The sequence below is a fragment of the Rothia sp. HMSC076D04 genome (genome assembly GCF_001814645.1).
GTDB lineage: Bacteria > Actinomycetota > Actinomycetes > Actinomycetales > Micrococcaceae > Rothia > Rothia mucilaginosa.
Window position 1 is genome coordinate 157,474 of the sequence record NZ_KV817365.1, and the last position, 46,884, is coordinate 204,357.

Genomic DNA, 46,884 nt, shown 5'->3' on the forward strand with positions numbered 1-46,884 from the left:
GGGGAGCCTGGGATGTACTATCCCAGGCTCCCCGCCTCTGTATATTCAGTGCCCGGTATTCAGTGCCCGCCTAGATGGCGAGTCACCGGCAGAGCTGGTGGAGGTTAGAGAACCTCAACCACCTCAACGCCCTCATTTTCAAGTTCGGCAACCACGTCGTCGAGCTTGTCCTCGTGCACGGGCGCGGTCAAGTCAAGCAGCACGCGGGTCTCGTAGCCTGCATCGACCGCGTCACGAGCGGTTGCAAACACGCAATAATCGGTGGCGATACCAACAACGTCGACGAACTCGATGCCGCGCTCATCCAGCCACTCCGACAGGGGAGTCTGCGGGCCGTCCTCGGACGCATCCGCACCAGGCTCGTGTTCGCCGGTTGCGACCTCATCCTCGGGAGCGAGAAGACCCTCAAAACCCGAGTACGCTGCCTCGAAGCGGCCCTTACGGAAGTACGCCTCAATGTAGTCGGTGTCCAGGTTCTCGTGAATCTGCGCGCCTTCGCTCTTCGCCACGCAGTGCACCGGCCAGGAGTCAACGTAGTCGGGGGTCTCAGAGAAGTGCGAACCCGGCTCAATGTGCCAGTCCTGGGTGGCGACAATCGCGTCGTAGCGGTGGTGGTTGTTCTCCACGTATTCGCTAATCAGCGCGGCAACGTCCGCACCGCGCTCGGTGGCGAGGGCGCCGCCGGCGCAGAAATCGTTCTGCACGTCAACAATAATCAGTGCCTTAGACATGTCTGTCCTTTACAAGTAGGAATGAGTTTTCACTCTGGTTCGCCAGGTGAAGATTCGCCAGGTGAAAACAGTATCTCAGAAGGGTGGTTTAGATGAACTCGGTCGGAATGATCGGCTCACCCTCCGAGAGGCGGCGGGCAGCTTCGGGAAGCTCAGCCAGGGAGGCAGCGTGGCGGGCGGTCGCGCGGCGCACGCCTTCCTCACCGGTGAAGCCGGGGAGCAGTTCGCCGTTGCGGACGAAGTCCACCATGAGCGGGCGGGTGTCCTCAAGCAGGTTCGGGTCCTCGTGGGTGCCCAGAACCTCGGCGGTCGCGATGCCCATGCCGTTGAGGCGGCGGGCGGCACGCTTGGCGCCACCGATGGATGCCTTGCCAGCGGAAGCCTTGGCGACCGGCTGCATTTCGCCAGCGGAGTTCTCGCGCTCAACAACCTTGTACACCATGGAGGAGGTCGGCGCGCCGGAGCCGGTGACCAGCTTGGTGCCCACGCCGTAGGAGTCCACGGGTGCTGCCGCCAGGGATGCGATGGCGTACTCGTCCAGGTCGCTGGTGACGGTGATCTTGGTGTGGGTGTTGCCGAGCGAGTCGAGCAGTTCACGTACACGTGCCGCGGTGGCGACCAGGTCGCCGGAGTCCAGGCGCACACCGCCGAGCTCTTCACCGGCGAGTTCCACGCCAAGGCGGACCGCATCGTCCACGTTGTAGGTGTCCACGAGCAGGGTGGTGCGGGCGCCGAGGGAGCGCAGCTGCGCCTCGAATGCTTCACGTTCGCTGTCGTGCAGCAGGGTGAAGGCGTGGGCGCTGGTGCCGATGGTGTGCAGGCCGTAGCGCAGGCCAGCCTCCAGGTTGGAGGTGCCCGCGAAGCCGGCAATCACGGCGGCGCGTGCGGCGGAGACGGCGGCGCGTTCGTGGGCGCGGCGCGAACCCATTTCGAGGCAGGGGCGGTTGCCAGCGGCTGCGCTCATGCGGGAGGCGGCGCTCGCCACGGCGGAGTCAAAGTTCAGGATGGACAGCAGGTAGGTTTCGAGGACGCATGCTTCGGCGAAGGTGCCTTCGACCTGCATGACGGGGGAGTGGGGGAAGAACGCTTCGCCTTCTGCGTAGCCGCGGATGTTGCCACTGAAGGTGAAGGATTCGAGGTAGGAGAGGGTTTCTTTGTTGACGATGTTGCGGGAGGAGAGGAAGGAGAGTTCTTCGTCGTTGAAGCGGAAGTTAGCGAGGCCTTCGAGGAATCGGCCGGTGCCTGCGAGGACGCCGTAGCGGCGGCCTGCGGGCAGGCGGCGGGTGAAGACTTCGAAGGTGCACTTACGGTTGGCTGCGCCGGAGGCGAGTGCCGCCTGGAGCATGGTCAGTTCGTAGTGGTCGGTGAGAAGGGAAGTAGTAGCCATGTGTTTATTGTAGTGGGGGATTAGGGTATTTTTCCTCTTGAGTCGGCGTGTCAATCACTACATAAAGTATTCTTGACTCTAAGTGCTGTAGTATGACAAATTACCAGCACTCTGTGCGGGAGCAACGCGGGACAAACACCGCAGCAGCGCAGGACGAACACAGAGGTAACACAGGGGCAACACATACCCGCCCGTATAATCAAAGGGAACCGGCCGCAAAGGAAACCAATGAACACTACCGCCGTGACCCTCTCCACCGGAACCCTCGAGGACACCGACCTCGACACCGCCTTGGAGAACATCCTCGCCACAGACACCCCCTGGAAAGTCATCGTCTGGAACGACCCCGTCAACCTCATGACCTACGTGTCCTATGTCTTCCGCAGTCACTTTGGCTACTCCCGCGCCCGCGCCGAAGAGCTCATGCTGCAGGTGCACAACAACGGCAAGGCAATCGTCTTCACCGGCTCGCGCGAAGACGCCGAAAAACACACCCAGGCAATGCACGCCTGGGGCCTGCTGGCAACCTTCGAGAAAGTAGAAAACTAATGGCGCGCCCCTTCCGACGCACCCCCGGAGGCTACACCGCCTCCTTCGAACCCGCCGAACGCGACCTGATCCGCGAACTCGCCGAAGACGTGCGCGCGCTACTGCGCCCGGCAGATACCACCGCTGACGGCGGCACCGTCGACCCGCTGGAGGCGCTGGTCGGCATCACCGAAAACCCCACCGTCCCCGCCGATAGCGCCGTAGCACGCCTACTACCCGCCGCAAGCAGCGACGACGAGACCGCCACCGAATACCGCCGCTACACCGAACGCGACCTGCGCGAAACCAAACGCGCGAACCTCGCAATGCTCGCCTTCGACATTGAGTCCAGCGACCTGCGCCTGAACGAAGAACACGCCCGCGCTTGGGCTGCTGCGCTCGGCGATATCCGCTTGGTGCTCGCCGACCGCCTCTACATCGTGGACGAAGACACCGCAGAAGATATTGCGGCGTTCACCGACCCTTCCGAGATCGAGACCCAAGAAGAGTACATGGCTGTGGTGTACAACTTTGTCTCCTGGGTTCAGGACTCTCTCATGCTCGCCATGCTCGACGGGCTGGACGACGAAGAAACGACCGGCGGAGTATTTGGCGGGACAAATGGCGGGGCAAACGAGCAAGAATAGAACGAATTTTTCAAATTCCCCCTCAAACTATCGTCATATACAACCACATAATGGTGGTTCTCGACTCATCTAACCGCTCAACGGACTAAAAGGGTAACCTTAGCGAGTTAGCATAGAACGTGGTACCCGACCGATAACGAAGTGTAGGTGACACATGAGCGAAAGCATTGACGCAACCAATCCCTACCGTGCCCGCACCCCCTGGGGTAGCCCCGCGCCCGTAGGCCCCACCGCCGCGGCGCCCATCGGCGTCTTCGACTCCGGTGTGGGTGGACTCACCGTGGCACGCGCCATCATGGACCAGCTGCCTCACGAACGCATCATCTACGTCGGCGACACCGCTCACGGCCCCTACGGCCCCCTCAAAATCGCAGAAGTACGCGCCAATGCACTGCGCATCATGGACGAACTCGTCGACTCCGGCGTGAAAATGCTCGTCATCGCCTGCAACACCGCCTCCGCAGCGGTGCTCCGCGACGCCCGCGAACGCTACACCCGCCAGTACGGCATCCCCGTCATCGAGGTGATTCAGCCCGCCGCCCGCCGCGCGCTCGCCGCAACCCGCAACCGCAAAATCGGCGTGATTGCAACCGAGGCGACCGTCACCTCCCGCGCCTACGAGGACACTTTCGCGATCACCCCGAACCTTGAGGTGCACTCGGTGGCGTGCCCGCGCTTCGTGGAGTTCGTGGAGAAGGGCATTACCTCCGGCCCCGAGCTGCTGGAGACCGCCCGCGAGTACCTGCAGCCGCTCAAGGATGCCGGCGTGGACACCCTCGTGCTCGGCTGTACCCACTACCCGCTGCTGGCCGGCGTGATTTCCTACATTATGGGTGAGGATGTCACCCTGGTTTCCTCCGCGGATGAGACCGCGAAGGACGTGTACCGCGAACTGCTCAACCACGCCATTGAAAGCCCGGTCCCCGAGGAAAACCCGCACCACGAATTCCTCGCCACCGGCGAATCTGAGACGTTCTCGCAGCTGGCGCGCCGCTTCCTCGGCCCCGAGGTCACCAACGTTCGCCACACCAGCTCCGTGGCTGAACGCTACCCGACCGGCTCGCTTGCCGCCATTACCCCCGAGATGCTCGCGGCACACCGCAGCATCACCCTCGACGAATCGGCAGATCCTGCAGAGGCAGCACACACTGTCGCGGGCACCGAATTTTCCGGCACCACCCCTAAGGACGACACCTCATGCGTCTAACCGTTATCGGTTGCACGGGCTCCTTTCCCGGCCCCGTCTCACCGGCTAGTTGCTACATGCTCACCGCCACGGACTTCGCGGGTCGAACCTGGCGCATCATCATGGACATGGGCAACGGCTCCCTCGGCATGCTCCAGCGCCATATCGACCTGAGCGATATCGACGCGATTCTGATTTCGCACCTGCACCCGGACCACTGCATCGACCTGTCCGGTCTGCACGTGGCAGTCAAGTGGGATCCGCGCGGCTGGCCCAAGGGTCGCATTCCGCTGTACGGTCCCGCCGCGATTAACGAGTACCTTTCGGCAACTCACGGCCTGGACCCGGAGCCGGGCATGAGCACCGAGTTTGACTACCACACCTGGACTGAGGGCGAGCCCGTGCAGATTGGTCCCTTCCGCGTGGAGCCGTTCCGCGTGGTTCACCCCTCGAAGGACCCGTACGCGCTGCGCATCACCTGCAACGACCGCGAGGGCCACACCGTGTTCTCGTACTCGGGCGATACCGACCTGTGCGAGGGCCTGGTCAAGGCTGCGCGCGGTGCTGACTTGTTCCTCTGCGAGGCGGCATACCAGGAGGGGCGCGACGACGCCCTGCGCGGTATTCACCTGACCGGCAAGCGCGCCGGCGAAGCCGCCACGGAGGCGGGCGTGCGTAACCTGCTGCTGACCCACCTGCCCGTGTGGAACGACCCGGACATTGCCCGCGCGGAGGCGCGCAGCGCCTTCTCCGGCCCGGTCGGCATTGCCGAAATGGCGGCAAGCTACCGCATCTACCCGCGCCCGACGGAGGCTCACCCGGTCACGTCCACCCTGAACGTGGTGGAGGTGCTTGACCCGCCGCTGAACACCGCGATTGCGCTCCCTAAGCCCGAACTAGATTAGGCGAAGCCCAAGCTGGACTAGACCAAACCCGAGCTAGGCTAAAACAAACTGGACTAGTGCAAACTGCGCTCAGCTCCACCTGCCTTTCGACATAGATTCAACAGACAGACACAGATCCCGCAGACAGATTCAAGGAGAACCCATGACTGCAACCCGCGAAGACGGCCGCGCCCTCAACGAACTGCGCCCCATCACTATTACCCGCGGCTGGTCCCGCAACGCTGAGGGCTCCGCCCTCATCGAGTTCGGCAACACCCGCGTGCTGTGCACCGCATCCTTCACCGAGGGCGTGCCGCGCTGGCTCAAGGGCGAAGGTAAGGGCTGGGTGACCGCCGAGTACGCGATGCTGCCGCGCGCCACGAACACCCGTTCTTCTCGCGAGTCGCTGAAGGGTCGCGTGGGTGGCCGCACCCACGAGATTTCTCGCCTGATTGGTCGCTCCCTGCGTGCGGTCATCAACATGGATGAGCTGGGCGAGAACACCATCGTGCTCGACTGTGACGTTCTGCAGGCTGACGGCGGCACCCGCACCGCTTCTATTACCGGTGCGTACGTGGCGCTGGCTGACGCTATTTCTTGGGCGAAGGAGCAGAAGATTCTGCCCGCTAAGGCGAACCCGCTGATCGATTCGGTGTCCGCAATTTCGGTGGGCATTATTGATGGCACCCCCATGCTGGACCTGCCCTACACCGAGGACGTTCGCGCCGAGACCGACATGAACGTGGTCGTCACCGGCAGCGGCAAGTTCGTTGAGGTTCAGGGCACCGCCGAGGGCGCGCCTTTCGACCGCGATGAGCTCAACAGCCTGCTCGACCTGGCGCTGGAAGGCACCGCAGAGCTGGCTCAGATTCAGCGTGAAGCACTGGCACACTAACCCGTCCCAGTAACTAGTTCCGTCGACAAGGAGAAACTATGGCAGACGCAAAGATTGTTCTGGCAAGCCACAATAAGGGCAAGCTCAAGGAACTGCGCGAAATTCTGCGCGGACGCATTGACGGCCTGGACGTTGATACCCAGGTGGTTGACGCCTCCAGCATGAACGCCCCCGATGTTCCCGAGACCGGCGTGACCTTCGCTGAGAACTCCCTGCTGAAGGCGCGCGCTGTTGCCGAGGCAACCGGCCTGGTCGCTATTGCTGATGATTCCGGCCTGTCGGTGGATGTGCTCAACGGCGCCCCCGGTATTTTCTCGGCGCGCTGGGCGGGTCGCCACGGTGACGATTCCGCGAACCTGAACCTGCTGCTGGCTCAGCTGAGCGATATTTCTGCCGAGCACCGCGGCGCGAAATTCTGCTGCGCGGCCTCGGTTGCCTCCCCGAACGGTTTTGATGCGGTCGAGTACGGCGAGCTGCCCGGTGAGCTGCTGACCGCACCGGCGGGGGAGGGCGGCTTCGGTTACGACCCGATTCTGCGCCCCGTGGAGCTGAACGGTGAGAACGCCCTGTACGAGGGTCAGTACGCTGGCAAGTCTTGCGCTGAGATTCCCGCCGAGATTAAGAACTCGATTAGCCACCGTGCGCGTGCTTTTGAGGCACTGATTCCTCAGATTGCTGCCGCGTTGGTCTCCTAAAACCGCTGTCTAAAACAGTCGCTGAGGCGCCAGAGCTTACTCGGTCTGCTGGTCTCACGGTGCCGGTCTGATGGGTAAAAACGCGGGGGTTGGGTACGATTTTTTCGTGCATCCCCCTAAAATCCCCCACAGGGATACCAATTAAAGGCACAATAGTGTGAGAAGCTTTACCTCAAGGTTAGTGACACCAAAGAAACTCGTCTGCTGAAGGTACCTTCGGCAGGCGAGTTTTGCTATTGAAGAGCCTTTCAGCGGGGCATCTGCCCGACGCTTGCTGTCACCGACCACGGTAGAAAAACCTGCAGCGAAAGAGACACACCGATGCTCATCCTTCTTCTGCTGATGGCACTCGCCCTTGCCGCCGGATGCTGGGCGTACTCCTACGTGTGGCGCGGCCTGAACCGCCGCGTCATTGCCGCCGTGAAGGTGGTCGATCCGATGATTACGCTCGGCCCGTACGTCATGGCGGCGTGGGTGGCGTTCATGGCTCTGATCGCCACGAATATCTGGGCGACCGGAACCCTGCACACTGTGCTGACGATTATTTTCTGCGTGGTTGCCGCAGGGTGCCTCGGCTGGGCTGGATTCTGGCTGCTCATGCACTGCCTGGGCGGCCAAACCCCCGGCAAGCGCCCCATGTGGTGGCGCGAGGCGGTTGCCGCGAAGTTCGCCTGGCGTAACCTCTCGCGCATGCCCGCCTACCTGGGTGCTCGCACCAGCATCCTGCCGGTGGAGAACCCGCACCTGACCAAGCCGTATTCGGGGTCGTGGACTCGCCCGCTCGGTGCGACCATGCCCGGGTACAGCTCCAACGGCGAGTTTATTGAGGGCTTTGACGAGTTCGGCCGCAAGATGCCGCATATCTACCCTGTAGGCCCTGAACCGACTATTTTTGAAATGGCGCGCTGGGGTAAGTCGGTCAGCTCCGATCAGCTGCTGACGACCTTCCTGCCGACGGCGCCGTTTGAGCGTCTGCGTCTGCCCGGCACCATGACGGGCCCCTTCACCTTTGCGGGGGAGGTGCCGCACGGTGCGGTGACGAAGTGGCCTCGCCGCAGCGGTGCGAACCGCGCCTTCGGCTCCTACGCTCGTCTGGGCGAAATCACCGAACGCAAGGTGGAGCTGCTGGTCGACCACCGCATCATTGCAGCGCTGCAGACCACCCGCGAAAGCTACGAACGCCGACACAGCTGGATGCTTGCCTTCACTGATATTGCAGACGGCGACTTCACGATGGACGCCGACGAGAATGGCAACCTGCGCATCACCTTCGGCATGATCACCGAGGGTTACGAGACTCCGTGGGTCTTCACCAGCACCCTGAAAGACAGCCCGCGCCTGCGCCGCAAGGTACGCCACGCCATGAGGGAACGCCGCGTGCTCAAGCAGAGCAGCGGCGAGCTGATGGACTGGTACTTCGTGCCGAAGCTCAGCGAATTCCCGCACGGCCCGGTCACGAATGAGCTTCCCGAAGAGTTCTACTTCAAGTCCAATATCATGGTCACGAACCGTCACGAGAGCTCCTCGCGTGCCTCGGGTGAAGCTCACTAGGGCAGTGCCACTGCTATGAGGCGCCCAGGGCGGACACCTCAGAAGCGACCCCTAAAAATTCAGACATCCACAGATACTCACACGCCGGCTGCTACTCCATAGGGGAGTGGCAGCCGGTGCTTTTCTGCTGTTTCATTCTCTCGGCAGCGTCTAATAACGGTACAGAGAGCCTCATGACGGCGCAGGCAGAAGCGGGCAACAAGCCACGATAGAATAGAAACTTAGAGCACTATGAGCGCAAGCCCGGGGCATTTTTTCTCCCTTCCGCAAGCTTGCCGTGCTGAATACACAGTCATCACTTGCACACAGTCATCACTTGCCGAAAGGATTCCCGTGGCGTCTTCGAACTACACCGCCCGTCACCTCTCCGTGCTGGAAGGTCTGGAAGCTGTACGCAAACGCCCGGGCATGTACATTGGCTCCACCGACTCTCGCGGCCTGATGCACTGCCTCTGGGAGATTATCGACAACTCGGTGGATGAGGCGCTCGCCGGTTTCGGCCAGTCCATCCAGGTCATTCTGTACCGTGACGGTTCGGTTGAGGTGCGTGATGATGGCCGCGGTATCCCCACCGACATTGAGCCGCGCACCGGCCTGTCCGGTGTGGAGGTCGTGTTCACTAAGCTGCACGCCGGCGGTAAGTTTGGCGGCGGCTCCTATAACGCCTCCGGTGGCTTGCACGGTGTGGGCGCTTCCGTGGTGAACGCGCTGTCTTCCCGTCTGGACGTGCAGGTGGACCGTGGCTCGAAGACCTACCAGATGTCCTTCCGCCACGGCATTCCCGGATTCTTCGAGTCCGGCCGCACCCCCAAGCCCGAAGATCCGTTCACTCCCGCAACCGAGGGCACTGACGCCCTGCAGATTGTGGGTCGCGCTAAGCGCGGCGTGACCGGCACCCGTGTGCGCTATTGGGCTGACCCGCAGATTTTCACCCCCGACGCCAAGTTCAGCTACGAGGACTTGGCTGCTCGTGCGCGCCAGACCGCGTTCCTCATTCCGGGTCTGCGTATTTGCATCCGTGATGAGCGCCGACTGCCCGGCACCCCCGGCGAGTTGGAGCCCCACGAGGAAGTTTTCCAGTACGACGGCGGCATTAGCGAGTTCGTCGAGTTTCTGGCGCACGATGAGCGGATTACCGACACCTGGCGTTTTAGCGGCAGCGGTTCTTTCACCGAGACCGTGCCGGTGCTGGGTGAGGATGGCCGCTCGCAGCTGACCGATGTGGAGCGCGATTGTGAAGTGGACGTTGCGCTGCGCTGGGGTATTGGCTATGAGACGACAGTCCGCAGCTTCGTGAATATTATTGCCACCCCCAAGGGCGGTACTCACACGACCGGTTTTGAGCAGGGCCTGCTGCGCGTGATGCGCAAGCACCTTGCCGATAACGCCCGCAAGTACAAGGTGGGTAACGACAAGATCGAGAAGGACGACGTACTCGCCGGCTTGACCGCCGTGCTGACCGTGCGTCTTGCCGAGCCGCAGTTTGAGGGTCAGACCAAGGAGATTCTGGGTACTCCCGCGGTTCGTCAGATCGTGTCGAAGGTCGTGGGTGATGCGCTGAAGGCGCGCCTGGAGTCGACCGCGCGTGCTGAGAAGGCTCAGGCGACCGCTCTGTGCGAGAAGGTCGTCTCTGAGATGAAGACCCGCGTCTCGGCGCGCATCCACAAGGAAACTCAGCGCCGTAAGACCGCGCTGGAGTCTTCGTCCATGCCCACTAAGCTGGTGGATTGCCGTTCGACCAATGTTGAGCATTCTGAGCTGTTCATTGTGGAGGGTGACTCGGCGCTGGGTACTGCGCGTCTGGCGCGTTCTTCCTCGTACCAGGCCCTGCTGCCGATTCGCGGTAAGATCCTGAACACTCAGCGTGCCTCGGTGACCGATGTGCTCGCGAACGCCGAGTGTGCGGCGCTGATTCAGGTGATTGGTGCCGGTTCGGGTCGTACTTTTGACCTGGAGTCTGCTCGCTACGGCAAGGTCATTATGATGACCGATGCGGACGTGGACGGCGCCCACATTCGTACCCTGCTGCTGACCCTGTTCTACCGTTACATGCGTCCGCTGATTGAGGCGGGTCGCGTGTACGCCGCGGTCCCGCCCCTGCACCGCGTGGAGGTGGTGCGCCGCGGCAAGCCGAACGAGATGGTGTACACCTACTCGGAGAAGCAGCTGCACGAGCTTCTGGATTCTTTGCAGGAGCAGGGCGTGTCCTATAAGGAACCCATTCAGCGTTATAAGGGTCTGGGTGAGATGGACGCCGACCAGTTGGCTGAGACCACTATGGATCCGCGTCATCGCATGTTGCGCCGTATTCGCATTGAGGATGCGGAGGCTGCCGAGCGTGCGTTCTCCCTGTTGATGGGTTCTGAGGTGGCTCCCCGTAAGGAGTTCATCATTGCCGGTGCGCATCAGTTGGATACCGAGAACATCGATATGTAACCTGCGGGGGAGTGTGTGACTAGCGTGTCACAATCCAGGAATTTTATGTGAGAATAGTCACGTTGATTCTCTGAAATCCGCGTAAATTCAGCATAAATCATGCAAATTTAAGCCTTAAGTACTACTTGAGGCGCCTGTCATATTCCGAGAATGTGTCATCAAAAATCTGCATAAACTGCATAAAACTGCAAAGTTTTACCGCGGTTCTGAAAGTGCCTCTCAGACCCACACAGCCCCTCCGTGTTCCAACCCTCAAACCACCCCCGCCCCGGGGGATAACGTTCGAGGTACCTTTAGCGAAACGTCAAACAATAAACGTCCATACTATGCACAGCCTACTCACAGCTTCTTAGGAAAACCCTGTACCTTAGAAGCATGAGAGACACTGTGTCAGTAACTCTCGTATGCCCTCCATCGATGGTGGACTACCCGAAATCTGGCACAAACGCACATTAAGTACACACATAGTAAGGACCTATCAATGGATCCCCTTGATTTTGGTAGGTGGCAGTTCGGTATTACCACCGTCTACCACTTCTTCATGGTTCCGCTGACTCTGGGTCTGGGCCTTGTGGTGACCTACCTGTACATTTGCTACGTTCGTACCAAGAAGGACGAATACAAGCGCATGACGAAGTTCTGGGGCAAGCTGTACCTCATTAACTTCGCTATGGGTGTGGCCACCGGTCTGGTTCAGGAATTCCAGTTCGGCATGGCGTGGAGTGAATACTCCCGCTTCGTCGGCGACGTCTTCGGCGCTCCGCTGGCAATGGAAGGCCTCTTCGCCTTCTTCGTTGAGTCGACCTTCCTTGGTCTGTGGATCTTCGGTTGGGACCGCCTCAAGCCCGCAGTCCACGCCTTCTGTCTGTTCATGGCAGTTCTCGGCTCCTGGATTTCTGCATTCTTCATTCTGGTTGCAAACTCCTGGATGCAGCACCCCGTCGGTGCAGAAATGATTGACGGTCGTCCCCGCATGACCGACATTGGCGCAGTGCTGATGAACCCCCTCGCATGGGTGACCTTCTCTCACGTCATCACCGCATCCATCCAGGTTGCCGGTGGCTTCCTGGTCGGTATTGCCTGGTACAAGCTGTGGCGTCGCCGCAAGGACGGCATCGACAAGGTCGTTGACGGCAAGGTCGTCGTTGGTGAGTCCGACAAGGGCGCACGAGACAAGAAGGACTTCCAGGTTTGGATCAAGTCCCTGCGCCTGGGCGCAGTCGTTGGTCTCCTCGCGTTCGCAGGTGTTGGTGCATCCGGCCACCTGCAGGCACAGATGATGATCCACGAGCAGCCCATGAAGATGGCTGCCGCAGAAGCTGCGTGCCACGACGGTACCGCCTTCTCTGTTCTGACCATCGGCGAGCTCGGCGCTCAGAGCTGTGACAAGATCACCCCCATCATCGAGGTCCCCGGCGTGCTGTCCTTCCTGGCACACGACAACTTCGATACCCCGGTGAAGGGTATTCAGACCCTGCTGCCCGAGTACGAAGCTAAGTTCGGCACCAACCTGCCCAACAACCCGCTCTACGGCGAGCGTGCAGGTCAGAAGATTGACTACCTGCCCTCCCTCGAGGTCTCCTACTGGGGCTTCCGCGGCATGATTGGTCTGGGTGCAGTCGTACTGCCCCTCTACCTCTACGCACTGTGGGTAACCCGTAAGAAGGGCGTTGGCACCGTTCCCGAGTCCAAGCTGCTCAAGAACGTTGCTGTCTGGTCCATCATGGCTCCCTTCTTCGCAATCGCACTGGGCTGGATCTTCACCGAAATGGGCCGCCAGCCCTTCGTTGTGGCTCCGAACCTTCAGGGTGATCCCTCGATCCACCTGTTCACCGCAGCAGCTATCTCCCCGGGTGTTTCCGGTGAAGAAATCCTCTTCTCCCTGCTCACCCTGGGCCTGCTCTACGGCGTGCTGATGGTGGTTGAGGTTTACCTGCTCATCAAGTACGTCAAGGCCGGTGTTGTGGCAGCAATGCCCGAGCTGGTTCAGTCGCCCCACGAGGACGAGTCCAACGACAAGTCCAAGCGCGATGTGCTGGAGTTCGCCTACTAGGCGGGTAAGGATTGATTCACCATGAACTTTGATTTCAATATCTTTGCCGGTCAGCCTGGCCTGCCCACCCTCTGGTTTGTCGCCATTGGCGTCTTCCTCATCATGTACATGATTCTCGACGGTTTCGATCTGGGTGTCGGTATGCTGATGGGTTCCAAGTTCACCAAGAACGAAAAGGAACGTCGTCTGCTGCTGAACATCATCGGCCCCGTCTGGGACGGTAACGAGGTGTGGCTTGTGACCGGTGGTGCAGCTCTGTTCGCTGCATTCCCCATCTGGTACGCAGCCCTCTTCTCGGCTCTGTACATCCCCCTGACCCTCGCGCTGGTCTTCCTGATTCTGCGCGTGGTCGCAATTGAATACCGCGGTAAGAAGAACGACGAGAAGTGGATCCGTAACTGGAACATCGCTCTGTCCGTCTCCTCCTTCGGTATTGCACTGCTCGTCGGTGCTCTGCTGGGCCTGACCTCCATGGGTCTGCCCATCAACGACAACGGTGACCGCGTCGGCGGCGCCTTCGCTTGGGTCTCCCTGCCGGTTCTGCTCGGCGGTCTGGGCTTCGTTGGCTTCTCCCTGGTTCAGGGTCTTGCCTTCATCGCTCTGAAGACCGACGGCGATATCCGTGACCGTGCCCGCAACACCCTGGTACGCTGGGCTCCCGTCCTGCTGCTGCCGATCGTTGCATGGGTTCTGGCACTGGACTTCACCACCGGTAACGGTATCTCCTGGCTATGCACCATCCTGGCTGTGGTTGCTGTTCTGATTGCTTGGATCTCCGCAAAGGGTGGCCGTGAGGGTCGCGCTTTCGCAGGTCTGTCCGTGTTCCTCGCATTCGGTGCGCTGGCAATCTTCACCGCAATGTACCCGAACGTTCTGCCCTCCACCCTGGACCCGGCATACTCGCTCACCATTGCGAATGCATCCAGCTCCGAGTACACCCTGGGCGTTATGACCTTTGTGACCTGCCTTGGTCTGCCGGTCGTCTTCGTCTACCAGGCTTGGACCTACTGGGTCTTCCGTAAGCGTCTGCACGTGGATCACATCCCCGAGGCTCACGACGCTACCGAACTGGCTGAACTGCCGACCAAGTAGCATGTAGCTGATTGAAGGATCCCCCGAATTTCTCTTCTGAGAAGTTCGGGGGATTTTTCTATGCCCCCAGAGGACTATTCCTACAGAGGATATTCCCGCAGAGGCTGCAGCTCTCGGCAGGCGAGTGGCGCGCAAAAATTTTTGCTGACCCCCCCGAAATTCGGGCGCGACAGGGAGTAGAACGTGTAATGTGGTGTACAACTCACTCTTATGAAAGGTGTTCAACGATGAAGTCCCGCAACCGCCGCACCGGAACTGCCCCTCGTACCGGCACGCGCCGCCGCCTGCTCGCCACGGGCGCCCTGCTGGCCATCGGCGTGCTCCCGCTGAGCGCATGCTCGCTCTTCAACCCGCCGCTGGAACGCGACGAAAGCGTCCACGCCGTCTTTGATGCGGAACAGGACATCGTGAAGATGCCTCTGGACGATTACCTCTACTACGAGCGCACCAACTACGAGTACACGGCCTTTCAGATTGCCATGAAGCAATGCTTCGCCGAACACGGGCAGAACTACACCATCCAGGCTCCCTATTCTGAAAGCGCACCCCGCGGTGATTTGGGACGAAAGTACGGTCCCTGGAACGTCGAGTACGCCCAGAAGTACGGCTTTCAGAAGCGAGACCCCAACAACGCAGCCGCCCCCATCTCCTATAACTCGGGGGAGAGCATGAGCCCCGAGGACAAGCTTCGCACCGAATGCTACCCCAAGGCCCGCGAGACCCTGGAGGCCGCGGTGCCCGAAGGTAAGAGGCCCGAGAATGAAGGGCAGTCCACATCCAGTCGTATCTCCACCGAGGCGGGCAATGCCGTTTACGGTAGCAAACTGCACCGCGAGCTCGAAGAGAAGTGGAAGCAGTGCGTCTCTGACCGCGGTCTCACCCCGCGCTCGGCAGGCTCCGTTGCGGAGGAAACCCCGCTGGCTGAGCAGCTGAGCAAGAACGACGGATACAACAAGCCCGCCTCCGAAGAAGAGATTCGCATCGCCACCATTCAGGCCGAATGTAACCAGCAGGTCGGCATGAGCAAGCAGCTCTACGACTTGGAAGCCCAGTACCAGATGCCGCTCATCCGTAAGCACCAGTCACAGCTTGAACAGGAACGCCAAGCCGACCGCGACCGCGACGAGAAGTTCAAGCAGTACGTTATGGAGCACCAGTAAACCGGGGCACTAAAAGACAGCGCACCGAAAGACGGCGCTAAGAAATAGGCAGCGCAGAGAAATAGACAGCGCTGACACAGTTCAGAAAGACACCGCCATGACCACTCACACGAAAAACCAAAACAGCGGTCACCGCTTTAGCGAGCGCATCGCCCGACCCCGCGTGCTCCTGCTGCTGGCAATCCTCGCCATCGGCTCGCTCATGCTGTCCTTCTACCTTGGCACCCGCTACGCCGCAACAGGCCCCGACCCGACCGTGCAAGCGAAAACCGTGATCCCGGTCTGGGCGAAGGTCGAAGAACGCACCGTCAGCGAGGGACTCGCCATTGCCGGAACCACCAAGGCCGGGGAGACCGCCCCGATTAGCGCACGCACCAACGGTGAGCCGGTGCTCGTCTACCAGAACCAGAAGCCCGGTAACGTACTCAAAGCTGGTGACTTCATCGGCATTATCGGTGCCGACCCCGTCTTCGTGCTGGAGGGGCCGCTGCCGCTGTACCGCGACCTCAACCTGGGCGATAACGGCGACGACGTGCTCGCCTTCCAGAAGGCACTGAACTCCGCCGGGTACGCCACCGCTCAGAGCGGCACCGTCACCGAAGACACCCTCGACGCCGTCACGCGCCTGCACCGCGCGCACCTGACCGGCGTGCCCAGCGAAGGGGTCACCAGCATTGCCCGCAACAACTACGCGATTCTGCCCGGCGGAAGCCACACCGTCACCGCCGTTGCGGCAGTCGGCCAGCTCATTAACGACGGCAACCCCATCGCGAGTGTAGAAACTAGCGAACCCTACGTGGAATCCAGCGTTGAGCTCTCCGTTGCCAATAAGCTCAAGGCCGGCGACCGCGTTAGCCTGCGCACCTCCACCGGCAGCGTGGAGGGCACCATCACCAGCATTGGTGAGCTGCAGAACGACCCCTCCAAGGGTGCGGCAAAGAGCGTGCGATTCAGCGCCGACGACCCGAGCAAACTCACTCCGGGGCAGAGCGCCTCCATCACCAGTAAGGGCAACACCTCAACCACCCTCGCCGTGCCGACTACCGCGGTGCGTCAGGACTCCCAGGGCACCTACGTGCTCGTTGAAAAGGGCGGAAGCTCCACCTCGACCAGCAAGGATGCGCCCGCCACCGAACGAGTTAACGTTGAGGTTCTGCGCACCGCCGGCGGATACGCCGCAATCAACGCAAACCTCAGCACGGGACAGAAGGTGCTTGTCTCATGAGCCGCCGTAAGATAACCCCAGACACAAGCCCAGGACGTGCGCCTACAATTGCGCCCAACGTAGCGTCCGCCGCTACACCTGCTGCCGGGCTCGGTACCGCGCCCGCTATCGAAATGCACGGCATTACCCGTGTTTTCGAGGGGAGCGAACGAGCAGTCCTCGACCACCTCGACCTGGTGGTCGAACGCGGCGAATTCCTCGCCATTATTGGTCCGTCGGGCTCCGGTAAATCCACCCTGCTCAACGCCATTGGTCTGCTCGACACTCCCACCAGCGGAACCTACAGCCTCTTCGGCAAAAACACGGAAGGACTCAGCGACAGAGAACGCGACGAAATGCGCCGAGATCACCTCGGCTTCATCTTCCAATCCTCAAACATGCTGCTGGACGAAACCAGCACGACCAACGCCTCCATGGGTCTGCGCGTGCAGGGCGTACCCTACAGCGAGCGCCTGCAACGCACCGAAGAAACCCTAGAATTTCTGGGGTTGAGCGACCGCGCCAGCATCCGCACCCGCTACCTCTCCGGCGGCGAGAAGCAGCGCTGCGCCATTGCTCGTGCCCTCGCCACGCGCCCGCCGCTGATTCTTGCCGACGAGCCCACCGGCAACCTGGACAGCCACAATAGCGCCAAGGTCATTGAGATTTTGCAGCGCATTAACGCGACCGGCTGTACCGTGCTGGTTATTACCCACGACCCGGAGGTTGCCGCCGCCGCCCGCCGTGTGATTCGCATTGAGGATGGGCAGTTGCACGAGCAGAGCCGCGCCGATTCCGCTACGGCACCGGTCGCTGAGGCTGTGCCGGTTGCAGGGGACACCCCGGCAGAAGCCACGGTTGGTGCCCCGGTAGATGCTACCACCAGCCTCGCACCGGGGGAGAAGCCCGCTACGCATCGCCGCGGAAGCTTCCTCACCGACGACAGCATCGAGGCGATTTCCGCGCTCACCTCACGACCGCTACGCACCCTGCTACTGGGTCTGTCCTTCGCGCTGGGCGTGGGTGGACTCATCAGCGCCTCCGGCATGAGCGAATCCGCCAGCTACCAGGTGAACCAGCGCCTGCTCGGATCCGAACAATCCACGCTCTACATCAGCGACAGGGACAATGACCAGAACATGCTCGGAACCTACCGGCAGGGCGAATCCGCGCAGAATGTTGCCGACCGCATTAGCGCGCTGGACTACGTGAAGAACACCGGATTCGTCAGCAGCGTGGCACCCGCCGACGTGCGAATCACCCGGTTCAGCCCCTACGAGGACGAACCCAAAACGGCGATTGGTCTCAGCTCCACCTCGAAGACCCGGCTCGAGCAAATCGGTGCCCGCATGAACCCCGAAACCCTGCGTGCGCTCGAACAGATGAACTCGACCCTCACCCAGCAGAACGTTGCTGACCGTGAACGCTCCGAGCAGCTCTCCGGCGCTATTGTGTCGGTCTCCGCTGCCCGCGCCCTCGGCATTATTCCCGAAGATAAGGCTGCAGATAACGCCACAACCGAGCCCAGGCCCGGCGAGCTACCCGCCGTCGACTACGGCATTAAGCTCGGTGGGTTGCCGCAGGTGGCACCCGGTGTGAGCATCTGGGTGGAAGGTCAGCTGATGCCGGTCATCGGCCTCTTCGACCCCGGCAATAGCGGCTACGAATTTAGGAACACGGTCATTGTCTCGCCGGGCACACTTCAGCGCACCGGACGCGGCCAGGTCACATACATTGCCGAAACCGAACGGGGCTACGGCAAAGCGGTCGCCAAGGCAATTCCGCTGACCCTCAAGCCCGCTGAACCCAGCCAGATCAACGTGGAAACCCCCTCCGACCTGCAGAGCCTACGCGCGTCTATCGCCTCGGATCTGGGCCTGTACGTGGGTGTGCTCTCCGGTATTCTGCTGGTGCTCGCCTCCCTCTCGGCGGCAACCGCAATGTATCTGTCCGTGCAATCGCGCACCGCAGAGATTGCGCTGCGCCGCGCCATCGGATCGAGTAAATGGCTGATTGCCCGCATCTTCCTCATGGAGGGCGTCATGCTTGGTGTGCTCGGCGGCTCCATCGGCGCCTGCTCCGGCATGATTGCGACGATTATTCTTTCGCTCGTGCAAGGCTGGCAGGCGGTTCTCTCACCCGGATTCGTGGTGCTCGGCGTGGGCGTTGGCGCCCTTACCGGTCTGGTGTCTTCGGCGTACCCGGCGTGGGTGGCGTCCCGCAAGAGCCCCGCCGACGCGATGCGCGGCTAAAGATAGCGCTGGGTGGGGGGCAACCAAATATCTGAAACCTAACTGGTCAAATAGGTATTAGATAGCCCAGCCCTTAAACTGATAGAAGGTAAAAACAGCAGAAGACTAGGTCAAAGGACAACACGTGAGTCGAACGCACACACCGCGTCATGCTGACAAACATCAGAACACTGAGGCACCAGAGGTGACCGCGGGAAAGCGCAACGACCGCGCTGACCGTCGCCCGCCCCTGGGCCCTGACGCCCGTAAAACCCTCAGCACCTTCGGTGTTATCACCGCTGTGCACACCCTCGCGACGGTACTTTTCAGTGCCGCCTTGGCTGTGATTATTGCCCGTGCGGCACACGCCGGTTTCGCCGCTGTCGCCGCCGAACACGCGCGCCTCAAAGAGACCAGCGCGCCGGATGTGTACCGCGCCTACGTCGAATTCGCTGGCTCCGCGCAGGCACAGCTGGAGGCGCACGGCGGCTGGCTGCTCGGCCTCGGTGGTATCTTCGGTGACGCAGACACCATTACCCCCGGCCTGATTGCGGTCGCCGTGGCTGCCCTGCTCGTCCGCTCGGGTACCGACTACCTGCTGGCTGTGAGCGCGCAGCGTGCCGCCTCCGGAGCGAAGTCTCAGATTCGTTCCGCCCTGCTCAAGCGCGTGCTCGCCACCGGTGGCGCAGACACCCCCGAAGGTACCGGCGCGACCGCTGTGTTGCTGTCCCGCGGCCTGAACGCCCTGGATGACTACTACACGAAGACCCTGACCGCGTTCGTGTCCACCGCGATTGTGCCGTTCATCCTCTGGGTTGTTGTGGCGGCCCTAGACTGGATGAGCGCCATGGTGCTGGCATGCACCTTGCCGCTTATTCCGGTGTTCATGATTCTGATTGGTAAGAACACCCGCGACGAAACCGCAGAAGCTCAGGCTGAACTGCACCGCCTCTCCGACCATATTCTGGAGCTGGTGCGCGGCCTGCCCGTCATTATCGGTCTAGGCCGTGAACGTGCACAGACCCGCTCCATGAACGCCCTCGGTCAGCGTTACCGTGAACGTACCATGCAGACTTTGCGTAGCGCTTTCATGTCTTCGCTTGCGTTGGAGCTCATCACCACCATTTCGGTTGCGCTGATTGCTGTGCTGATTGGTGTGCGCCTGGTCAACGGCACCCTGGGCCTGGACACCGCAATTCTCGTGCTGCTGCTGGCTCCCGAATGCTACCAGCCGCTGCGTGATGTGGGTGCCGCCTACCACCAATCGGAGGACGGCGTTGCCGCTCTGCGTAGCGCCCAGAAGATTATTGATGCGCCCCTGCCCGCCGCCGCTGCGGACTCGGCAGAGCAAAGCGCAGCATCGCAGAAGGCTCAGCCTTCCACCATCGCGGTTGAGGACCTGTCGGTGAGCTACCCGGCGCGTCCTGCCGTGCTGACTAACCTGTCGTTGAACCTGGACCGTCGCGTTGCTACCGCTCAGGGTGTAACTGCCCAGGATGCACGCGGTGCGGTTATCGGCGTGATGGGTGAATCCGGCTGCGGTAAGTCCACCCTGCTGAACGTGTTCTCCGGTGCCGTGCGTGAAGGTCTGGTGCCCACCGGCTCGGAGGAGCCCGTGCACCTGACCGGTAGCGTGACCGGTCTGGGAACCACCCTGGTTATTCCGCAGTCGCCGGTCTTCACCGCGCCGACCGTGCAGACCGAAATGGCGCTCTACGCACTCAGCGCCACCGAGGCGGAGCGTGAGCGTGCAGCCGCTCTGCTCGGCGAAGCGATGGACTCCAAGAAGCTGTCCGTCACCGATGCCGAGTCCGCGCTGCTGGTTGGCCCGCTGGCTCAGCTGGGCATGCAGAAGCTGACCGCCCTTGAACCCGGTGCCCTCAGCGCAGGTCAGGCGCGCCGCCTCGCCGTGGCACGTACCCTGGCTCGTGCCGAGGCTATCTACCGTGCCGGCGGTGAGCAGACCGTGCTGACCGTCCTCGTGGATGAGCCGACCGCGCACCTGGACGCCTACTCGGCATACCTGGTGACCCGCGCCCTGCACCGCCTGGCGGAACTGGGCGCAACCGTGCTGATTGTGACCCACGAGCAGGAGCTCGCCGCCGGATGCGACACCCTCGTTCGTGCCGTGCAGACCGCCCAGGGCTACACCTGGACCGCCGAGGCGAACACCGCCCGCGTTGCGGTTCCCGCGCAAGCCCCCGCGCACCTGCTTAAGGACAAGGAAGAGTACGAGGCTGAAAGCACCGCCCCGGCGGGCGCCTCCGCAGCTGCCGAGGTCAAGGAAGCCGAGCCTGCCGGCCTGTTCGCAAGCCTGCGCACCCTGAAGGAACTGACCGGTATTGGTGTTCGCGCCGCAACCGGCCCGGTGATTATGGCTGCGATTACTTCCCTGATGGCGGCTGCACTGACCGCGCTGTCCGGCTGGCTGATTGTTCGCGCCGCAGAGGGCCCGGCAATGATGTACCTGATGGTCGCCATTGTGGGCGTGCGCTTCTTCGGTCTGGGTCGTGCCTGCGCCCGCTACGCTGAGCGTCTGATGACCCACTCGAAGGTTCTTGCCGCCGCAAATATTCTGCGTCTGCGCGCCTGGGTTGGCGCATGGCAGAGCGTGAGTAGCGTGCGTGCCCTGCTGCGTGGTGACGCGCTGCTCGAACGCCTCGTAGGCGGTATTGACGAGCTGCGTGACGGCGTGCCGCGCGTTATTATTCCGCCGGCCGCGCACCTGCTGGTCATGACCGCGGCGCTGATTACGACCGCGTGCATCCTGCCGCAGGCTCTGATCCCGGTCCTGCTTGCCGTGCTGGTCAGCACTTTTGTGGCTCCGTGGATTGTGCTCCGCGCCGATGCCCGTGCGGAGGCGCTGGCTCGCCGCTCCACCGCGCAGATGCTGCGCCTGGGTACCGGCATGCTCTCGGCAGCCGAGGATCTGCGCGCTAACGGTGTGGCAACCACCGCTGAGAAGGCTAACGGCGCCCTGGACGCCGAGAACCTGTCCGCCCTGCAGAAGGGCTCGACCGCTCAGGGTGTGGGACGTGCCCTCGTGACCCTGAGCTGGTTTGGCGCGGCTCTGGCGAGCGCAATGATTGCGTACCCGCTGGCTGTTGACGGCACCGTGCGTGCCCCCGAAGCGGCGATTGTGGTGCTGCTGTGCACCGGTATGCTGGAAAGCTCCCTGGGCCATGTTGAGGCGGTCCGCTCCTGGCCCGCGTTCAGTCGTCTGCTCGCTACGATTGCCCCGAGCGTGCGCGACGTATCCCTGGAGGGTGTTGTCGCCACCTCGACCCTGAAGCGTTCCGTGCCGACCGAGGCTGAGGTGGACACCCACGTTCTGCCGCGTCGTGTTGAGCGTCTGCGTGCCCGCGCGGAGGCTGAGATGGAGGAGCTGCTGGAGGCTGACCGTCAGCGTGCTCACCGCTTTGACCGCCCCGAATCTGCGGCTGGTTCTAAGAGCGATACCCCGCGCCCGCCGAAGCCCGGCGAGCCCACCCTGGTCAGCTGCGGTACCCCGCAGGAGCTTGGCGTGAAGGTCACCGACCCCGCCCTGAGCCTGCAGGACGCTGCCGCCCGCTGGCCCGGCATGGATCACCCGGTCTTCACCGACCTGAACATGAACGCCCGCGCGGGCTCCTGGACTGCGGTGACCGGCCCCTCCGGTTCCGGTAAGTCTACGGTGCTTGCAACCGTTCTGGGCTTCTTGCCGCTGGAGTCCGGCCGTGTGCTGGCTTCCGGTGAGGTCCTGGAGGGTGAGCAACTGCGCGGCTACGCGGCGTGGTGCCCGCAGGCGGCTCACATTTTTGAGTCGACCCTTGAGGGTAACCTGATGCTGGCTCGTGACCGTTCGGATCGCCCGAGCGAGGAAGAGCTGATTGAGGTTCTGCGCCGTGTGGGTCTGGGCGAGTGGTTTGACGCTCTGCCTCAGGGTCTGCGCACCCCGGTGGGTGCTGGCGGTTCTTTCCTGTCGGGTGGTCAGCGTCAGCGTCTGGCGGTGGCTCGTGCCCTGCTGGTGAATTCGCCGGTGCTGCTGTTGGATGAGCCGACCGCGCACCTGGACGCTGAGTCTGCCCGTGCGCTGATGGCTGACTTGGATGCGGCGACCCGCTCTAGCTCTGTGGCTACGGTTCTGGTGTCGCACCGTCCCGAGGATATTGCCCGCTGTGACGAGGTGGTTCGCCTCTAAACGCAGCTGAGCGTAGCCATCGCGGGCGAGATTGAACGCAAGAAACTGCGAGGAATGCCCCGGTACTTCGTGAAAGTACCGGGGCATTTCTTTGTGCAAAATTTTCTGGGCATATTGCTCTGCGCGTTATATCTGCGCGGGTTCCCCCAGTCTTTGTAAACAACCTGAGGTCGAAAGGCCGTGAACCGCGCGCCTAGAAGAGCTTTTCACCCTCCGGGCTAACCGCCATCGCAGCAGAAACAGCCGCATAGTTCGGTCCCACAATGCTGATGCTCTGAGTGAGCATCACACCGGAACCGTCACGGGCACCGTGCTCGGTCGGCAGGGAACGAGCCACACCGCCGGAGGACGCCGCCTTCGCCGGGCCCACGCCCACCCACGCCAGAGCCAGCTGGCTCTCACCGGTGAGGAAACGGTGCGCACGCACACCGCCGGTTGCGCGGCCCTTCTGCGGGTACTCGCTCAGGGCGGTGACCTTGGCGCTCGCCAGGCCATCCTTGCCATTGGTGACGGTCACGACCTCCGCCGCGTCGCCGGGCGCGGTCACGCCCAGGGTGATGAGGCGGTCGCCATCGGCAAGCTTGATGCCTGCGATACCGCCGCCGGTGCGTCCCTGCGGGCGGACCTTCGCCGCGTCGAAGGTCAGCAGCTTCGCGTCGCGAGTGACGAATGTGAGTACCGCATCGTCGGTGGGGCAGGGGGCGGCGGCTACGATTTCGTCGCCGTCCTTGAGCTTCATGATGTCCCACTCGGTCTGGTTCAGCGGGTAATCCGGGTTGAGGCGCTTGATCACGCCGCCCGCGGTTGCCAGCGCCAGCACCGTGTTCAGCGGTACGAGGGCGACCAGCTTCTCACCCTTGGCGAGCTGCACCAGCTCGGCTGCCTTCACCGCCGACGCCATGGAGGGGGTACCGCCGTTCTCGTCCAGCACCGCAATGTCCATGACGGACAGGCGCACCATGCGTCCTGCGGAGGTCACGGCACCGATTTCGCCGCGCGCGGTGGTCGGCACAATCGAGGTGAACACGTCGTGCTTGAAACGCTTGCCGGGATCCACGAGTGCCTCGCGGATGGGCTTGCCGGGGGTGCGTCCCATCATGCCGGAGGCCGAAAGCAGCACCCAGCAGGGATCGTCCGCGATTTCGAGGGCGAGGCCCAGGCTCTTCTTCGCCTTGGACTGCGCGGTGACTGCCTCAATGGCGACCTGCATCTCGTCCTTGGTTTTGAGCTGGGTGCGGCGGTCGGTGCCGTAACGTTCGGCGACCTCTGCGAGCTCTTCGGAGACCAGTTCGCGCAGCGCCGCATCGGAGCCGAGGATACGCTGCAGCTCCGCGATTTCCTGCTGCAAGGTGTCGCGTTCTGCTTCGAGTTCCAGGCGGGAGTACTTGGTGAGCTGGCGCAGGCGCAGTTCCAGAATGTGGTTCGCCTGGGTGTCGGTCAGGTCGAAGACGACCTTCAGCTTTTCACGTGCCTGAGCGGTCTCGTCAGACTCACGGATAATCTGGATGACCTCGTCAATGTCGAGGATTGCCACGAGCAGACCCTCCACCAGGTGCAGGCGGTCGGTGCGCTTGCCCAGACGGAATTCGGTGCGGCGGCGGACTACGTTCAGGCGGTGGTCAATGTACACGCGCATCAGGTCGAGCAGGCCGAGGGTCTGCGGCTGACCGTCCACGAGCGCCACGTTGTTAATGCCGAAGGAATCCTCAAGCGGAGTGTGCTTGTAGAGGGCGGCGAGCACCGCCTCCGGGTTGAAGCCGTTCTTGATTTCGATGACGAGGCGCAGACCGTTGGTGCGGTCGGTCAGGTCGACCACGTCGGAGATGCCGGTGAGTTTCTTGGAGTTGACGCCGTCCTTGATCTTTTCGATGACCTTTTCGGGGCCGACCATGTACGGCAGTTCGGTGACGACAATGCCCTGCTTGCGGGGGCTGACCTGCTCGATGGAGACCTTCGCGCGGGTCTTGAAAGTGCCGCGGCCGGTTTCGTAGGCGTCACGGATGCCTCCCAGACCCACGATGGTGCCGCCGGTGGGCAGGTCGGGGCCGGGGATGAATTTCATGATGTCTTTGAGGGTCGCCTCGGGGTGGGCGATGAGGTGGCGGGTACCGGCGATGACCTCGCGCAGGTTGTGCGGCGCCATGTTGGTTGCCATGCCGACCGCGATGCCGGTGGTGCCGTTGACGAGCAGGTTCGGGAACGCTGCGGGCAGCACGGAGGGCTGCATGAACTGGTTGTCGTAGTTCGGCACAAAGTCAACCACGTCTTCTTCGAGGTCCGCGGTGAGTGCCTGCGCGGCGGGCGCCATGCGTGCTTCGGTGTATCGGGCGGCTGCCGGGCCGTCGTCGAGGGAGCCGAAGTTACCGTGACCGTCAACGAGGGGTAGGCGCAGCGCGAAGGGCTGGGCGAGGCGCACCATCGCGTCGTAGATGGCGGCGTCGCCGTGCGGGTGGAGCTTACCCATGACCTCGCCGGTCACGCGGGCGCTCTTGACGTGGCCCTTGTCGGGGCGCAGACCCATCTGCTGCATCATATAGAGGATGCGGCGCTGCACGGGCTTGAGGCCGTCGCGGGCGTCGGGGAGGGCGCGCGAATAAATCACCGAGTAGGAGTATTCCAGGAAGCTGGTTTCCATCTCAGCGGATACGTCGATGTCGACGATATTCTCTACCACATCCACCGGGTAGTCGCTGACGGTGGATTTGGATCGGCGAGCCATATATCTCCTCGTGTCGGTGTGTTTTCGCTCCTCCTATTTTAGCGGGTGGTAGCGGATGAGACGGGCTGGTTGGTCGGCGTCATCTGTGGGGTGCGCCAAGGCGGTTGCGGGGCAGTAACCGAAGTGTACCGGGGGATTGCAAGCAGTCATATGAGCCTGTATTAGCGTGGTCAAGTAGCACAGCCCGGCTGGAACCCTCTAAGGTAGAGGGGAGTAATACCTAACCGCCTTCATCGTGTGCGCCGATCGACGTCGCCTCATGAGGGCACCGCACGAAAGAGGTACGATGTACGCCCCCACCCCCGAACGCGAGCAACTGGTCGCAGACATTAAGCATGCCGGTTTCTACCCCGACCTCGTGCTGGAAGTGGTGGATGACGCTCTGGCGGGCATGAACCCGGATGCCCACTTTGTACAGCATGAAACCCACTTCTCGCGCGATGATTTTCACCGCCACATTACCGTGATGGTGCTCTGCGGTGAGCACGTCATCTTTGCGCACCTAGACGACCAGCACCTTGAGGGCGACGCGCAGGGTACCGTGGCGCATGTGAGCGTGGAGGCGGTGCACCTGAGCGCCCTGAACGCGGTCACCATCAGCTACGGTTTCAGCCAGCCGCAGGCGTACAACGCCGGTAGCACCGCCCCGACTGAGATTTCTTTCCAGATTGCGTGGACCGGTTCGCTGCACATGGAATTGGCTCCTGCCGGTTGCCAGGACCCGCAGTGCAACGCCGACCACGGCTTCACCGGCGATGCACGCCGCGAGGACATTGCGGTGCGTGTTTCTGCGACTGCTGACGGCCCGGAGTCGGTTCAGCGTGCCCAGGATTTTGCACGTGCTCTGCATCGTGCGCGTCTGTACGTAACGCGCCGATAAACGCTCGCCCTGTGCGTTTGCCCTGTGCGCTCGCTGCGCCACTGGCGCAGCCCGCGCAGTATGAGCCCGCGCAGTATGAGCCCGAGCAGTATGAGCCCGCGCGGCACTAATATTTCCATAACCTGTACTTGAGAGGAACCTATGACGGCACAGACCATCCTGCACGATGTTTTGGGTGCGCCCCTGCCCGCGGCACCCGCCTACGGCAGCAATAGCATCGCCGATGTGCTGGAGTCCGCCTCCTCTCTGGTGGCGCAGCGAAGCCTGGCGCGCCCCGCGCACGCCCTGGACTCCGACCCGGCATTCAACTCCGTAGCCGACCCGCTGAACCTTGCCGGTCGCCTCACGGAGCAGGATATTGACCCGGCGTCTTTCCGTCACGCCTGCGTGGTCATGGTGGACGGTCTGGGCGAGCAGCTCATCAACAGCTACGGCGGCTACGCGCCCTCTCTGCGTAAGACCCTGAATCTGGGCCCGCTGGACGCCGCATTCCCCACCACGACCGCCGCCTCCCTGACCTCGCTGGGTACCGGTACGGCACCGGGCGCGCACGGCATCGCCGGTTACGAGGTGCGCAACCCGGCAGGTAACGGGGGAGCGGGCTCGGTCATGAACCACCTGTCCGGTTGGGACCAGTCGGTGGATCCGCACGCCTGGCAACCGCTGCCGACCGTGCTGGAACGCCACCATACGAACCGCCGCGTGCTCACCATTTCGCTGGGTAAGTACCGCGGTACCGGCCTGACGGAGGCGGCGTTGCGCGGCGGCGACTTCGTGGACGCCGTCGGCTATAACGCCCGCGTCACTTACGCCCTGGAGGCGCTCTCCAGCCGCACCCCGACCACCGTGTACCTGTACTGGGGCGAGATTGACGCGGCGGGCCACCGCTACGGCGTGGGTAGCGACGAATGGCTGCAGCAGCTGGAGGAACTGAACTCGGCGCTGAAGCGTCTGGCGGAGCGCGCCCCGGCGTGGGCGGCACTCTTCGTGACCGCCGATCACGGCATGGTGAACGTGCCCGAGCACCAGCGCATCGACTACTCTGGCGTGGAGGAGCTGACCCGCAACATCGCAATGACCGCCGGTGAACCGCGCGCCGTGCACCTGTACCTCGAAGACACCTCGGAGGCGGCACGCACCGCCACCGCCCAGCGTTGGGCGCAGTACTGGGGCGAGCGCGCCTGGGTGATTGATTCTCGCGAACTGATACGCGCCGGCTACTTCGGCCCGGTCATCACGGATGCGGCGCGCGGCCGCATCGGCGATTTGATGGTGTGCGCTCGCGACGACTGGGCGCTGTACGATATGCGCCACTATCAGGAGCGTGCCCTGCACATGGTTGGTCAGCACGGTTCGCTGACGGACGCTGAGCGTCTGGTGCCGTTGCGCATGCTCAAGACTTTCTAAAGTACTAGTCTTCTAAAGCATCAGAGAGCATAGAAAACCGCTGGTTATTCGGGTGAATAACCAGCGGTTTTCGTATGTCTAGATGCCCTTGCCTAAAGCCCCTGCTTAGAAGCTTTTATCGGGCGGCGCGGGCGGTCGCTTACTTGCGGCTACCGAAGATGATGTCATCCCAAGCCGGAACGCTCACGCGCTGCTTCTTCGAGGAGGAAGGCTTGGGCTTCTCCTCAGAGGCGGGCTCAGCTGCGGGTGCGGGCTCAGCCTGTGCCTCAGTAGCCGGCGCCTCAGCAGCCTCAGCGGCGGGTGCGTCCTCGATGGGTGCCGGCAGGGTGAAGGACTCGACCGGAACGGAGTCAACGGGTGCTTCCGAATCCACAGCCAGCGGATCGGTGGTTTCTGCAGTGGGCTCGGGTGCAGCCGGGGCAGCAGGAGCTACCGGGGCAGCGGGCGCAGCCGGTGCTACAGGCTCAGCGGGCTGAGCGGACTCGCGGTGCACGAACACCTCGGGCTCCTCAACCTGCGCCGGGCGCACCGAGCGGGCGCGCTCCAAAAGCTCCTTGAGCTTACGCTCATCAGCGCTCTCAGAGGAAGTAAGGGGTGCCGGTGCGGGCTCGGGTGCCTTCGGCAGGCGGGCGGGAGGAACCTCCACGGGAGCCTTCTTCGCGGCGGCGGCAACAGCGTCCTCACTATTGCCCATCAGGAAGTACGCCGCCTCATTCGAAGCGTACAGGCCCTGGTTTGCCGGGTTGTACACCCAACGTGCGGGGAAGACGACCTGCGCGGGCAGGTTCTGACGCACCGAATCCTTCAGCGCAATATCAACCTCAACGCGCCACTGGCCGTTCTCCTGCTGGCGGGTGGTCCAGTCCTGGGTTGCGTCCTCAAAACCGTAACGCTCGGAGACTTCCTCAATGCGGGCGCTCAGGGTCACGGGAATCTGTGCGGTACCCGAAGCGGAGCTGCGGCGACCAATCTTCACGCTCTGAGCGGCACGAATAATGTGGGCACGCTCAGCAACGATCGGCCACTCGTAGCGGCGCACGCGCTCCGGCTCCCAACCGGACTCTTCAGCGATTTCCTCAACGGAGGCACCCTGACGGAAACGGGTCTGAATATCGCGCGGACCGTAGGTGCCCTTAGCGCCCAGACCGCGGGCGGGCTGAATACGGCGAGCCTTGGTGATGCTCGTGCGCAGGTTCGCGTCAATCGGCAGCAAGAAGCGGGTGCCGTCAGCAGACTCAAGCACCAGATTTTCGCCGTCATCGTGAACGCCAATCAGACGCAGTTCAAGCATGAGAACCTCCATAGGTGAACCGGACGCGTTCGTGAATGTGTTGCACGGAACGCAAACTACCTTCCAGGGTACCGTGAAAGCGCGGTAAATCAGTAGCGGAGGCGGGATTTTCCCCAAAAAAAGATGTACTTTTCGGACCGAAAAAGCTAGAATGTGACGCCTAAACCGTCCAAAGCCTACCCAGGATTAGACAAATAGGGTGCCAATGGTGAACAATACCTGGCATGCCGTCGGGGTTAAATCCTCACCAGCGGCACCTAGAGCACTCATTAAACCAGCGTGGCCTAGTTCAACACACAGCCACAGAACCAACGGAGCGTGAAAGTTTGGCAACTGATTACGATGCACCTCGCAAGCAGGACGAAGAGCAGAACGAAGAGTCCTACGAGGAGCTGAACGCCCGCCGTTCCGAGATGCAGTCCGGTGCGGTGGACGAAGACGAAAACAGCGCAGCAGAAAGCTTCGAGCTGCCCGGTGCTGACCTCTCCAACGAGGAGCTGAACGTTGTTGTTCTGCCCGCTCAGGACGACGAGTTCACCTGCGCATCCTGCTTCCTGGTGCGCCACCGCTCGCAGATTGCACGCGAAGAGGGCGGCCTGTTCTACTGCGTCGAGTGCGAGGGCTAAAACTTTAGGGAAGGGCTAACACCCACCCGACATACACCTCATGACGGGGCGAGTGCCGAGTGCACCCGCCCCGTTGAGTATGTGAAAGCCGCGCACGCAAGAATAGCGCCGCGTCGCATCCAACGCGGCACAGCGCGTGCTGAACGCGAACACACAACGAAAACACCCCGCAGTAGAGCCTCAACACAGCGCGAGGTAATGGCACAGACACCCGCGAAAGGTTAGAGTATTGACCATGATGACCCCCGTAAACGTCCACATTAAGCTGCTCGACCCCGAGCTGCCCGCACCCGCCTACGCAAAGCCCGGCGACGCCGGCGCTGACCTGCGCTCCCGCGTCGACTTCGAGCTGGAACCGGGCGAACGCGCCCTCGTCCCCACCGGCGTGGCAATCGCCCTGCCCGAAGGTTACGTTGGTCTGGTGCACCCGCGCTCGGGCCTGGCAACCAAGAACGGCATCACCATTGTGAACGCACCCGGCACCGTTGATTCCGGCTACCGCGGCGAGCTGATGGTCACCCTGCTCAACACTGACAAGACCAAGTCCTTCCACGTGCAGCGCGGCGACCGCATCGCCCAGCTGGTCATTCAGAAGTACGAGCACGCAACCTTTACCGTGGTGGATGAACTGGAACAGACCGAACGCGGCTCCAGCGGCTTCGGCTCCAGCGGAATCCACTAGTCTGCTCTCACCGCGAAACGGCACGAGAGAAGAGAAGAACCCCCCCCCCCCCGCACCCTGCGTGCGGTGAAAGTAGGAATACCATGTTCGGATTTGGTAAAAAGAAGCACGCCGAGGAGGCTGAAAAGGCCGCCATCGACAAGGCTGTCGCCGAAGAGATTGAGGAGACCAACGTCGAGGTTGAGGAGCTGAAGGAAGAGGAGAACTCTCCCGAGGTCATCAAGTACGACCGCGTCAACGGCCCGCACGACATTGAAGAAGTCACCGCCGAAGACCTCGAAGACTACGTCGACCTGGGTGCGCTGCGCATCAAGTTGCTCGACGGCATGAACCTGCGCCTCGAAACTGACGACGCAACCGGTGCCGTCATCGCCGCAACCATCACCCGTGACGGCGCAACCCTGCAGGTGCAGGCATTCGCTGCACCGCGCACCACCGGCATCTGGGACGACATCCGTCACGACCTGACCGAGTCCGTCGCCTCCCAGGGCGGCATCGTCGAAATCTACGCCGGCGTATTCGGCGCCGAGATGCTGACCCGCCTGCCCGCCGTCACCCCGGACGGTCAGCCCGGTGAGCGTATCGCCCGCTTCGTGGGTGTGGACGGCCCCCGCTGGTTCCTGCGCGGCGTCATCTCCGGCGCGGCTGTGCTCGGTGACGATAAGGCTGCCGCCTCCGTGGAGGAAGTCTTCCGCACTGTCGTGGTGGACCGTGGCGACGACCCGCGCCCGCCGCGCGAGCTGCTGCCCATGACTCTGCCTGCCGACCTGGTTGTGGCTGAGGAAGAGCCCGCCGTGGAGGAAGAAACCGAGAACGAGCACAGCAAGCTGCGCCCGATGCCTCGCCGCGGCCCTGAGATTACCGAGATTGGCTAATGCCTGAGTTCTCGAACTACCCGAGTGCGCTCGCGGTTCCTGAGGAGCAGATTCTTGCTCCCGGGTACCCCGAGCGCTTTCGCGTACGCCTTGCCGGACGCGTGGAGCAGGTATGGTTGCCTGCGCTGCAGGATAAGCCGATGTACCGTGCCGAGCTGGTGGTGGCGAAGTCGAAGCCTCTGCAGTGGTCGAGCCCGTTGGCGCTGATTGGCATGCCGATTGTGGAGCCGCCCGGTGAGGATTTCGACGAGGAGTCCGAGGATTCCGAGAAGCAACACCACCTGAACACGGCGTCTTTGGCGACCGTGGCGGTGCAGGATCAGCACGAGGTGTCGTTCCCGCCCTATGCGCCGTTCAACCCGGGGGACCGGATTCTGCTGAAGTGGCAGGGGCAGCGGATGGTGCCCGGCGTGCTTGCCGGTGCGCTGTTGCGCTGTTCCGGCGTGGTGTCGGTGAGGGCGCATCAGCCGGTGATTTACAACCCGCGCTATGAGATTGTGCCGCAATTCTTTGCTGAGAAGGGAAAATATGAGCGCTGAGCAGTCTTCGACCCAGCCCGACCCGAACGCTAACCCCGCAACTGACCCTGCGCGGGAGGGGAACCAGTTTGCGCAGAGCCTGAGCGCCTCCATGGGCGCGAATATGCGCCGCACCGCCAACGGTGATGTGGATATTCTGCACGCTATCGGCGGCTGGCGCGGCCTGGTGGAGTCTTCGCTGCCGGCGGTGGCGTTCCTGGTGCTGTTCACCGTGACGAAGGAACTGAACCTGTCCCTGATTGCGGCGTTGGCTGCGGCGGGTGTGTTCACGCTGATTCGCCTGGTGCAGGGCTCTAAGCTGGTGAGTGCGCTGACCGGCCTGGTGGGCGTGGCAATTTGTGCGTTTGCCGCGTACCGTACCGGTAATGCGAGCGACTACTTTGTGGTGGGCTTCTGGACGAACGGCGTGTACATTCTGGCGTATCTGCTGTCGATGCTGGTGCGTTGGCCGCTGATGGGTCTGATTTTCGCGGTGATTCGCAGTGAGGCGCTGAGCTGGCGCCAGAACCCGGTGCGCCTGCGCCAGTACATGCTGGCGACCTGGATTATTACCGTGCTGATGATGCTGCGCCTTGCCGTGCAGGTGCCCCTGTATTTTGCGAATAATGTGGAGGCGCTGGGTGCGACCCGCCTGATTATGGGTCTGCCGCTGTACGCTTTGGGCGTGTGGCTGGCGTGGCGTGTGTCGGCTCCCGAGGAGGCGCTGGTGAGCGAGGACCCCGAGGCTGCCGAAACTGCCGAAGTTGACGGTTCAGAAAGCCGCTAACTCCACAACTTCATACGTAGAAGAACTTCATAGAAGTACGCGAAAGCCCCGGTACCCGTGACCGGGGCTTTCGCCTCCTCAAAAACTTACGTATAAACGCTATGCGAACAGTGCTATGCAAACAGTGCGCGGATCTGATCCTCACCGGCAATGGTCGTGATGAAGAACAGCTCGTCGCCGCCCTCAATCGCCACGTCGGCACTGGGCGGGATTGGCGCGCCGTCACGCAGGATCGCGGTGAGCACCGTATCAACGGGCCACTGCACGTGATCCACGCGGTAACCGATGACGGGGTGGTCATCCGGCACGGTGTACTCGGCGAGGGTCGCGCCGCCAGCCTGCAGGGTCAGCAGGCGCACCACGTCGCCGACTTCCACGGCTTCCTCAACGAGGGCGGTCATCAGACGCGGGGTGGACACGGCAACGTCCACGCCCCAGGAATCATCAAAGAGCCACTCATTACGCGGGTTGTTCACGCGCGCCACGGTGCGCGGCACACCAAACTCACTGCGCACCAGCAGGGAGACCATCAGGTTTGCCTTATCGTCACCGGTTGCGGCAACGACCACGTCCGCCTTGTTCGGGTGCACCTGGCGCAGTACGGACAGTTCGCAGGCGTCACCAATATGCCAGCGCACGCCGGGCAGATCGGCGCGCTTCTTGACTTCGGGCTTGGAATCGATGATGGTCACGTCGTGGCCGTTCATCATGAGCTCTTTAGCGATGGAGGCACCCACGGAACCGGCACCAACAATGAGGACCTTCACTTACTTCTCACCTTTCGAGGAATCACGATGGCGGCCGATGAGTTCGAGGGGGTCGGGCAGCTCCGGGGGAGTGTCACCGAGGTGGAATTCATGCTCGATAACGGGGCCGTCGTTGTGCGCCTGCTCGGCGGGTTTCTTCGGGGCGTGGGGGTGCTTGCGGTGGCCCGAGGCGGGGGCGTAGTTCGCCTCCACTTCTTCGTCTTCAACGCGCGGCGGGCGGGAGAGAATACGGGTTACGTCCGCAACGTCGTCGGTGCGCATCATGACGTGCACACTATCGCCCTGCTGGTAGGCGGAATCCGGGCGGGGGAGCATGCCCTCACCAAAGCGGGTGATGTAGGCGATGCGCACCCCGGCGGCACGTTCGATACTGGTCAGGGCGTGACCCGCCCAACCGTCGTCGAGCGGAATTTCGGTGAGCATGAGGCGGCCCGAGGGTTCGCGGAAGTCGCCCTTGAGCGCCTGCTCGGGTAGCAGGCGGCGCAGCACCTGGTCGGTGGACCAACGCACCGAAGCGACCGTGGGAATACCCATGCGCTGGAAAAACTCGGCGCGGTTCGGGTCGTACACACGCGCCACAACGTTCTTCACCTTGAACATTTCGCGTGCCACACGGGCGGCAATAATATTCGAGTTATCGCCCGAAGAGACGGCGGCAAAAGCGTACGCCTCGGTAATGCCGGCACGCTTGAGGGTGTCCTCATCAAAACCAACACCGGTGACCAGGCGGCCCTCAAAGCCCTTACGCAGCGGCTGGAATGCGCGTTCGTCCTGGTCAATGACGGCGACCGTATGCCCTGAAGCTTCCAGAGTGCGCGCCAGCATGACGCCCACGCGTCCGGCACCCATAATGACGAAGTGAGGCATACATCCCTCCGAGTGTTGATGATTTGTGCTGATAAGGCGTTACCGTCTACCTCTACCAGTGTAATGGGCGGGTGAGCCTCCGCGCCGATGCCCCGTGATATTCCGCTCGCAATGCCCACTATTCGGCTGAATAAAATTGAGCTTTGAAGCCGCGACCGATAGCCTTAACAGCGTGAGGAATCGTTGGGATAGGATGCGCATCGCCCTGACCGGTCAGCCGGTCAGCACGCGAAATCTTTCGGCAGTCGCGCTGCCGAAGCGCTACGCCCTGCCTCTTTTCGGTGCCGACGGCATCTCTTCGGTCGCCTACGCCGCCGACCAGATGATTTTGACCCTTGCCGCCGCGGGTGCGTCTGCGCTCGCTTTTTCGCCCTGGATTGGTTTGGGTGTGGCGATGGTGGGTCTGCTGGTGATTGGCACGTACCGCTACAACATTAACCAGATTGCTTCTGAGGGCGATATTCAGCTGGTGCACCGTAAGCTGGGTGCGCTGCCGTCGATTGTGATGGGTGCTTCGTCGCTGATGGACTATACGCTCACGGTGGCGGTGTCGATGTCTTCGGCATCCTCGTTTTGGTGGCGTTGTACCCGCAGATTCAGGATTGGCGCACGCACATTGCGGTGCTGCTCATTGTTGCGCTGACGTTGTTTGCGTTGCGCGGCGTGCAGCTGCTGGGCAAGATTGCGTACTGGCCGCTGTATGTTTTCTTGGCGCTGTTGGGGGTCACCCTCATTGTGGGTTGGATTCGTGCCGCGACGGGTACTTTGCCGCTGGCTGAGTCAGCAACCTACGTGATTGCCCCCGAGCTCGAGACCCACTCGCTGGAGGGTCTGGCGCTGATGCTGCTTCTGGCGCGTTCTTTCTCCGCCGGCTTGGTGGCGTTCTCGGGTGTTTCTACGATTTCTAATTCGGTGAGGTACTTCCGCCGCCCGAAGAAATATAATGCGGCGATCACCATGATGCTGATGGGCCTGATTACCTCGGTACTGTTGGTGAGCCTGCTCGGTTTTGCGGCGGCAACCCGCGTTCACATGGTGCACGATACGACCCGTTTCTTGTTCATTGACGGGCACACGCCGGGGGAGTACTTCCACCAGAAGCCTGCGCTGTACCAGGTGGCGTTGGCGATTTATCAGGGTGTGCCGTTCTTTGCGCAGCTGCTGGTGTTTGCCACGGTGGGCGTGCTGATTATTGCCTCGCTGACCGCGTTTACGGGCTTCCCGGTGATTGCTTCGTCACTGGCTGATTACCAGTACCTGCCGGTGTTCTTCCGCAGCGTGGATTCGCGCGGCCTGTACGCGAACGGTGTGCTGGCGCTGTCGGCGATTTCGATTTTCCTCACCACCGTTTTCAACTCGGACGTGTACGCGCTGATTCAGCTGTACATCGTGGGCATGTGCCTGTCGATGGTGCTCGTGCAGCTGGCGGTGGTGCGCTACCGCATGCGTCTGCTGCGCATCACCCTGGCGCAGATGCCGCGCCGCGCGCTGCTGCGCGATATTGCGGTCTCTGCGGTGGGCGTGATGGTGACTGCCGCGGTGCTGGTCATCGTCGTGGTGACGAAGTTCGCCGCCGGTGCGTGGCTCTCCCTTGGAATGATTGCCCTGATGGTTGGAGGTATGGTTGTGACTCGCCGCCACTACGATGCAGTGGATGCCGCCCTAGACATCCCCCTGAACGCTGAATCCGTTGCGGATGTGGCGGCCCTGCCTTCGCGTGTGCACGCCATCGTGTACGTGGAGCGTGTGCGCCGCCCGGCGGTTCGCGCCCTCTCGTATGCGCGTGCCGGCCGCCCCTCCACGATTGAGGCGCTGACGGTCAACAACGACCGCGCCGCCCTGGAAGTCGTAAAGAAGCGCTGGTACGCCCTGGGCATTCCGGTGCCGCTGTCGGTGATTGATTCGCCGTACCGTGACACCGTGGAGGCGGTCGTCTCGTATATTCGCCGCCGCCGCAAGAAGTCGCCCCGCGATATTTTGGTGGTGTACCTGCCCGAGTTCGTGGTGGAGCACTGGTGGCAGCGTCTTCTGCACCGCCGCACGGTGCGCCGCCTCAAGCAGGCGCTGTTGCATGAGCCAGGCGTGATGACCGCGACCGTGCCGTGGGCGATGCACGAGGACGAAGTGTACGACGAGATCTTTGATCAGCGCCTGCAGGGCAAGGATGCGGCTGCCAATGATTCGACCGCTGAGTCTGCGGCTGAGGGATCTTCGGACGCTCTCGCCCCGAACGTGACCCGTTCAGCCGGCGGTGGCCGCGAACTGATTCAGAGCAACCGCCACGCGGTGTACCGCGGTCGCCTGCACGAGACGGACGCTGTGGCGCGCGAGAAGAAGCGCTAGCCGTAACGTTTGCCCGGCGCTCAGCATAATTGCCCTGCGCCCACATTAATTGCCCAGCCCGGTCATTGGCCTGTGATGTGCTTGAGCACCCCCACATAGCGCCTGGACTTTGCCCTTTACGCCCTATTCGGTACCCCTAGCGGGGCGTCGGAATCGGAATAAAGATACAAACCGGTGTAAAATAGTTCACATTAAGTGATTCTTTAGGAGACAATGCTGTGACTCACACTGCTACCACGCCTGCCGCCTCCAAAAAAGTAGACGGATACAGCGTCGGGCAGACCCTCACCGTCACCTGTGAGGCACCCGCGCACGGCGGCGCCTTCGTAGCGCGCACCGAACAGGGCGTCATCTTTGTGCGTCACGGCATCGTCGGCGAACAGGCTGAAGTGCGCATCACCGCGATTGGCCCCAAGCGCCGCTTCTACTTCGCGGACGTTATCTCCGTACCCGTACCCTCCCTGGCACGCCGCCCCCACCCCTGGATCCAGGCGGATGCGCTCGCCACCGAAGAGGAACGCGCCGCCGCCACCGGCGTACCCGAACTGCTCGGCGGCATGGAGTACGGCCACATCAACCTGGATGAGCAGCGACGCTACAAGACTGATATCGTCCGCACCCAAATCAACCGACTGGGCGGTCTGCCCCTCGAATCGCCCCTGCTGACCAACCTCATGGTTGAAGAGCTGCCCCTGCGCGATAACAACGAGGGCCTGTCCTGGCGTACCCGCGTGCGCTACACCGTGACCAAGGTCCGCGCGCACGATAGCGAAGAGAAGAACGGCGAGCAGAACAGCGGCAAGAAGAACCCCGCCGTCACCTGGCGCGTCGGCATGCACCCGTACCGCGCCTCCCAACCCGTACCTGTCATCGACTTTCCCCTCGCTGCCCCCGAACTGCGCAACCTGCAGCTTGAACAGCTGAACCTGCGCGGCGTGCGCGAAGTCGAGGCGACCGTCTCCTCCCGCGGCAGGGTCCTGCTGCAGTTCATCGTCGACCCCCGCTTCTCCATCGAAGAGGTCGCCAAAGACATCGAACAGCAGGCATCCGACGCCTGGGGACTGCTCGCCAAGCGCAAGATTTCACTGTTCTTCACCCCGCAGTCCACCTCCAACGGCAAGCCCAAGCGCCGCCGCCCCGGCTCCTCCCACAGCCCCTACCGCCGCGTACCCGAAGGCGACCAGCTGCTCGGCGCGGGCCTGCGTTCCGTCACCGAAGAAGTCACCTTCGGCTCCCGCCGCTTCAGCTACCAGGTGTCCGCCGGCGGCTTCTGGCAGATTCACCGCGCCGCCCCCTCCACCATGGTCGGTACCATGCTCACCATGCTCCGCCCGCAGGAAGGCGAATGCGCCCTCGACCTGTACGCTGGCGCGGGCCTATTCACCGCCGCGCTCGCGGATGCAGTGGGTGCTACGGGTACCGTGGTCAGCATTGAGGGTTCCCCGGTGACCCATAAGGATGCCCGTTCGAACTTCGCGCCGGATGGTTGCTCCCGCACCGAGAACTCGGCGGACACCCGTATTGAGGTGATTCGCGGTGACGTGGCGCGCCACCTGGTGGATCTGAAGACCGCCCTTGAGTTTGGTGAAATCCCCGCTATTGATGCGGTGGTCCTTGACCCGTCCCGTGAGGGCGCGAACCGAACCACCCTGGAACGCCTGGATGCGCTGGACCCCAAGCGTATTCTGTATGTGGCGTGCGACCCGGCATCCCTGGGCCGTGACACCGGTATTTTGCGTGAGCTGGGTTGGGACATGGTGCAGCTTCGGGCGTTCGATATGTACCCGAATACGCATCACGTGGAGTCTGTGGCGCTGTTTGAGCGTGCCCCGGCGAAGCCTCGTCCGCGCCGCCGCCGCACCAAGTAGCGCGCAGCTAGTAGCTGTAACAAAGAAGCAAATAATCGCAGTGTTGGGCGGGTTGGTCTGTTCACCAGCCTGCCCACTAGGGGTTATTTCAGGCCGTTTTCTCTCAACCCGGTGCGTCTTGCTCTGCGGGCGCATAAATCTGCTTTTTGGCACCGTAAACGGTAGAATCATTGAAGAACCAACGCACGGAATGAGCCGTGCCCCGACCTTGAGGAGTGTGGGTGTATGTCCGCTGAAAACGCATTGCCGCAGGAGGAGACCCCGAATAGCGCCGCCGGTGGCGCACCCACCGCCGACTACAGCATTGGCGACGGTGCCACTGCCAAGTTGCTCCCGGGTATTCAGTCCCCGGCGGACCTGCAGAACCTCAGCTACGAGCAGCTGGAGGAGCTCTCTAAGGAAATCCGCCAGTTCATCGTAACGAATGTGTCGGCGACCGGCGGTCACCTGGGCCCGAACCTGGGCGTTGTGGAGCTGACCCTTGGCATTCACCGTGTCTTCGAATCTCCCAAGGACAACATTCTTTTCGACACCGGCCACCAGTCCTATGTGCATAAGCTGGTGACCGGCCGTCACGCGTTTAAGACTCTGCGCCAGAAGGGCGGCCTGTCGGGCTACCCGGATCGCGGCGAGTCTGAGCATGACATTATTGCGTCTTCGCACGCCTCCAGCTCGATTTCGTGGGCTGACGGTATTTCTCGCGCGCACAAGCTCAACGGTGAAGATGACCGCTACACCGTGGTCCTCATTGGTGACGGCGCGCTGACCGGCGGCATGGCGTGGGAGGCTGTGAACAATATTGCTGCCGACCGCACCCGCAAGGTCGTGATTGTGGTCAACGATAACGGCCGCTCCTACGCGCCGACCATTGGCGGTTTCGCGAACCAGCTCTCTGAGCTCAAGCACGGTGTGCAGCAGCAGGTGGATCGTGTGCGCCTCGATCACCGCTACGACAATGCTCTGGATGCGGTGCGCATCGGTCTGCAGCGTGGCGGCCCCGTCGGTCAGATGGTGTACCGCGGCCTGCACGGCATGAAGGCGGGCATTAAGGACGTCGTCGTACCCAAGGGCATTTTTGAAGACCTGGGCATGAAGTACGTGGGCCCGATTGACGGCCACGACCAGCAGGCTGTGGAGAACGCACTGACCGCGGCAAAGAACTACGCCGGCCCGGTGATTGTGCACGCCATTACCGAGAAGGGCCACGGCTACGCACCCGCCCGCGCTAATGAGGACGACCAGTTCCACGCGGTGGGCCAGATTGACCCGCTGACCGGTGAGGATGTTTCGACCAGCACCTCTGAGTCGTGGACCGGCGTCTTTGGCCGCGAAATTGCAGATATTGCGGATGAGCAGGAGAACGTCGTCGGTATTACCGGCGCGATGCTCATTCCCGTGGGTCTGCGCGAATTCCAGAAGCGCCACCCCGAGCGCGTTATTGACGTAGGTATCGCTGAGCAGCACGCCGTGGCGATGAGCGCCGGTCTGGCGTACGGCGGCATGCACCCGGTGGTTGCCCTCTACGCAACCTTCCTGAACCGCGGCTTTGACCAGCTGCTCATGGACGTTGCCCTGCACAAGGCGGGCGTGACCGTGGTGCTGGACCGCTCCGGCATTACCGGCCCGGACGGTGCAAGCCACCACGGCATGTGGGATTTGGCGATGCTGCAGTTCATTCCGGGCCTGCACCTGGCGGCTCCGCGTGATGGCGCGACCCTACGCGAAGAGCTGCGTGAGGCTGTAGCTATTAACGATGCACCGACCGTGATTCGCTACCCGAAGGGCTCCGTGGGTGAGGACATTCCCGCCCTGGAGCGTCGCAGCGACGGTGTGGACGTGCTGGCACGCACCGGTGAGCCCCACCCGGAGACCGGTCAGCGTGACGTGCTGTTCGTTGCCGTGGGCGCTATGGCTCGCGTGGCTCTGGAAGCCTCCAAGGTGCTTGCCGCCGAGGGCATCCAGTCCACCGTGGTTGACCCGCGCTGGGTGATGCCGGTGCCGTCTTCGGTCGTTGAGCTGGCTCGTGATCACCGCATTGTGGTGACCATTGAGGACGGCGTGCGTTCCGGCGGCGTGGGTTCGCGCATCCGCCAGGAAATGCGTGCGGCTGGCGTGGATACCGCGCTGAGCGAGCTGGGTCTTCCGGCGGAGTTCATTCCGCATGCTTCTCGCGAGCAGATTCTGGAGGAGGTCGGCCTGACCGCCGAAACCATTATCGCGGATTTGCGTGCGCAACTGGCTGGCGATAAGGTTCCGTTCGCTCGTGAAGAGGGTCAGAAGCCGCGACACACCCGCTAAGCGGTCGTATCTGAGTGCCGCCTGAGCACGCCGCAATAGTAGACATCAGTAGCCGTGGGCACCATAGACAGCAAGAAGCCCCGCCCATCACGACTGATGGGTGGGGCTTCGCTGTGCGCAGGTCTTGCCGTATGGAGGTTTTGCTGTGCGTAGGTTCTGAGCCTCCTGTTTTAGGAATTCCCGGTCCCGCTGACGAAAATTTTGCCGCCCTTCACCTGCACCGGGTAGCTGGTCAGTGCCTCCTCTGCAGGGCCGTGCACGACCGAGCCGTCAGCTACGGCGTACTCGGAGCCGTGGCAGGGACACACGATGCGGTTGGAATCCTGCACCTGCACCTGGCAGCCCTGGTGGGTGCACACGGTGCTGAACGCCTTGTACTCACCCGCGGACGGCTGGGAGACGATAACGGTCGTGGAGCCGTGGGTCAGGCGTGCCGCCTTGCCCACACCCACTGCCGAGGCGGAACCCACCTCAACGGTGCCTTCGGGTGCGGTAACGTTGGAGTCACCTTCAGCGCAGGAGGCGAGCAACGCACCGGATGCGACGGCACCGGTGATGAGGGTTGCGCGGCGGGAAAAGACGCGCGCAGAAGATTCAGTTGCTGCGGTATCGACTGCGGTGTCGACGGCATTAGATTCAACTGCGGCAGATGCAGCGGGGGAGGCGCATGCCTTCTGAGAGCGGCAGCATCCGTTGGGCGCGGGCATGGTGGTTCCTTTCGTGTACTCTCTCCACCCTATGCCGGTTTGGGATAAAAATCGAATGAGAGCAGGCTAAGCTTGGTTCACGTTTGCTCCCGAGACAAAATCCTGAGGCACACTCCCGAGGCACAAAAATGCCGGTCGGGTGGTCGCATCAGCAACACACCCAACCGGCACACATCTATTGAGCGTTAGTGAAATCTACCCCAGGTGACGGGCAAAAATCGGCGCAATCACGGGGGCAACCAGACCCGTCTGCCACGGACGCGCACCGTACTCGGCGAGTGCATCCCGCAGGGTCTGCTCGTCAAAACGAGCCGGCGGCTCCCAGCAGAGGCGGCGAACATAATCGGTCGTGATCAGGTTCTGCGCCGGAATGGTCAGCTCCTCAGAGAGCTCATCAATTGCCTGACGAACCTCGGTGAACAACGCCAAGTTCTCGGGGCGCTTAGACTCCCACGCCTTCAACGGCGGCGGGGCAGTCGACGGCAAAGTGAACGGTACAGCGTTCTCACCGCGTGCCGCCGCGGCAATAGCACGCACCCAGCGCGGGCCCTCACGACGCAGACCGCGCGTCTGAAAACCAGGAATCGACATAATAGCGGGCACGTTACGCGGCATGGTGCGTGCCGCCTCCACAATCGCGGAGTCAGGCAACAGACGCTTCGCATCAACGTCCTTCTTACGCGCCAGCGAGTCACGCTCAAGCCACAGGTTACGCAGCGCCGTCAGCTGCTTGACCGAACGCAACATCGTGCGGCCCTTCGTCTTACGCCAACGCTCCGGCTGATCCGTCGGATCCTTCACCGGGGTCTTGCACAGGTACTCAAACTCCTCCAGAGCGTACTGCAGCTTACCCTGCTGGCGGAGCAAATCCTCCAACGCATCACGCAAATCAATGAGCACGTCAACGTCCAGCAGAGCATAGTTCAACCAGGATTCCGGCAGGGGGCGGCGCGACCAGTCTTCCTTCGAGTGCTTCTTCGCCAGCTTATAGCCGAGAAGCTCCTCAACGGTCGCACCCAGGTTCACGCGCTCCAGACCGGCAAGACGCGCACCAAGCTCCGTATCAAACAGACGGTTCGGGCGCATACCGAGCATATCCAGGCTCGGGAAGTCCTGAATTGCGGCGTGAATAACCCACTCAGCATCCGCCAGAGCATCGTTAATAATGCGCAAATCCTTAAACGCCTCAGGGTCAATCAGGTACAGCTGATCTTCACGCTTAAGCTGCACCAAAAAAGCACGCGAACCGTAGCGGATGCCCTGGGCACGCTCCGTATCAACAGCCACCGGGCCGGACGCCGCCGCCAACTGCTCAGCGGCACGACGCAGACCGCTCTCAGTGGTGATGAGAGTCGGAATCGGTGCGGAAGGGGTCTCCAGAGGAACAACGTCCGGAACTTCGATACCGTTAAGGGTCAGCTGAGGGGTGCCTGCGGCATTCTGTTCAGCTGCGGTACTCATGCACTCAATCCTTTTCCTCTGCCTGGTTCGACGCGCCCATACGATGGGCCAAATGCCCGGGTAGGCGTACGCCCGAGCAAACATGAGCCCGGGCGGGGTGACGTGCCCGCGAAGGCACTACGCCATTCTACCCGCCCGAGCTTAAAGCCTCGAATTTAGAGAGACTCACAATAAGGGGTTCACCTGCGTGCCTGCTGGGGGGGGGGGTATCGCCGGGGTTTATTCGGCGGATTCCGCCTCGTCAACCGGAGTATCACCAGGCTGTGCTTTATCAGGCGCGGCTTCACCAGCCGGGGCCAGCGTCAGACACACCGAATTAATGCAATACCGCAAATCCGTGGGAGTCGGGTAGCCCTCACCCTCAAACACGTGACCCAGGTGCGAATCGCAGGCGGCGCAACGCACCTCCACACGGCGCATACCGAACGTCGTGTCCTCCAGGTAACGCACACGGTCCTCAGCCAGCGGCGCGAAAAACGACGGCCAACCACAATGCGAATCGAACTTCTGATTGGAACGGAACAGCTCCGTACCGCAGGCACGGCAAGAATACACACCCTCCGTGTGGGTGTTCCAGTACTCGCCGCTGAATGCGCGCTCGGTGCCGCCCTCACGCAGAACAGCGTACTCTTCAGGCTTGAGCACTTCACGCCAGTTCTTGGCGATAGCACCCACGCCGGGTAGCGAATTGCCCATCATGACTCCTTCAGTTTGCTCTCATGCCCAGGCTCTTACGGCATATGTAACGCCGCGGCCGGGCGGATTATTCCCGCTGAGCGCGGACTAAGCGCGGATGTCAGCGTACTTTCCGTTGGTGAGCTTCAGCAGGTCGTCGGGGGCGAGCTCAACGTCCAGGCCGCGCTTACCGCCAGAGACCATGATCGTGTCAAAAAGCTGCGCAGACTCATCAAGCAGGGTGGGGGAGGGGGTCTTCTGACCCAGCGGAGAAATACCGCCCACCACGTAGCCGGTGCGGCGTTCGGCGACCTTCGGGTCGCACATGGAGGCGTTCTTCCAGCCGAGGGCAGCGGCGGCAGCCTTAATGTTCAGCTTGCCAGAGACCGGCACGATTGCGACGGCGAAATCCTTCTCGTGCACAATCAGCAGGGTCTTGAACACCTGCTCCTCGGAAGCACCGAGGTTCTTCGCGGCTTCTTCCCCGAAGGAGGTGACGCCCTCAACGTGCTCGTATTCGCGCATCTGGAAGGGGGTGTTCGTCTCGGTCAGCAGTGCTACGGCGGCGGTTGCTGCGCCGCTCTTCTTACCTTTAGTTTTCTTAGCCATACAACCATTTTACGGAAGTCACCATGCGCCGATACCTATGCGCTGATACCTATGCGCCGAGAAGCCACATGTGTTTCGAGAAGCCACAATAATGGTGGCTTCTCGAAACACATGTGGCTTCTCAATGGTTATGGGGTTATTTCAGTAGCCCTTTTTCCTTCAGCTGCTCTTGAGAAAGCGAGCCAACGACAGTCCAAAATCCATCTGATTTGTCTACGTTCTGAGGTGGCCTTTAGGCTCCCTTTTTTTCTTAGTAAATACCGATGAGTAATTGCACGCCAAGACTAGTCAGGATGATAGCAATCCAGCAAAGGGCTCCAAGAAGAATGGATTTTCCACTGGATTTAATCATAGCAATGAGGTTGGTTTTGAGACCAATAGCACTCATAGCCATGATGATGAGGAATATGGAGAGTTGTTTGAGAGGTGAAAAGAAGCTAGTGCTGACACCGAAAGATGTGAGAAGAGTAGTTAGCAGAGAAGCTAGGATAAAGTAGAGAATGAAAACGGGGAAGATTTTTTTAAGCTTCACTCCTTGGTTGTCGCCTTGTTGACGGCTTTGCCAATAGGAGAGGAAGAGAACGATAGGGATAATAGCTAGAGTACGTGTCAGTTTGACAATAGTTGCAGGCTCAAGAGTGTTTGCATTGTAAAGACTATCCCAGGCACTAGCAGTAGCTGTCACAGAGGAAGTATCGTTGACCGCAGTACCCGCAAAGAGAGCAAAACCTTCGTTGGAAAGATGGAGCCAAGAACCTAGAGTCGGAAAGATAAGAGCTGCCAAGACATTGAAGAAAAAGATAACAGAAATGGCTTGGGCTACTTCTTTTTCCTTGGCGTGAATAACAGGAGCAGTCGCTGCAATGGCAGAACCGCCACAGATAGAAGATCCAACTCCAATCAAGGTAGCTAGCTTTGTATCAAGGTTAAAAAAGCGTTGGAAAAAGAAAGCTATAATCAATGCAATTGAAATAGTTGAAAGGATAACAGGAAGGGAAGATGTTCCAACTGCGAAAACTTGTGAGATACTGAGTCCAAACCCAAGCAAAATAACAGCATACTGAAGCAGTTTTTTGGAGCTATAAGTCAAACCGGCATCCAGTTGTGTATAGGAAGTGAGAAAGGGATGGAGAATCATTCCGATAAAAATGGCGAAAACAGGTGCTCCCACAACAGGCAGAAATCCTCCTAAAACCCAAGAGATGATAGAAATGATCAGACAGACTGACAGTCCTGCCCAATTTTTTGATAGAAATGACATAAAAACCTCCGAGAATAAACACTCCTTATTATAATCTTATTTGTTAGAAAAATAAAATAGAAAGTAGGAATGCAGACCCAGCCCTGGGCGCACACCACCTCAGCCTCCGCGCTGATAAAGGCCTTCGATATCCTTGAGGAACTTAATATCCTTCTCGTAGGTATCCAGCATATAGGGCCATACATACTGCATGTCATTGCGCGGCGGGTAAGAAAAACGGAAGTCGTGGAAATGTATTCCTCATATCGGTGTGGTGTGTAAAAAGGTGAATGCTGCTTAGACGTTGAATTCTTCGAAGTCTAGAATTGACCACTTTTGGCCGTCATGTTTCATTTTGACTTTGAGAGTATCGTTAGTTTTATCTTCGTTATCCCATGCAGTCCATTTACCGTCTGGTTCAACGTGGATTTCCTGATTCCAGTTACGATACATTTTCCAGAAATATGTTTCGCCGTCTTCGGACCAAGGCGACCCATCAGCTGTAAATTTTTCGATGCCGTCGATAACCCATCCGCCGCGCCTGTATAGTTTTTTGACGCTTTCGCAGGCTTCTAATTCGGAGCTGAAATTAGGCGAGATGAATTCTTGTGCCTTTGCATAGTCACCAGTTTGGATACCGTAGTTTCCCCACTGGACCCATGCGTCAAATGTTTTGCGTAGGCCTTCCAAGGACTTTTCGTTGTAGCCATCTTCGGGCGCAGTGGGTTTGGGTACATTCTGGGCTGGACCGTATTTGTCAGCCGAGCGGTACTCGCCGTCAGGTGCCTTGGAGCCACCCGAGTAGCCGCGGGTAATGACCGGGCTCGGAGTAGCCGATGCAGAAGCGGCATCGGAAACCGCCGCAGACGCCGAAGCCGATTCGCTTGGTGCGGTGGAGGCGGTGGCTGCCGCCTCGTTGGTGGCTTGCTGGCCGCAGGCCGCAAGCAGAGCGCCAAGGCCCAGCATCACGCCGCTGCTCAACATTGCGCGGCGGGTAAGAAAAACGGAAGTCATGGAAGTGTATTCCTCGTATCGGTGTGGTGTGTGAATAAGAGAGCTGGTTAGAAACCGGAAGACTAACCAGCTGAAGGGGAGAACCCCGATAGCTGAGAAGCCACATGTGTTTCGAAAAGCCACGAAAGAAGTGGCTTCTCGGCGAACATGTGGCTTCTCAACGTAAGACCCACGGCAGAGAGATGCCTTACATATCGGGCCAGTCGCGGTGCAGCGAGTACTCCGTGTCTCCGTCACCGCTATCGTTCAGGTGCCAGCGCTGACCAGTGCGGATGTCGGCCTTGCGCAGGCGCGGGTTCGGATTATCCTTCTTACCCATCGTCGGATCGTTCTTGCAACCCCAACGAGTGTCGTCATAGCTGCAGTCACCTGCCACGCGTCCCACATCAA

At 61.4% G+C, this 46,884-nt stretch carries 37 protein-coding genes and 1 pseudogene; 25 read left to right on the plus strand and 13 right to left on the minus strand.

Going from position 1 to position 46,884, the window contains the following annotated elements:
• Nucleotides 1–104 precede the first annotated feature (104 nt).
• Nucleotides 105–731: an isochorismatase family protein gene (locus HMPREF2980_RS03070; protein ID WP_070690107.1), complete on the minus strand. Its 627-nt coding sequence runs from the start codon at nucleotides 729–731 to the stop codon at nucleotides 105–107.
• A gap of 88 nt (nucleotides 732–819) precedes the next feature.
• Nucleotides 820–2,118 carry a nicotinate phosphoribosyltransferase gene (locus tag HMPREF2980_RS03075; protein WP_070690110.1) on the minus strand — a complete coding sequence of 433 codons (1,299 nt, stop codon included), beginning with the start codon at nucleotides 2,116–2,118 and terminating at the stop codon, nucleotides 820–822.
• Between the two features lie 228 nt (nucleotides 2,119–2,346).
• Here HMPREF2980_RS03075 and clpS point away from each other — a divergent pair, with 228 nt between their 5' ends.
• The 14 genes from clpS to HMPREF2980_RS03145 all read left to right on the plus strand — a co-directional run bounded on the left by clpS (nucleotide 2,347) and on the right by HMPREF2980_RS03145 (nucleotide 22,860).
• Nucleotides 2,347–2,667 carry an ATP-dependent Clp protease adapter ClpS gene (gene clpS, locus HMPREF2980_RS03080; RefSeq protein ID WP_005507825.1) on the plus strand — a complete coding sequence of 107 codons (321 nt, stop codon included), beginning with the start codon at nucleotides 2,347–2,349 and terminating at the stop codon, nucleotides 2,665–2,667.
• On the plus strand, nucleotides 2,667–3,293 hold the full coding sequence (locus tag HMPREF2980_RS03085; protein ID WP_070690111.1) for a DUF2017 domain-containing protein: 627 nt from the start codon (nucleotides 2,667–2,669) through the stop codon (nucleotides 3,291–3,293). The genes clpS and HMPREF2980_RS03085 overlap by 1 nt, the downstream gene beginning before the upstream one ends.
• A gap of 154 nt (nucleotides 3,294–3,447) precedes the next feature.
• Entirely contained in the window at nucleotides 3,448–4,500 is a 1,053-nt protein-coding gene (gene murI / locus HMPREF2980_RS03090) for a glutamate racemase (protein ID WP_070690113.1), read from the plus strand.
• Nucleotides 4,491–5,384, plus strand: a complete 894-nt coding sequence (locus HMPREF2980_RS03095; RefSeq protein WP_049350312.1) for an MBL fold metallo-hydrolase — start codon at nucleotides 4,491–4,493, stop codon at nucleotides 5,382–5,384. The genes murI and HMPREF2980_RS03095 overlap by 10 nt, the downstream gene beginning before the upstream one ends.
• 142 nt (nucleotides 5,385–5,526) lie before the next feature.
• Complete coding sequence (gene rph / locus HMPREF2980_RS03100; RefSeq protein ID WP_005506419.1) at nucleotides 5,527–6,258, plus strand: ribonuclease PH; 732 nt, start codon at nucleotides 5,527–5,529, stop codon at nucleotides 6,256–6,258.
• A 38-nt stretch (nucleotides 6,259–6,296) separates the two neighbouring features.
• Nucleotides 6,297–6,953: a non-canonical purine NTP pyrophosphatase gene (locus HMPREF2980_RS03105; protein ID WP_070690115.1), complete on the plus strand. Its 657-nt coding sequence runs from the start codon at nucleotides 6,297–6,299 to the stop codon at nucleotides 6,951–6,953.
• 321 nt (nucleotides 6,954–7,274) lie between these two features.
• Nucleotides 7,275–8,504, plus strand: a complete 1,230-nt coding sequence (locus tag HMPREF2980_RS03110; RefSeq protein WP_049350310.1) for an RDD family protein — start codon at nucleotides 7,275–7,277, stop codon at nucleotides 8,502–8,504.
• A gap of 333 nt (nucleotides 8,505–8,837) precedes the next feature.
• Nucleotides 8,838–10,940 (plus strand): DNA gyrase/topoisomerase IV subunit B, encoded by a 2,103-nt coding sequence (locus HMPREF2980_RS03115; protein ID WP_070690117.1) that lies wholly within the window; start codon nucleotides 8,838–8,840, stop codon nucleotides 10,938–10,940.
• A 481-nt stretch (nucleotides 10,941–11,421) separates the two neighbouring features.
• Nucleotides 11,422–12,993, plus strand: a complete 1,572-nt coding sequence (locus HMPREF2980_RS03120; RefSeq protein ID WP_070678120.1) for a cytochrome ubiquinol oxidase subunit I — start codon at nucleotides 11,422–11,424, stop codon at nucleotides 12,991–12,993.
• Nucleotides 12,994–13,014: 21 nt separating this feature from the next.
• A complete protein-coding gene (cydB, locus tag HMPREF2980_RS03125; protein ID WP_070690118.1) occupies nucleotides 13,015–14,085 on the plus strand; it encodes a cytochrome d ubiquinol oxidase subunit II in 1,071 nt (356 codons plus the stop codon).
• Nucleotides 14,086–14,312: 227 nt separating this feature from the next.
• Nucleotides 14,313–15,245, plus strand: coding sequence for a multidrug transporter (locus HMPREF2980_RS03130; RefSeq protein WP_083313496.1), 933 nt, complete (start codon nucleotides 14,313–14,315; stop codon nucleotides 15,243–15,245).
• A gap of 97 nt (nucleotides 15,246–15,342) precedes the next feature.
• On the plus strand, nucleotides 15,343–16,470 hold the full coding sequence (locus tag HMPREF2980_RS03135) for an efflux RND transporter periplasmic adaptor subunit (protein ID WP_070690121.1): 1,128 nt from the start codon (nucleotides 15,343–15,345) through the stop codon (nucleotides 16,468–16,470).
• Nucleotides 16,467–18,701 carry an ABC transporter ATP-binding protein/permease gene (locus HMPREF2980_RS03140; protein ID WP_070690123.1) on the plus strand — a complete coding sequence of 745 codons (2,235 nt, stop codon included), beginning with the start codon at nucleotides 16,467–16,469 and terminating at the stop codon, nucleotides 18,699–18,701. The genes HMPREF2980_RS03135 and HMPREF2980_RS03140 overlap by 4 nt, the downstream gene beginning before the upstream one ends.
• A gap of 184 nt (nucleotides 18,702–18,885) precedes the next feature.
• Entirely contained in the window at nucleotides 18,886–22,860 is a 3,975-nt protein-coding gene (locus HMPREF2980_RS03145; protein ID WP_246823647.1) for a thiol reductant ABC exporter subunit CydD/CydC, read from the plus strand.
• A gap of 193 nt (nucleotides 22,861–23,053) precedes the next feature.
• Here the strand turns inward: HMPREF2980_RS03145 and HMPREF2980_RS03150 are convergent, their stop codons facing one another.
• Nucleotides 23,054–25,579, minus strand: coding sequence for a DNA gyrase/topoisomerase IV subunit A (locus tag HMPREF2980_RS03150; protein ID WP_070688866.1), 2,526 nt, complete (start codon nucleotides 25,577–25,579; stop codon nucleotides 23,054–23,056).
• 286 nt (nucleotides 25,580–25,865) lie between these two features.
• Here HMPREF2980_RS03150 and HMPREF2980_RS03155 point away from each other — a divergent pair, with 286 nt between their 5' ends.
• Nucleotides 25,866–26,459: a DUF5998 family protein gene (locus HMPREF2980_RS03155; RefSeq protein ID WP_070688865.1), complete on the plus strand. Its 594-nt coding sequence runs from the start codon at nucleotides 25,866–25,868 to the stop codon at nucleotides 26,457–26,459.
• A 141-nt stretch (nucleotides 26,460–26,600) separates the two neighbouring features.
• Nucleotides 26,601–27,866, plus strand: coding sequence for an alkaline phosphatase family protein (locus tag HMPREF2980_RS03160; protein WP_070690127.1), 1,266 nt, complete (start codon nucleotides 26,601–26,603; stop codon nucleotides 27,864–27,866).
• 139 nt (nucleotides 27,867–28,005) lie between these two features.
• Here HMPREF2980_RS03160 and sepH read toward each other — a convergent pair whose 3' ends face one another.
• Nucleotides 28,006–29,157 carry a septation protein SepH gene (gene sepH / locus HMPREF2980_RS03165; protein WP_193389605.1) on the minus strand — a complete coding sequence of 384 codons (1,152 nt, stop codon included), beginning with the start codon at nucleotides 29,155–29,157 and terminating at the stop codon, nucleotides 28,006–28,008.
• A gap of 326 nt (nucleotides 29,158–29,483) precedes the next feature.
• Here sepH and HMPREF2980_RS03170 point away from each other — a divergent pair, with 326 nt between their 5' ends.
• From HMPREF2980_RS03170 to HMPREF2980_RS03190, 5 genes are all read left to right on the plus strand, one after another.
• Nucleotides 29,484–29,783 carry a DUF4193 domain-containing protein gene (locus HMPREF2980_RS03170; RefSeq protein WP_049340600.1) on the plus strand — a complete coding sequence of 100 codons (300 nt, stop codon included), beginning with the start codon at nucleotides 29,484–29,486 and terminating at the stop codon, nucleotides 29,781–29,783.
• Nucleotides 29,784–30,018: 235 nt separating this feature from the next.
• A complete protein-coding gene (dut, locus tag HMPREF2980_RS03175; protein WP_049340598.1) occupies nucleotides 30,019–30,465 on the plus strand; it encodes a dUTP diphosphatase in 447 nt (148 codons plus the stop codon).
• Between the two features lie 83 nt (nucleotides 30,466–30,548).
• A complete protein-coding gene (locus HMPREF2980_RS03180) occupies nucleotides 30,549–31,340 on the plus strand; it encodes a DUF3710 domain-containing protein (RefSeq protein WP_049337392.1) in 792 nt (263 codons plus the stop codon).
• The gene (locus tag HMPREF2980_RS03185; protein WP_049340596.1) at nucleotides 31,340–31,879 is read left to right on the plus strand and encodes a hypothetical protein; all 540 of its coding nucleotides are present in this window, start codon (nucleotides 31,340–31,342) and stop codon (nucleotides 31,877–31,879) included. The genes HMPREF2980_RS03180 and HMPREF2980_RS03185 overlap by 1 nt, the downstream gene beginning before the upstream one ends.
• Nucleotides 31,869–32,645 carry a DUF3159 domain-containing protein gene (locus tag HMPREF2980_RS03190; RefSeq protein WP_049346356.1) on the plus strand — a complete coding sequence of 259 codons (777 nt, stop codon included), beginning with the start codon at nucleotides 31,869–31,871 and terminating at the stop codon, nucleotides 32,643–32,645. Before HMPREF2980_RS03185 ends, HMPREF2980_RS03190 begins: the two co-directional genes overlap by 11 nt.
• Before the next feature lie 113 nt (nucleotides 32,646–32,758).
• On the opposite strand, the gene HMPREF2980_RS03195 is transcribed toward HMPREF2980_RS03190, so the two are convergent.
• Together HMPREF2980_RS03195 and HMPREF2980_RS03200 are read right to left on the minus strand one after the other, a co-directional pair.
• Nucleotides 32,759–33,412: a potassium channel family protein gene (locus HMPREF2980_RS03195; RefSeq protein ID WP_005506372.1), complete on the minus strand. Its 654-nt coding sequence runs from the start codon at nucleotides 33,410–33,412 to the stop codon at nucleotides 32,759–32,761.
• Nucleotides 33,413–34,279, minus strand: a complete 867-nt coding sequence (locus tag HMPREF2980_RS03200) for a potassium channel family protein (RefSeq protein WP_049337398.1) — start codon at nucleotides 34,277–34,279, stop codon at nucleotides 33,413–33,415. It lies immediately after the preceding gene.
• Between the two features lie 193 nt (nucleotides 34,280–34,472).
• Here HMPREF2980_RS03200 and HMPREF2980_RS09600 point away from each other — a divergent pair, with 193 nt between their 5' ends.
• The 4 genes from HMPREF2980_RS09600 (at nucleotide 34,473) to dxs (ending at nucleotide 40,788) form a co-directional block, all read left to right on the plus strand.
• A complete protein-coding gene (locus HMPREF2980_RS09600; RefSeq protein ID WP_246823649.1) occupies nucleotides 34,473–34,922 on the plus strand; it encodes a hypothetical protein in 450 nt (149 codons plus the stop codon).
• On the plus strand, nucleotides 34,862–36,622 hold the full coding sequence (locus HMPREF2980_RS03205) for an APC family permease (protein ID WP_246823652.1): 1,761 nt from the start codon (nucleotides 34,862–34,864) through the stop codon (nucleotides 36,620–36,622). The genes HMPREF2980_RS09600 and HMPREF2980_RS03205 overlap by 61 nt, the downstream gene beginning before the upstream one ends.
• A gap of 218 nt (nucleotides 36,623–36,840) precedes the next feature.
• Complete coding sequence (locus HMPREF2980_RS03210) at nucleotides 36,841–38,490, plus strand: class I SAM-dependent RNA methyltransferase (RefSeq protein ID WP_070690129.1); 1,650 nt, start codon at nucleotides 36,841–36,843, stop codon at nucleotides 38,488–38,490.
• Between the two features lie 225 nt (nucleotides 38,491–38,715).
• Nucleotides 38,716–40,788, plus strand: coding sequence for a 1-deoxy-D-xylulose-5-phosphate synthase (gene dxs / locus HMPREF2980_RS03215; RefSeq protein ID WP_080975037.1), 2,073 nt, complete (start codon nucleotides 38,716–38,718; stop codon nucleotides 40,786–40,788).
• Nucleotides 40,789–40,958: 170 nt separating this feature from the next.
• Here the strand turns inward: dxs and HMPREF2980_RS03220 are convergent, their stop codons facing one another.
• The 7 genes and pseudogenes from HMPREF2980_RS03220 to HMPREF2980_RS09405 all read right to left on the minus strand — a co-directional run.
• The gene (locus HMPREF2980_RS03220) at nucleotides 40,959–41,495 is read right to left on the minus strand and encodes a Rieske (2Fe-2S) protein (protein ID WP_049340588.1); all 537 of its coding nucleotides are present in this window, start codon (nucleotides 41,493–41,495) and stop codon (nucleotides 40,959–40,961) included.
• Between the two features lie 195 nt (nucleotides 41,496–41,690).
• Nucleotides 41,691–42,956, minus strand: a complete 1,266-nt coding sequence (locus HMPREF2980_RS03225) for an HRDC domain-containing protein (RefSeq protein ID WP_070690132.1) — start codon at nucleotides 42,954–42,956, stop codon at nucleotides 41,691–41,693.
• A 219-nt stretch (nucleotides 42,957–43,175) separates the two neighbouring features.
• Nucleotides 43,176–43,652, minus strand: coding sequence for a peptide-methionine (R)-S-oxide reductase MsrB (gene msrB, locus HMPREF2980_RS03230; RefSeq protein ID WP_070690134.1), 477 nt, complete (start codon nucleotides 43,650–43,652; stop codon nucleotides 43,176–43,178).
• Between the two features lie 87 nt (nucleotides 43,653–43,739).
• Entirely contained in the window at nucleotides 43,740–44,240 is a 501-nt protein-coding gene (gene ybaK, locus HMPREF2980_RS03235; RefSeq protein ID WP_070616652.1) for a Cys-tRNA(Pro) deacylase, read from the minus strand.
• Nucleotides 44,241–44,490: 250 nt separating this feature from the next.
• Nucleotides 44,491–45,501 carry a YeiH family protein gene (locus HMPREF2980_RS03240; protein WP_005509042.1) on the minus strand — a complete coding sequence of 337 codons (1,011 nt, stop codon included), beginning with the start codon at nucleotides 45,499–45,501 and terminating at the stop codon, nucleotides 44,491–44,493.
• 276 nt (nucleotides 45,502–45,777) lie between these two features.
• Nucleotides 45,778–46,494, minus strand: a complete 717-nt coding sequence (locus tag HMPREF2980_RS03250; protein WP_070690135.1) for a DUF6318 family protein — start codon at nucleotides 46,492–46,494, stop codon at nucleotides 45,778–45,780.
• 187 nt (nucleotides 46,495–46,681) lie between these two features.
• A pseudogene (locus tag HMPREF2980_RS09405) lies at nucleotides 46,682–46,884 on the minus strand (peptide ABC transporter ATPase); the annotation flags it as partial.

What these genes read in the sequence shown, in the direction of transcription:
- cydB (WP_070690118.1), top strand. Translation starts at nt 13,015, where the DNA reads ATGAACTTTGATTTCAATATCTTTGCCGGTCAGCCTGGCCTGCCCACC.
- HMPREF2980_RS03120 (WP_070678120.1), top strand. Translation starts at nt 11,422, where the DNA reads ATGGATCCCCTTGATTTTGGTAGGTGGCAGTTCGGTATTACCACCGTC.
- HMPREF2980_RS03160 (WP_070690127.1), top strand. Translation starts at nt 26,601, where the DNA reads ATGACGGCACAGACCATCCTGCACGATGTTTTGGGTGCGCCCCTGCCC.
- sepH (WP_193389605.1), bottom strand. Translation starts at nt 29,157, where the DNA reads ATGCTTGAACTGCGTCTGATTGGCGTTCACGATGACGGCGAAAATCTG.
- HMPREF2980_RS03150 (WP_070688866.1), bottom strand. Translation starts at nt 25,579, where the DNA reads ATGGCTCGCCGATCCAAATCCACCGTCAGCGACTACCCGGTGGATGTG.
- HMPREF2980_RS03240 (WP_005509042.1), bottom strand. Translation starts at nt 45,501, where the DNA reads ATGTCATTTCTATCAAAAAATTGGGCAGGACTGTCAGTCTGTCTGATC.
- HMPREF2980_RS03220 (WP_049340588.1), bottom strand. Translation starts at nt 41,495, where the DNA reads ATGCCCGCGCCCAACGGATGCTGCCGCTCTCAGAAGGCATGCGCCTCC.
- HMPREF2980_RS03105 (WP_070690115.1), top strand. Translation starts at nt 6,297, where the DNA reads ATGGCAGACGCAAAGATTGTTCTGGCAAGCCACAATAAGGGCAAGCTC.
- dxs (WP_080975037.1), top strand. Translation starts at nt 38,716, where the DNA reads ATGTCCGCTGAAAACGCATTGCCGCAGGAGGAGACCCCGAATAGCGCC.
- HMPREF2980_RS03110 (WP_049350310.1), top strand. Translation starts at nt 7,275, where the DNA reads ATGCTCATCCTTCTTCTGCTGATGGCACTCGCCCTTGCCGCCGGATGC.
- HMPREF2980_RS03085 (WP_070690111.1), top strand. Translation starts at nt 2,667, where the DNA reads ATGGCGCGCCCCTTCCGACGCACCCCCGGAGGCTACACCGCCTCCTTC.
- HMPREF2980_RS03155 (WP_070688865.1), top strand. Translation starts at nt 25,866, where the DNA reads ATGTACGCCCCCACCCCCGAACGCGAGCAACTGGTCGCAGACATTAAG.
- dut (WP_049340598.1), top strand. Translation starts at nt 30,019, where the DNA reads ATGATGACCCCCGTAAACGTCCACATTAAGCTGCTCGACCCCGAGCTG.
- HMPREF2980_RS03250 (WP_070690135.1), bottom strand. Translation starts at nt 46,494, where the DNA reads ATGACTTCCGTTTTTCTTACCCGCCGCGCAATGTTGAGCAGCGGCGTG.
- HMPREF2980_RS03190 (WP_049346356.1), top strand. Translation starts at nt 31,869, where the DNA reads ATGAGCGCTGAGCAGTCTTCGACCCAGCCCGACCCGAACGCTAACCCC.
- HMPREF2980_RS03225 (WP_070690132.1), bottom strand. Translation starts at nt 42,956, where the DNA reads ATGAGTACCGCAGCTGAACAGAATGCCGCAGGCACCCCTCAGCTGACC.
- msrB (WP_070690134.1), bottom strand. Translation starts at nt 43,652, where the DNA reads ATGGGCAATTCGCTACCCGGCGTGGGTGCTATCGCCAAGAACTGGCGT.
- HMPREF2980_RS03200 (WP_049337398.1), bottom strand. Translation starts at nt 34,279, where the DNA reads ATGCCTCACTTCGTCATTATGGGTGCCGGACGCGTGGGCGTCATGCTG.
- murI (WP_070690113.1), top strand. Translation starts at nt 3,448, where the DNA reads ATGAGCGAAAGCATTGACGCAACCAATCCCTACCGTGCCCGCACCCCC.
- HMPREF2980_RS03140 (WP_070690123.1), top strand. Translation starts at nt 16,467, where the DNA reads ATGAGCCGCCGTAAGATAACCCCAGACACAAGCCCAGGACGTGCGCCT.
- HMPREF2980_RS03095 (WP_049350312.1), top strand. Translation starts at nt 4,491, where the DNA reads ATGCGTCTAACCGTTATCGGTTGCACGGGCTCCTTTCCCGGCCCCGTC.
- clpS (WP_005507825.1), top strand. Translation starts at nt 2,347, where the DNA reads ATGAACACTACCGCCGTGACCCTCTCCACCGGAACCCTCGAGGACACC.
- HMPREF2980_RS03070 (WP_070690107.1), bottom strand. Translation starts at nt 731, where the DNA reads ATGTCTAAGGCACTGATTATTGTTGACGTGCAGAACGATTTCTGCGCC.
- HMPREF2980_RS03135 (WP_070690121.1), top strand. Translation starts at nt 15,343, where the DNA reads ATGACCACTCACACGAAAAACCAAAACAGCGGTCACCGCTTTAGCGAG.
- HMPREF2980_RS09600 (WP_246823649.1), top strand. Translation starts at nt 34,473, where the DNA reads ATGCGCATCGCCCTGACCGGTCAGCCGGTCAGCACGCGAAATCTTTCG.
- HMPREF2980_RS03075 (WP_070690110.1), bottom strand. Translation starts at nt 2,118, where the DNA reads ATGGCTACTACTTCCCTTCTCACCGACCACTACGAACTGACCATGCTC.
- HMPREF2980_RS03185 (WP_049340596.1), top strand. Translation starts at nt 31,340, where the DNA reads ATGCCTGAGTTCTCGAACTACCCGAGTGCGCTCGCGGTTCCTGAGGAG.
- HMPREF2980_RS03130 (WP_083313496.1), top strand. Translation starts at nt 14,313, where the DNA reads ATGAAGTCCCGCAACCGCCGCACCGGAACTGCCCCTCGTACCGGCACG.
- rph (WP_005506419.1), top strand. Translation starts at nt 5,527, where the DNA reads ATGACTGCAACCCGCGAAGACGGCCGCGCCCTCAACGAACTGCGCCCC.
- HMPREF2980_RS03180 (WP_049337392.1), top strand. Translation starts at nt 30,549, where the DNA reads ATGTTCGGATTTGGTAAAAAGAAGCACGCCGAGGAGGCTGAAAAGGCC.
- ybaK (WP_070616652.1), bottom strand. Translation starts at nt 44,240, where the DNA reads ATGGCTAAGAAAACTAAAGGTAAGAAGAGCGGCGCAGCAACCGCCGCC.